Consider the following 55,650-nt stretch of genomic DNA (forward strand, 5'->3'; position numbering starts at 1 on the left):
CCCCGCGCCGACCCGCGCCCCCCGCTCGATCCCCGCGCCGTTCACCCGCAACGCTCCGGTCCTGGCCCCGCTGGTCCGCAACGAACTGCTGTCGCGGCCCGGATCCGGCAAGGAGGTGCGGCAGTTCGGTTTCGACCTGAGCGGTCTGGACGCCGGCTACGAGGTCGGCGACAGCCTCGGCATATGGCCCTCGAACGGGGTTGCTGCCGTGCGGAATTGGCTGGCGGCGACCGGGCTCGACGGCGCCCGGCCGGTGGAGATCGACGGCCGCGACGTGCCGCTGGAATCGGCACTGCGCACGCATTTCGACATCACCAAGATCAGTGGCGATCTGCTGTCCTTCATCGCCGCCCGCAATCCCGGTCAGCAGTTGGCGAAACTGCTGCGCCGCGACAACCGCAACGAACTGGACCGCTATCTGTGGGATCGCCATGCCGTCGACGTCCTGCGCGACTTTCCCGTGCGGGCCGATCTGGTGGAGTGGCTCTCGGTGCTGAAAAAGCTGCAACCGCGGCAATATTCGATTTCGTCGAGCCCGCTGGTGAGTCCGCGCGAGGTACAGCTCACCGTCGGCGTGGTGCGCTACGGCGCGGCCGAGGACCCGCGCGGCGGAGTCTGCTCCACCTTCCTCGCCGACCGGGACGAAACCGGTGGCGTACCCGTATTCCTGCAGCGCGCACCGCATTTCCGGCCGCCGTTGGATCCGAACGCGCCGATGATCATGGTGGGCCCGGGCACCGGCATCGCGCCGTTCCGCGGCTTCCTGCACGAACGCCGCGCGCTGGGATGCCGCGGGCGCAACTGGTTGTTCTTCGGCGATCAGCACGCCCAGGACCACTTCTACTACCGCACCGAACTCGAGGACATGTTCCGCTCGGGCTTCCTCACCCGGCTCGACCTCGCCTTCTCGCGGGACCAGCGCGAACGGATCTACGTGCAGCACCGCATGATCGAGCACGGCGCGGAGCTGTGGGCGTGGTTGCGCGACGGCGCCCACCTGTACGTCTGCGGCGACGCCGCGCGCATGGCCCGCGACGTCGACGACGCCCTCCTGAAGATCGCCCGCATCCACGGCAACCTCGACGAGGATGCGGCGCTGGCCTTCAAGAAGCAGCTGACCGCGGAGAAGCGGTACGTGCGCGACGTGTACTGAGTGCGCTACGCGGCGACGATCGGCGGGTTGAGGCGCGCGAAATCCGGCAAGCGGTAGTAGGGGTAGTACGGATACGGCGGCGTCACGGCGCTGATCTTGTCCAGACGGGCCAGTTGCTCGGGGGCGAGCTGCCAGCCGACCGCGCCGAGGTTCTGACGCAGCTGTTCCTCGTTGCGGGCGCCGACGATGACCGTCGCGACGGTCGGGCGGGAGAGCAGCCAGTTCAGGGCGATCTGCGGGACGGATTTCCCGGTTTCGGCGGCGAGTTCGTCGAGGACGTCCACGACGTCGTAGAGCAGTTCGTCGTTCACCGGCGGTCCGGCCTCGGCGGTGCGGTGCAGCCGGCTGCCCGCCGGAAGTGGTTGTCCGCGCCGGATTTTGCCGGTCAGCCGGCCCCAGCCCAGCGGGCTCCACACCATCGCGCCGACGCCTTGATCACGGCCGAGCGGCATCAGCTCCCACTCGTAGTCGCGGCCGACGAGCGAGTAGTAGACCTGATGGGCGACGTATCGCGGATGACCGCCCCGGTCGGCCGCCGCCAGCGATTTCATGAGCTGCCAGCCCGCGAAATTCGAGGCGCCCAGGTAACGGATCTTCCCGGCGCGCACCAGATCAGCGAGGGTGTCGTGCACCTCCTCGACCGGCGTCGCGGCGTCGAAGGCGTGCAGCTGGAACAGATCGAGGTAGTCGGTGCCGAGCCGGCGCAGCGCGGTATCGACGGCCGTGATGAGCCGGGAACGTCCCGATCCCGCCTCGGCGGCTCCGGGCCCGGTGGGCAGGCCCGCCTTGGTGGACAGCAGAACTCGATCCCGGCGGCCGCGAATCGCCTGGCCCAGAATCTCTTCCGAGGCGCCGTCGGAGTACACGTCCGCGGTGTCGAACATCATGACGCCGGCCTCCAGCGCCACATCGACCATCCGGCGCGCCTGCTGGGCGTCGGTATCGCCCCACGCGCCGAACAGTTCACCGCGGCCACCGAAGGTGCCCGCCCCGAAGCTGAGAGCCGGAACGAGCAGACCCGAGGCACCCAGTCGACGATAGTCCATGATCAACCCCTAACGGAACTGAAGTTTCATTAATAGCGGGGACTATACACTCGATCGGACGCTAATGAAACTGGAGGACCGTTATGAGCTCGGACACCGCCGCACCCGGCTCGGTGCGCCCGGGGGGTCGCACGGCCCGCGTCCGTGAGTCCGTCCTGCGCGCGGCCGGGGATCTGCTGGCCGAACGCGGCTTCGCCGAACTCGACCTCGCCGAGGTGGCGGCCCGCGCGGAGGTCGGCAAGACCACCGTCTACCGCCGCTGGCGCACCCCGGCCGGGCTGGTGGCAGACCTGCTCACCGACATGGCGGAAACCTCACTGCCGCATGCCGACACCGGATCGCTGCGCGGCGACCTCACCGCCAATGCGCGCCTCGTCGCGCGCACCCTGACCGATCCACGTCAGGGGCCACTGTTCAAAGCACTTGTGGCCGCGGCCATCTGCGACCCCGAAACCACCGCGGCCCTGCACCGGTTCTACGACGTGCGGATCACCGAATGGGAGCCGTGCGTCGCGGCCGCGATGGAACGGGGCGAACTCGCCCCCGGAACCGATACGCGCGCAGTGGTTTCCGCGGTCTCCGCCCCGCTGTACTACCGCTTCCTGATCTCCGGCGACCCGATCGACGATGCGGTGGCGGTGACCGCCGCCGACGCCGCGGCGGCAGCGGCCACCGCAGGCCTGTTTCACCCGAAGTAGGTGTCCACACGCAGCTCATCAGTCGGCTCAGCATTCGTCGGGAGCAGGGTTCCCATCGCCGGGAATATGGAACCGGCATCGACCGCGGTAGTTGCCACACTTGGTGTGTTCGGACGGGTTCGGAATGTGTGTGCGGTGGCGTTCTGCGGGGGCAAGCGAGGATTGATGAGAGAGATACATCCCGATGTGCAGATCGCGCTCGACATGACGCGTGAACTGCGGAACCGAGTCGCCGATATGCGGGAACGAGCCGACGCGATCGTTGCGCGGCGACCTTCGCCCAGCGGCCTCGTCATCCCCGAGGTCGACGCACAGGGCCGGTTGACGGACCTGTACCTCGCTCCCGGCACCTGCGATCGCTTCGGTAACCAGGAGTTGGCCCACGAGATCATTGCGGCGATCAAGGAGAGTACCGAAGACGCTCGGCGGCAATATCACATCGCGATGAACGGTCCCGACCATGTCCCACGGCCGCTGCGGGAGGTCGTCGCCGAGTGGCGACGGTCCGACACCACTTCCCGCTGACGGTCCCCATTTCTGGGAAGGCGGAACAATAGGACTGGAAATACTGGCGGGAGGATCGGCCGAGTATGCCGAATTACATGGACCAGGACCCGGATGACCTGCGAAGGCGGGCCGAGGACCATGGTCGGCGTGCGAAGAAGCTCCGTGAATGGGGACAGATTCCACACGACTGGCTATCGGAATTCCCGTCCGGTTACGGCACGATTGCCGAGCCGGTGCGCGCCGCGCTACAGGACTATTACCAACGCCGCCACGACAACGCGGAACGCCTCGCGGACAACCACGACCGAGCCCGGGACAGGCTGATCGAAGCCGCGAATGCCTTGGAGCACACGGAGAATACCAGCGGTCACCGCATCAGAAATGCCGGAGCTCCGAGTTCGCCGCCGGGCGACGGGCCCAACTCCCACGGGCTCATCGGTTCGCCACCACCACCGCGGCCTGGAGTCCCCCCGAGTTCGCCCCAGCCGTCACCGCTGGACCGGACGCCGACCGGGATGCATTCCGGTCCGGCCGAATCGACCACCGATTCGGACGGCCACGCTTTCATCTCTTCGGCACACGATCCCGCGCCTACCGGACCGAGTTTTCGATCGGCGAACACGACAATCGAGGACGCGGCGCCGGAAGGGGTGCCCGTTTCCGCGTTGCCCGGCGCGTCCGAGTCGGGGCCGAGCCAGGTTGCGGAGTTCCGCGATACCGCTGCGCCGGCCGAAGGTTATTCCTACGCTCCGGTGCCGCCGGCCGGTCCGCAAGGATTCGGATGGGCTCCCGGCGCGCCCCCTGGGCCGGCAGGCTCGGGTCCAGGGGTAGGCCCGCTCGGATCGGGCGCGACGCCATCCCTTCCACGCCCGCTCGCACCGGGCACCTTCGCTTCGGTAGCGCATGCGCCGGAGCGACGGCGCGCACTCCCACCCCTCGTGGTGGGCGACCCCGAGGACGATCTCGGCCTGGCCCGTACCCTCCTGTCCGCGATCCTGGCGGCCGTAGGGACCTCGACTCCCGACGTGAACTGGGCAGTCGCTGTCCTGCGTACACCGAACGGCGCTGTGGTCATGCTGACATCCAGCGAGGGGCGCGGGTGGCTGCCCGCCGGACTGCACCTTCCATCGGAAGTCGTTTCACCCTGGCAGTTGGCCGAGGTGTTCGGCGTATCCGGGCAGATCCAGATCGCACTCCTCGAAGACGTTCCCGATTCCGCCACAAGGCTGGTGAACTTCGCTCGATTAGCCGCTTCCCGGACCGGAGTGCGGCTCAGCGCGCTGGCGTCATCGGCGATGATCTCGAGCGAGATCATCGCCGATCTCGATGCCCACGTCGCCACGGAGGGCTTCATCGCCCCCGCTGAGGCCTGTGTCGATCTGTCGGTGCCCGGCCCGGGCTTGGTCGATCGGCTGGCGCTGACCGGGGCGGATTGGCTGAAGGCGCAAGCGGAAACGATCAGCGACCGGGATATCAGGGCGAGGTGTATCGAATTGGCCCGCATTGCGGACGAACGCCTGCGGTCCGTCTCCCCCGCCACCGATTCACAGGTCGCGACACGTCGCACTCGTCGAGCGCGGTTGCTGACCATCCTGGGGTCGGGGCCGCTGATCGAGCCCTATCCGGGGCGCCCGATCGGCGTATCCGCTGCCACGCCGAGCGGAGACCGGATGCGTGCGAAGGGTGCTGCAAGCGTCCTCGCCGGTGACACCGCTTCGGGCACCTCATCTGTCGCGGTATTGGAGCGACGTGCGGACGAATTGCTGGCACTGGCCGGCAGCCCGGCACCAGATCGTCAGACGCTGCGCGATGCGCTGTACGTGTATGGGGAAGTCGAAGCGAGTCCCCTGGTAGCCACCTTGCGGTTCGGCGCCGGCCCTTCCGCCGCAGTGGTGACGGCGGATTCGGCGGCTCCGGTTCCAGCGGTGGTGAACGGTTCGGCGGCGCCGGATAGTGCCGGCAGCCTGAGGAGGGCCTGATGGGCGACAAAGACGCAGATAAAGTCATCAGCGACATCGAGGATCGGGACAATTTCGGCGGCTGGGGTCCCTGGCAGGACGACCATCACTTCCAGGGTGACGAAGTGAAGAACACCCTGGAAGAAATCAATGGGCTGAGCGATGCCGACCTGAAGAAAGTCTTCGACAAACTGAGCATGGCTATGTCGAACGGCTATGTGGAATCACCGCTGACGCGACTGGCGAAAGATGCGAAAGATCAGGGATTCGATCCCAAGTATGCCACTCTGGTGGCCTCCCTGAGTAAACCGGACCCGCAGGCTGTACTGGATGCGCGGAAAACCGAGAACGAGGCGAAGGAAAAGGTCACCTTCCGGGACGGATGGGGCTGGGAGACGAGGGATGAGAAAAATCATCTCGAGTGGGTGGACCTCTACGTCCCGAAGGGCGCCAGCGACTCGTTGACGGCATTGATCGGGGATACGCAGTTCACAATGCAGTGGGGATTCGACACCCTCGGCGCGCATGAGGCGAAGGACGCACCTCCGTTCAGCAAGATCCTCGATTCGGATCCGAATGTGAAAGAAGTCGACGGCTGGTCCCAGATCAAGGACGATCATGAGAAGATCGTGAAGCAGCTGACCGATCGACAGCATGACCAAGAGGCAAAGCTCAACGGTGTCAACCTCGATACCCTCGATACCAAGATTTTGGGGAAAAAAGTCTTCACCGACTTGAAGACGGTGAAAGACAATCTCAACGACCAACTGAAAATCGATTACCTCCCGGCGGACAACAAAGCGCCCGGCCCGTACTCCACCCGGGATGGTGACGACATAAACTACTATTCCGGTGATCCGCAGCATCCCATCAAGACCACTGTCTACCAGAAGTCCAGTGATGGCAATTTCTATCTGACCGCTCAGGCTGAGCAGATGTTCTACGTCTCCGCGATTCACGCGGCAGTCGACGATTGGCACGAAAAATACAAGGCCGCCATCAAGGATTACAGCGACAAGGCTGCGAAGGTCGACGGTGGCGACGACAACGGCGGCAACAACAACGGAGGCAAGAAAGACGGGGGTAACGACAACGGAGGTAACAACAACGGGGGCAACAACAACGGCGGTAACAACAATGGAGGCAACAACAACGGCGGTACTACGACCACCGGGCAGGATGCTCTGAACGGTCAGGGGAACGATCAACCCCAGAACTTCTCGGATCTGTTTCCCGCCGGTCTCACCGATGGAACCGCGACCGATCCGTCGGCGACCGGCGACGGCACGACAACCGACGCGACCGGCACCGACACAACCGGCACCGATGCAACCGGCACCGACGGCACACAGACCTCGACAACCGAGCCCGCATCATGGCTCAACCAAGCCATTGACGACATCAAGAACAGCGCCACCGCTGCGCCGGCGGCTGCCACATCGGCACAAAACTCCGCCCAACCGGTCAATCCCCTGTTGAACATGATGCCCGGACTGGGTTCAGCACTCGGGGGAATGGGCCAGGGCAACGGGCCGTTCGGGAGCGGTGTCGGAAACTCGGGAGGCGTCGGAAACCCGGACGGCACTTCTGGTTCACGTTTCGGCAGGCAAGGACAGCAGCCTCCGAGTGCACCGTTCGTGCAGCCTGCGGCGGCCACGAGTAGCCAACCCCTGACCGGGTTCCAACCCGGCGTGGTGTCCGCGTCGGCTACTTCGCCCGGACCCGTTCCCGCGAACAGCCATTCGATGGTCGACATGAAGCTGCCGGATGGCAGCGCGCAGAAGGTCTCCGCTGTCGTGGCCGACGTCGTGAACAAGGAAATGAACAATCCGAACGGCTGTAACGCCGACGGCGCCTACGGCAACGCACTCGGCCAGTTGACACAGATCGACCCCTCAGCGGCGCACACGGGCGACATCGTGCGGTGGGGCAACCACAGTGCGGTCATCGTGCGGGAAGGCCCGGACAACGCGTATATGGTCGTCGACGGTCAGATGAAACCGCTCAACTTGATGACGCAAGGGTCACTGACGGACTACACGTTCTTCCATCCCTCCGGCGCAGACCCGAGTGATGCCGGGCAGAGTCAACGGAATACCGCGCAATCCGTCGCGGCGACGACAGCGACGGGCCCAGGCGTCAGCGCCGAGCAGAGCCGGCAAATATGACCGATGCCCTGGTCCGAAGTGCCGGAGATTTTCTCGTCGACGTCGCACAGCGCATGGCGCCGGATTGCGCGGCAGACGTCCTGCGCACTGCCCTGCGAAGTGCGTGTGCGGGACGCCTGAACGCGCGCGGACCCGACGGCAGACGTGCCAGTCAACTGACCAGCACCGGAATGCCCTTCGAAATCAGCCTTACCGGAGGACGAGGGGCACGAACTCCCGCCGTTCGTTACGGCACCGAGATCATTCCGCCGGGCCGAGGCAACTCGGCCAGGTTCATCGCGCTGTCGGCCGCAATCAGAGAGCTGGCCGCGCTGCTGCCCGTCGCCGACAGGTCGGTTGTCGAAACGATCGAAACCTTTCTCGAGGCGATCTATCCCCTCAGCCTGCGGCAGTCGGCGCGCAAACCGCTGTGGACATGGCTGGGGGTGGTCCATCACGCTGCATTGCCACATCGGCTGGCGGGTTTGAAGGTTTACGGCACCCCCAACGCCTCACCGGGAGCCTTCGAGCGACTTTGTCGGGCCTGGCCCGGTTTCGAGGAAGTGCTCACTCTGCCCGACGACGAAAAGTACTTCGCTCCCATCTTCGTTGCGATCGAAATCGACGCACTCGGCGAGGTCACTGAGAAGGCCTACCTGCGCCCTCGCTGTCGCGATGTCGTCCTGCCCATGAAGCTCGTGCGAAGTTTCGGCGATCCGGCCTGGGAGGTGCTGAGAGAGTTGGTCGAGTGCGGTGTGGACGCCGCCGGACTTTACAAGAACGACTTCATCGCATGTCGTGCCCGGCGCGGCGACAGAACTACCTTCACGCTGTCGTTCTGTCCGCGACGAGGTGAGAACATCGACGAACTCGCGTCCGAGCTCGCAGCACGGCACCACGGCACCCTGGACGCGATAGATGCGATGACCCACGCCGCGAAAACCACCCACGCCACCGTGACGTTCTCCGTTCTCGGCCTGGGGTTTTCGCCCGAATCCGGGATCGACAAGTTCACCGTGTACGGCACGCCGACCTGGGATCTGCCAGAACGCGGAATGCGCCTGCCGGTCTGATGCGCCGATCGGCGCTCAGGCCGGCCGGTACGGGTCGCGGCCGGTCAGGCCGAGCAGGCGCTCCCAGTCCGACGCATCGGCCGGGACCTCGATCACCGGGCCGAACAGACCCGGAACGCCTTCGCGCGGCGTATCGCGAAACTGCTCGAGCAGCACCGCCACATCCTTGTCGGCGGGCTCGAAGCGGCGGCCGGTGGCGCGGGCCAGATCCCAGCTGTGCATCACGACCTCGTTCAGGGCGAATCCGGCCATCGCGGGCGCGGGGGCGGTGACGCCGCCGACCTCGGTATCGCCCTCCCAGGCGGCCGGGTCGCGCCACGCCTCGGCGAGGGCTTTCAACTGCGTGGTGATCAACTCGCCCCAACCGCCGGGCAGGTCGGCGTCCGGCGCCTGCTCCGGCGGTGCGGAACGGCCGATGCCCTCCTTGGTGGCGCCCTGCCGGAACGCCTCGCTGAAGCCGATGGTGTGGAACAGCAGATCTCGCACGGTGACGCCCGGGCTCGGGGTCGCCGCGGGCAGATCCTCCGCGCCGATGCCGCTGACGATCTCGACCATCGCATCGGTGGCGCTCTCCAGATCGAAGTGGGGTGTCGCCATGTGATCCTCCTCCGAATACGGCCTGTACCGGCACAGGCACCCACAGAAGGGACGGGGCGAGCCGCCGGAATTCATCGGTGACAGCACGCGAGCGGGTTGCCAGCCGGAGCGGGTGAGGGCATCCTCGACAGTGCCGGATCGCCGTATCCGACATGTCGGACCCCCAGCGGAAGGGAGCAACCGATGACCGATCCCACCATCGACACCACCTCCGTGGACATGGTTCCGGAGGCCGATCAGCTGGAGCAGAGCCTCGAGGTCGCTCCGGAGGAATCCGAAGTCGATCTGCCCGTGGCCACGGCCGAACGCGAAGCCGCCGAGGCCGACCTCATCGAGCAGTCGATTCCCGTGCCGCTCGACGACGAATACGACGAGCCCGAGGCCGAATACTGACCTATTCGATGCCGGCGCGCACCGCGGCATGCAACTCGCGCAGGCTGGATCGCTCGGTCGCGACCTCCAGCACGCGAATGCCGTGGGCGTGCCCGGTCAGTTCCACCGCCAGCTCGGCCGGATCGACCTGCCGATGCGGAATCCGGTAGGCGGCGCACAGCGCTGCCAGATCCATCCCGTGCGGAGTGCCGAAAATGCGCTCGAAGACGCCGGCGTACTGCGGATCACCCTGTTCGAGCAGTTCGAAGATGCCGCCGCCGTCGTCGTTGGCGACCACGATAGTGAGATCCGCCGGACGCGGCTCCCCCGGGCCGATCAGCAGGCCGGAGGCATCGTGCAGGAAGGTCAGGTCGCCGATCAGCGCGAAGGTCCGGCCGGGATGACTCAACGCCGCGCCGACCGCGCTCGACACCGTGCCGTCGATACCGGCCACACCGCGGTTGGACAGCACCTTCACCCCGGGATGGGGATGCGACACCAGCGCCGCGTCCCGCACCGGATTCGAGGCGCCGAGCAGTAGCTGGTCTCCCTCGCGCAGGGCGTCCATCACCACGGAGGCCACATGCAGGCCGGTCGGCTTGGGATGGCGGGCCAGTTCGGTCCGGATCGCGCGGCAGGCCATCGCGTCGAGTTCGCGGCACTGCTCGAGCCATTCCGGACGCGGCGCCCCGGAGGTGACCGCGCGGGTGCCGGTGCCGACGACATTGCCGGAGACATCGGGCCAGCGCGGGCCGGTGGTCAGGGCGAAGACGGTGACATCCGGATCGGCCAGCACCTTCGACACCTGCCGATGCAGCGTGGGACGGCCGGTGATGATCGCCTGCCGCGGCTTCAGCAACGGCAGCGCCAGCGGATGCAGGGCCGGGCCGGGCATCGCGGCGGTGGGCTCGGCGACCGTGGGCAGCTGCGCCAGCTCGGCGCGATAGCCCGCGCCGTGACCGGAGATGACGACGGTATCGGGCGTCAGATCGATCTCCAGCGGGACGTCCAGGGTCGCGTACTGGGTCTCGGTCCACGGCGCGTCACCGATGCGTCCGGCCGGAATCGGCTCGCCCGCAACGGCATCGGGGACCAGCGGTTCCCGCAGCGGGATGTCGAAGTGCACGGGCCCGGCGTTGCCGGACCGGGTGCCGCGCGCGGCGGCCAGGACGCGGCAGACCGCGGCCCGCCACACGCTGTTCTGGCTGCGGTAATCCGGTTCCTCCTCGGCCAGGCCCAGGCTGATCGCGGCACGCACCTGACTACCGAACAGGCCGAACTGCTCGACGGTCTGATTGGCGCCGCTGCCCAGCATCTCGTAGGGACGGTTGGCGCTGAGCACGATCAGCGGCTGCCGGGCGTAGTTCGCCTCCAGCACCGCGGGCCCGAGGTTGGCCACCGCGGTTCCCGAGGTCATCACCACCGGCACGGGGGCCCCGGTGGACACCGCCATGCCGACCGCGAGGAATCCGGCGGTCCGCTCGTCGATGCGCATATGCAGTCGCAGCCGCCCCGCCGCATCGGCCGCCTGCAGCGCGAAGGCCAGCGGCGCGTTGCGCGAGCCCGGGCACAGTACGACATCGCGCACACCCCCGCGCACCAGCTCGTCCACCACGACCTGGGCCTGTGCTGTCGATGGATTCACACTCTCAGACTGTCAGACCTTCCGGCCGGAGGGGACGTCGACCCGCTCACACCCCGTTCATCGAGTTAGGTTTTGCTAACCCAATCTCCAGGCCGAGCGGTTCGGGAAGTCGACGCCGGGCTGATCGAGCCGGCCGCGGGCCCCCGCCGTTCGGCATCCGGGGATCACACTCCATCCGGATGCCCAACGACGGGGTCGCAGAACCGCAACTCAGCCGGCGTGCCGCTGGACCAGGTCGCCGACGCGCGGGAGCGCCTCGACCACATGCTTTTTCGCCGACGAACGCAGCGACGAGTACGCCTTCTTCAGCGCCGGACGCGACGAGGCCTCGGCACGAGCGTCGGTCACCGCGAGCAGCGACTCGGCAACCTCGTCGGAGTTGGCGACCAGCAGATCGGCAAACGAGCCGCTACCCGCCGCCTGGTACTGAGCCCAGTACGGTTCCAGTCGCTCGACGAACTTGGGTGCGAACGACTCCAGCGCGTCCGAGACGATGGTCGGGCTGACCTTCTTCACCGCGGCGTAGCCGCCCTTCACGGCCAGGCCCGATGCACCCCCCTTATCCGACACCTCCGCATCCAGAACCTCCTGGGCGTCGGCCAGGAAGGCCGGGCGTTTGGCGTCATCGAGCAGGGATTCAGACAGTGCTGCAACCACTTTCAGGTTCCTCCGGATAGTTTTTCGATGAGCGAGCGCGGGTAACTATACGCATCGGACGCACCGGACACACCGTCCTCTCGCCGACTACGGCTGCCAGGGCAGCAACTGCACCATGAGCCCTTCACAATCGGCGAGCAACGTTTCGGATTCGTCGCGCAGTCGCGCGGAGACGAAAGTCTTGCGCCCCTCCACCCGATCGACGGTCCCCTCGACCGTCAGGGGCGTCTCCAACGGGGTCACCTTGCGGTAGTTGACGTGCAGAAATGCGGTGCGGCTGATCGGCCGGCCCGCATAGTGCACGAGCGAGCCGAACAGATCGTCGAACAGCAGCGGCAGCACGCCGCCGTGCACGGCGTTGTTGCCGCCGAGGTGATATCGGCGGAATTCGCCGCGCATCCGGACACCGGTGGGACCGGCCTCGGTCATCACCCACGGCGGCAGCAGGAGGCTGCCGCGCCCCGGCAGCGCCGGCACGCGTCCCGACGGGCCCTGCAATTCCGGTGCGCGATAGGGCTCGAGCAGTTCGGCCAGCGCGTTGGCCTGGACGAGGGCCTGCCCGAATACCTCGTCGGGACAATCGACCGAGACGGTGAGGTCCTGGAGGGTGCGCATCGCCTCCAGGAACGGCGCGTAGTTCGCGCCGAGTTCGGCCTCCTCCACCTTGGGAAATCCGCCGTGCTTCTCGTACCGATCGGCATCGACCGCACTGGTGTCGATCGCCGGTTCCGCGCGCTCACTCATACCTGCACGGTAACGCCAGTTCTTACACCGTCCAACCCAACCCGTCGGTAGCTCTCCGGTTACAGGACGAATCAGACGAACATCACATTGCCGACGGCCCGCCCCGGCGGGGGCGAACAGCCGGTGACGGGTGGGGTGCATGATGGCTCGGGTGACGTTCAATCCGAAACTCTGGGAGCCCGTCGCGGGTTTCGAGGACCTGACCGACATCACCTACCACCGGCACATCGAACAGGGCACCGTGCGCGTGGCCTTCGATCGTCCGGAGGTGCGCAATGCCTTCCGGCCGCACACCGTCGACGAGCTGTACCGCGCGCTCGACCACGCGCGGACGACGCCGGATGTCGGTGCGGTCCTGCTCACCGGGAACGGGCCCAGTCCCAAGGACGGCGGATGGGCGTTCTGCTCGGGCGGCGATCAGCGCATCCGCGGGCGCAGCGGATACCAGTACGCCGAGGGTGAGACCGCCGACACCGTCGACAAGGCCCGCGCCGGACGCCTGCACATCCTCGAGGTGCAGCGGCTGATCCGGTTCATGCCGAAGGTGGTCATCGCGCTGGTCAACGGCTGGGCGGCCGGTGGCGGGCACAGCCTGCACGTGGTCTGCGACCTGACCCTGGCCAGCCGGGAGCACGCCCGGTTCAAGCAGACCGACGCCGATGTGGGCAGCTTCGACGGCGGCTACGGCAGTGCCTACCTGGCGAAGATGGTCGGGCAGAAATTCGCCCGGGAGATCTTCTTCCTGGGCCGCCCCTACACCGCCGAGCAGATGCATCACATGGGTGCGGTGAACGCGGTCGTCGACCACGACCGGCTCGAGGACGAGGCGCTGGAGTGGACCGCCGACATCCTCGCGAAATCCCCGCAGGCGCAGCGCATGCTCAAATACGCGTTCAACCTGACCGACGACGGCCTGGTGGGCCAGCAGCTGTTCGCCGGTGAGGCGACGCGCCTGGCCTACATGACCGACGAGGCGATCGAGGGCCGCGACGCGTTCCTGGAAAAGCGCGAGCCGGACTGGAGTCCCTACCCGTACTACTTCTGAGCGGCCTCCCGGCGACTCCGTGGCCGTCATTCGGTCACGGAGTCCGGACGGATCGCGGCGGACCTCGCGAAGCCGCCTCTCGGCCCGAGGCGGTCCCTCTAGGCTCGATTCGTGGACATCCTCAGCAGTCGAATCATCCTGCGGCCGAGCGATTACGAACGCACGCTGGCGTTCTACCGAGACGGGCTGGAATTGGCGATCGCGCGGGAGTATCCGGGCGGCACGGTGTTCTTCGCCGGGCAGTCGCTGATCGAGGTGGCCGCGCACGGACGCGACGAGACGGCCCCCGCCGGCTTCGCGGGCGCGGTGTGGTTGCAGGTGCGCGACGCGAGCATCGCGGCCACGGAACTGGCGACCCGCGGCATCCCCATCGACCGGCCGCCGGTGCGCGAACCCTGGGGCCTGATCGAGATGTGGCTGCGCGACCCGGACGGTGTTCCGATCGTTCTGGTCGAGGTGCCCGCCGACCATCCGATGCGCCGCGACACCCGCAGGCCACCGGAATGACCCCGCCTTACCATCCCGGCCGGTCGGACATGTCGGGAACCTGGCCATCGCGTTAACGGATCGATAACGCACACTGGAGGCGTGACCGCCGAACTGTTCGTTCTGCTCATCGTCGTCGTCACGGCTCTCGTTTTCGACTTCACCAACGGCTTCCACGACACCGCCAACGCCATGGCGACCTCGATCGCCACCGGCGCCCTGCGCCCGCGCGCCGCGGTGCTGCTGTCCGGCGGGCTGAATCTGATCGGCGCCTTCCTCAGTGTCGAGGTGGCCGCCACCGTCGCCGAGGGCATCGTGCGACTGGACGAGGTGGGCGGCGCGGACCTGCTCGCCATCGTCTTCGCCGGGCTCGTCGGCGGAATCCTGTGGAATCTGCTCACCTGGCTCTTCGGCCTGCCCTCCAGCTCCTCACACGCCCTGTTCGGCGGCTTGATCGGCGCCACCATCGCCGCGCTCGGCTGGAGCGGGGTGATCTGGTCGGCCGGGCAGAAGGGCGTGCTCACCAAGATCATCGTGCCCGCGGTGCTGGCGCCCGTGGTCGCGGCACTGGTCGCCTCGATCGGCACCTGGCTGGTGTACCGGATCACCCGCAGCAGTGATCAGCGGATCGTGAACCGCAGTTTCCGATGGGGCCAGATCGGCTCGGCCTCGTTGGTGTCTCTGGCTCACGGCACCAACGACGCGCAGAAGACCATGGGCATCATCTTCCTGGCGCTGATCGCCTACGGGTCGGCGCAACCCAGCGACCCGCTGCCGCTGTGGGTGATCGTGGCCTGTGCGGTGGCCATCGCCGCCGGCACCTCGCTGGGCGGCTGGCGCATCATCCGAACCCTCGGCAAGGGTCTGGTCGACATCACCCCGCCGCAGGGCCTGGCGGCCGAATCCACCAGTGCCGCGATCATTCTCACCTCGGCGCATTTCGGGTTGCCGCTGTCGACCACGCAGACGGTGACGGGCGCCATCCTGGGTACCGGCATGGGCCGCCCGGGCGCCGAGGTGCGCTGGTCGGTGCTCGGGCGCATGGTGGTGGCCTGGGTGTTCACCCTGCCGCTGGCCGGGCTGGCGGGTGCGATCTGCTGGGCGCTGGCGCATCTGATCGGCGGACTGCCCGGCGTGCTGGTCGTCTTCGCTCTCCTGATCGCGACGGCCGGCCTGATCTATCTGCGCTCGCGCCGGACCCCGGTGCACGCCGCGAACGTGAACGAGCAGTGGACGAGCCTGCCGGGGGCCGACGGCACCGGACCGGCCGTCGAATCCCGGTCCGCCGCCCCCGAGCAGACCGTGGGTACCCCCGATTCGGGGCCCGCCGATTCGGGGCCCACCGGTTCGGGCGCCGCGGACTCCGGTGACACGACCTCCCCCTCCGGCGACTCACGCGCCGCCCATCGCGCCGCAAGGAACTTCTGATGCAGACCTTGATCGACGATCTGACCGAGCTGTGGCGAGTGACCGCCGCCGCCTTGATCTTCGGGGCCGGATTGCCGGCGATCTTCGCGCTCGGGGTGCGGCTGCATTCGATCGCGGGAGATGCGCCACAACCGGATTCCACCCGCCGGCGCGCGGCTGCGGCCTGCGCGGGGTTGTGTTATTCGGTGGTATTGCTGACCGTCATCGCCGGAGTGTTGTTCGTTGCCAGAGGTTTTCTGGCCGCCCGACTCGGCATCCATCTGTTCGGTCAGGGCTGAGCTGCCGCGAGGCGCCGCCCCGATCGTCGAAAGGACATACGTGACCACCGAATCCGCATCGCCACAGCAACCCGAATCGAACGAGGCCGCGCCGTCGGTTCTGCAGAAGGTGCTGGGCTGGCTGCGCGCCGGATATCCGCAGGGTGTGCCCCAATCGGACTATGTCGCGCTGCTGGCCGTCCTGCATCGCCGGCTCACCGACTACGAGGTGCATCTGGTGGTCGAGGAGCTGGTGCGCGAACGCGCCGGCGACGACGAGATCGCCCAGGAGGAGATCGAGGCGGCGATCGCCCGAGTTGCCAAGGAGCTGCCGGGCGAGGACGATATCGCTCGAGTGGCATCGCACCTGGCAGCGGGTGGTTGGCCGCTGGCGACACCGACGTCGGACTGACCTTCTCCCCTTATTCAGCGAAGGAAGTGCGGACCCGTTCACGGGTCATCGACCTCGACATGACACGATCGCGAACGTGAGCACCACCCTGCGGACCCTCCCCATGCCGACCGGAGCCGCGGTGGGTGACATCTTGCCGCATCTGCGGGAAGCCTTGGAGGGCAACGGTCCGGCGTGGCTGCCGATCCCCACCGGCGATCGCCGGGAATCCCATCGACTCTCCAGCGCACTGCGCCCGGGTGAGGAGATCGACGACGACGTCGCCCTCGTGGTCACCACCTCCGGCACCACCGGCGTCCCCAAGGGCGCGATGCTCACCTCGGCCGCCCTGCGCGCCAGCGGCGATGCCACCCACGAGCGGCTCGGCGGTCCGGGCCAGTGGCTGCTGGCGCTGCCCACCCATCACATCGCCGGAGTGCAGGTGCTGTTGCGCAGCATCCAGGCGGGCACCGAACCGGTGGTGCTGGACGTCTCGGGTGGTTTCCTGCCCGGCGGGCTGGCGACGGCGGTGTCCGGTATGACCGCGCCCCGGCGCTACACCTCACTGGTGCCGACGCAGCTCATCAAGGCACTCGACGATCCGGTCGGCGCACAGGCGCTCGCGGCGCTGGACGCGGTACTGGTCGGCGGCGCGGCGACACCGCAGCCGGTACTCGACCGGGCCCGCGCGGCCGGCATCAACGTGGTCCGCACCTACGGCATGAGCGAGACCTGCGGTGGCTGCGTCTACGAGGGCGTGCCGCTGGCGGGTGCGAAGGTGCGCATCGAGGACGGACGGGTACTGCTCGGCGGGACCATGCTGGCCAAGGGCTATCGCGGCATCCCCGACCACCCGGCGTTCGCCGAACCCGGTTGGTTCCGCACCGAGGACGCCGGCACCTTCGACAACGGCGTGCTGACCATCACCGGGCGCCTGGACGAGGCCATCATGACCGGTGGCCTGCTGGTGATCCCGCAGGTCGTCGAGGCCGTGCTCGCCACCCACCCGGCGATCAACGAGGCCGTGGTGCTGGGTCTGCCCGATCCGCGGCTGGGTCAGCGGGTGGCGGTGGCGGTGGTGCCCAATCCGGGCACGACCCCCACGCTGGACGAATTGCGCGCACATGTGGTTGCTGAGCTCGACCCGATCGCCGCCCCGCGGGAGCTGGCGATCCTCGACGAGATCCCGATGCGCGGCCCCGGCAAGCCGAATCGCGTGAAGCTGCGCGAGCACCTGCTGGAGCAGGCGACCCACTGACCGTGCCGCGGTGACACCGATCACCGCGTCGCAGCTCTGATCAACGCTTCCACCTGCGATGATGCCGCCACTTGCGTGGGCGGTGCGATATGCAAGCGGCCCGCGATCGCCCTTGCGCGACCGTGCAACAGCGGTGCAAGACGGGTGCAAGTCGGCCCCCGCACAGTTGTGGCATGACTTCTTACGCACCTGCTGATGCACTCGCCATCGAGGCGGACGGGCTGGTCAAGGTCTTCGGGGAGCAGCGGGCCGTCGACGGCGTGAGCCTGGCGGTGCCGCAGGGCGCCGTCTACGGCGTGCTCGGCCCGAACGGGGCCGGCAAGACCACCACCATCCGCATGCTCGCCACCCTGCTGCGCCCCGACGGCGGCCGGGCCCGGATCTTCGGCCACGACGTCGTGGCCGAACCCACCGCGGTCCGTTCGCTGATCGGTGTCACCGGCCAGTACGCCTCGGTCGACGAAAAGCTCAGCGCCACCGAGAACCTGATCATCTTCTCCCGGCTGCTCGGGCTGAGCCGGTCGCAGGCCAAGCGCCGCGCGGCCGAACTGCTCGAGGAATTCGGGCTCACCGAGGCGGCGACCAAGGCACTCGAGAACTTCTCCGGCGGTATGCGCCGGCGCCTGGACCTGGCGGCCAGCCTGATCGCGACGCCGCCGCTGCTGTTCCTCGACGAGCCGACCACCGGCCTGGATCCGCGCACTCGCGCGCAGATGTGGGAGACCATCCGCCGGCTCGTGCGCGAGGGCGCCACGGTGCTGCTCACCACGCAGTATCTGGACGAGGCCGACCAGCTCGCCGACCGCATCGCGGTGATCGACCACGGCAGGGTGATCGCCGACGGCACCTCCGACGAACTCAAGGGTTCGGTCGGGCAGTCCGCGCTGCAGATCACCGTCGCCGACCGCGACGCCATCGAACGCGCCCGCACCCTGATCGGCGAATTCCTCTCCCGCGCCGACGGCAAGCTGGTCGAGGCGAGCATCTCGCCCGAGGCCGGTCGCGTCACCGCCCCGCTCAGCGATCCGAGCGTGACCGCGGATCTGTTGATCCGGTTGCGCGACAACGATATCCGCGTCGACGAGATCACCGTCAGCAAGCCCAGCCTGGACGAGGTGTTCTTCGCCCTCACCGGCCACGCCGCCGAATCCGACGACGCCGATACCGATTCCGAGGGCACCGCGGCATGAGACCAGCCCCCGCCACGTTCCCCACTCCCCCGAAGGACATATCGTGACCACCACACTTCCCGCCCCCGCAACCGGCCGGCACGCCGCGCGCGCCGCGATTCCCGTTGCCAGCAACCGCATCTCACTGCGCCAGACCGTCGAGAACTCGCTCACCATGGCGTATCGCGGCATCCTCAAGATCAAGCACAATCCGGAACAGCTGTTCGACGTCACCGTGCAGCCGATCCTGTTCACCGCCCTGTTCGCCTACATCTTCGGCGGCGCCATCGGCGGCAGCGTGCAGGCCTACCTACCGGTGCTGATTCCGGGCATCCTGGTCCAGACGGTCGTACTCACCTCGGTCGTCACCGGCACCCAGCTGCGCGAGGATATGGACAAGGGCGTCTTCGACCGCTTCAAATCCCTTCCCATCGCCCGCGTTTCGGCACTGGCGGGCGCGCTGATCGCCGATATGGTGCGCTACGGCATCGCCACCGTCCTCACCATCGTGGTCGGCCTGATCCTGGGCTACCGGCCCGAGGGTGGCGTCGTCGGCGTGGTCGTCGCCGGTCTGGTCGTGGTGTTCTGCTCGTTCGCGGTCAGCTGGATCTGGGCGCTGGTCGGTGTCACCGGTAAGAGCGCCGCCTCGGTCCAGGGCATCTCGATGATGATCATGTTCCCGCTGACCTTCATGTCCGGAGCGTTCGCGCTGGTCAGCACCATGCCCGGCTGGATGCAGGGCATCAACAAGGCCAATCCCGTGTACTACATGGTGAATTCGTGCCGCGAGCTGATGAACGGCAACGTCTACAGCAGCAACCTGGCGTGGTGCCTGATCGGCTCGGCGGTCGTGATCGCGATCTTCGCCCCGCTGGCCATCCGGGCCTACATGCGCCGGGCGTGATCGAATCCACCGCCACACTGTCCGCCGGTCGCGAAGGTGACCGGCGGACAGTGCTGTGGGCAGCCGTCGCCACCTCCCGCGGAGATCGCGCGACCGCCGCCTCAGGCGCCGAGCAGAGTTTCCAGTTCCGGCAGCATCGCGAGGATGCGCTGTGCGGCCGAACGGCGGTTGAGACTCGAGACCGCATCCTGTCCGGCATCGATCATCTCCGTACCGACGGTGGCCCGCGCCAGATCCAGATGCCGATTCCAGCGCATCGACGAATAGTCCTGGCGGCCGACAACTTTCATCGCCAGCGCCAACAGCGTCGCACCGGTTTCCGGATCGGTTCCGGTCCGGACCAGATAGGAACCGAGCGCACCGGCGGCGCCGCCGATCTGCGGAAGGTCGATGAACTGGGTGAGCCGCTCCCGCGCCACCCTGGCCACCTGACCGGGCAACTCCGGCACCTCGTGCACGGCGTCGTGGAGAATGTGGGCGTCGAGCACGGCGCTGGCGACGATGATGTCCCCCGGCCCCGGACCGGCCCCGGCATACGGCCAGTTGAACAGTTGCAGGCTGCGCCGGAACGTGCGCAGACCGCGCTCGATATCACCTTCCGCCAGTTCGAGTTCCGCCATCCCGGCTACGACGGCACCCTTGCGGTGGTTCGGCTGCGTCACCGGTTCGTCCAATCCGACGCCGTCGTCGATGACGCCCAGCGCGTGTTCGAGTTCCCGCCGCGCATCGGCCAGCTGTCCGGCGCCGACCATGGAGACCGCGAGGAAGCTGCGCAGTTCCACACTCTCCTCGAAGCAGCGCAACTCCTGCATCAGCTCCACCGCGCGCCGGTAGTAGGCCACGGCCTCCTCGTACCGCGCCGCCTGCGAGGCCATCTGCCCGAGATGCTGGGAGCACATCGCGGTGCCCCAGACATCGCGTCCCTCGAGCAATGCGAGAGCCTGGCGCGCATCGCGGATCGACCCGGCGGTATAGCTGGCGTTCTCGCGCATATTGGCGCGCAGCAGGAAGGCGAGCGCACGGACGAGGTCGTCGCCGGAGCGGGTGCCCGCCGCCATCAAACGCACGCCGTAGGCGACATCGATTCGCGCGCAGAGCATGTCGCCGAGATACCGGACGCCGGGCGTGAGATCGGCGGTGGCGAGCACGCGGCGGGCCCGGGAGCGGATCACCGCGAGGGGCCGCACTCCGGGCTCGCCGAAGGCCAGATGCATCGCCAGGAATACGTAGCTCTGCAATTCCAGATCGGCCTCGATCCGAGTGCGCGGCCCCTCGGGCGGCGGCACCGGCACGACGCGGGGCGCCCAGCTCATCAGCTCCATATGCGCGCCACGCATCACCCAGAGCATGGCGACGGGCGCGAAAACCGAGAACACCGTACGGGAATCGGCATTTTCCACGGCGTGGCGCAGCACCGCCAGCAGGTTGTCGAGTTCGGCGGCCAGCGACAGCACCGTGCGGACCTGATCCGGCCCGTCGTAGTTGAGTGCCGTGTGGTGTGCGAATTGCCGTGCCCAGCAGCACATCCGATTCATCACCAGATCGGCCTCACCGGTCGCGAGCAGCTGCTCCTCACCGAATTCCCGCACCGTCTCGAGCATGCGGTAGCGAGTGGCTACCATCTCGTCGTCGGCCAGCACGGTGAGTAGCGACTGGCTCACCAGCCCGTCCACAGCGGCCACCGCGTCGATCGAATCCGGGCCCGAGACCACGGATTCGGCTGCCTCCAAGGAGAATCCGGCGGGAAAGCGGCACAGCCGCCGCAGTGCCAGCCGCTGTTCGGGCTCGAGCAGATTCCAGCTCCACTCGATCACCGCGTGCAGGGTGCGGTGGCGTTCGGGTGAGCTGCGGTCACCGGAACGCAGCAGGGCGAAGCGGTGTTCGAGCCGGCTCTCGATCTCCTCCACGCTCATGGTCCGCACCCGGGCCGCGGCCAGTTCGATGGCCAGCGGCAGCCCGTCCAGGGTGCGGCACAAGCGCGCGACGACCGCCGGATCCAGCCTCGCCGAGGGTCGCACCGCCCGCGCCCGGCTGACGAACAGCTCGGTGGCCGGCGAGCCCTGCGCGTCGATCGCCAACGGCGGCAACGGATATACCGTCTCGGCGGTGATCGCCAGCGGCGCCCGGCTGGTGGTCACCACCGTCAGATGTTCACAACTGCCGACCAGGTCGGCGACCACCTCGGCGGCCGCGTCGATGAGATGTTCACAGTTGTCCAGGATCAACAGGACGGGACGCAGCGACAGCGCCTCCCGCAACCGGCGCCGGCCGTCGATGGTCTGGTTGCGGCGCAACACATTCGCTTCGCGGGAGTATTCGTTGACACCGAGGACCGCACCGATGGCCGCCTCGATCTCCGCGCACGTCGCGGCGTGGCGCTCACCGGGGTCGCCGTCGGAAGCGGCACGCAGCGAGGCCAATTCGACCAGCGCCACCGCCTGCTTGCCCGCGATACGCGCGCCCAGCTCGTTGGCGACGCGAGTCTTGCCGGTGCCGCCCGGACCGAGCACGGTGGTCACCCGGAACTCCTGGACGAGCTTCTCCAGTGCCACCAGATCGCCGTCGCGGCCGAGCAGCGGATTGGGGGCCGCGCGCAGGCCGAGCGCCGTATTCGGCGGCGCGGCAGCGGTTTCCGGGTGCCCGTACGGTTCCGATGACAGCGCGTGCTGGGCGGTGGACACCCGCTGTGTCGCGGAGGTGGCCTGCCCCGATTGCGGCTGCACCGCCGGATGGTCGCCGCGCAGAATCGCGGTGTTCAACGCCACGAGCGCCGGACCGGGGTCCGCACCCAATTCCTCACCCAGTCGCGTCCGCAGCCCGGCGAAGACCTCCAGGGCCTCGTTCGCGCGTCCGTCGCCGGCCAGCAAGCGCATCAGGGTGGCATGCGCGGGCTCGTCGAGCGGTTCGGCCGCGGCCGCCCGCCGCGCCACCCGCAACGCACCGCCGAGATCGCCGGCGGCCTCCCGGGCCGCCAGTTCCACGGTGTCCAGCGCCGACCAGCGCGCGGCCGCGAATTCGTGCAGCTCGTCGGCGACGGGACCGGGCGGCAGATCCGCGCCGGGTTCGCCCCGCCACAGCGCGCGTGCCCGCTGCACCAGGCTGAGGCATCCGGCGGTATCGCCGCGCTCGAACCGCAGCTGCGCCTCCCGTTCCAGGCCGCGGGCCAGGCTCAGGTCGACCTGCTCCTCGGTCAGCAGCAGCCGATACCCCGCCGGGCCGATTTCCAGTGCCCCCTCGGGCAAGACGGATCGCAATCTCGATACCTGCGTATGCAGGGCGTTCATCGGTGCGCGCGGCGGCTGCTCGCCCCAGACGTCGTCGATCAGCGCCTGGGCGCTGCGGCTGCGGCCGGGATGCACCGCCAGTGCGGCGATCAGCAATCGCGCCCGGGCGCCGGGCACCGCGACGAGATCCGTGTCACGGCGCAGCGCGACCTCCCCCAGAAGCGCCACGCGAACGCCCGTCTCGGGCAGCCTTTCGTCCCGGCCGCTGCTGTCCGGTCGGGTGTGCGTCGTCCCGGCATCCGCACGGGCGGAGCGCGATGTCGACCCGGAGCCGCTGTGATCAGGAAACATGCCGTCGCAATCGTATGTGACCGGTCGAATGAATATCGGGCGCTGCGCCGGGGCCGACCGCTCCCCGGGCCGCGTCACGTCGTGCAGTTTACTCCGATATATCGCAATAATGTTATCGACAGGGTCCGGCAGTGGTGCTGCGCCGACACTGCGCCGATGCTGCGCTGCCGCCTCCGAGCTACCACCACTAGGCTGCCGGATATGGCTAGTGCAGCACAATGGCTCGAAGGCGCCCGCCCGCGGACGCTGCCCAATGCGATCGCCCCGGTCCTGGTCGGCACCGGCGCGGCCGCGTCGCTGGACGCCGCGGTGTGGTGGAAGGCCCTGTTGAGCCTGCTGGTTTCGCTGGCTCTGATCATCGGCGTCAACTACGCCAACGACTATTCCGACGGCATTCGCGGCACCGACGACGAGCGCGTGGGCCCGCTGCGACTGGTCGGTTCGGGCCTGGCGAGTCCGGCCGCGGTGCGCGGCGCGGCGATCGCCTGCCTGAGCGTGGCCGCGATCTTCGGGTTGATCCTGGTGATCACCACCGCGTGGTGGCTGCTGCTGATCGGCGCGGCCTGCCTGGCCGGCGCCTGGTTCTACACCGGCGGTAGTAAACCCTACGGCTACAGCGGTTTCGGTGAGATCGCCGTCTTCGTCTTCTTCGGCCTGGTCGCGGTGCTGGGCACCGAATTCGTCCAGGCCGAACGGCTCGACTGGGCCGGACTGGTCGGCGCGATCGCGGTCGGCGCGTTCTCCAGCGCGGTGCTGGTCACCAACAATCTGCGCGACATCCCCACCGATTCGGTGACCGGCAAGACCACCCTCGCCGTCAAACTGGGCGACACCCGCACCCGCACATTGCATCTGGTGCTGATGGTGGTGCCGTTCGTGGCCTCGCTGCTGCTGGTGCTGCGCACCCCGTGGGCCCTGGTGGGCCTGCTGGCGATACCGCTCGCCGTCCGATCCAACGCCCCGGTGCGCGGTGGGCAGCAGGGACCGGGATTGATCCCCTCACTGCGCGATACCGGTTTGGCGATGCTGGGCTGGTCCCTGCTCACCGCCCTGGCGCTCGGCCTCGGCTGACGAACGGCCGCACCGCAGCGTCAGTCCCGGCCGCCCTCGGGAACCAAGACGCCGAGCACCCAGTTGACGAGGGTCACGATGACAGCACCGAAGACCGCCGCCCAGAAGCCGTCGACCCTCAGCCCGTAATCGGTGGTTTCGGTGATCTTGGCGGTCAGCCACAGCATGAGGGCGTTGATCACCAGCAGGAACAGCCCCAGCGTGACGATCACCAGCGGTAGCGACAGCAATTTCACGATCGGCTTGATCAGCGCATTGACCAGTCCGAAGACGATCGCGACGCAGACCACGACGAGAATCTTGCCGCCGGTGCCCGCATCGGGCGGATCCTTCAATTCGATACCGCCGACCCAGGCCGCCGCGAGCCAGATCGCGAGGGCGTTGATCGCCAAACGGAGCAGAAGTGCCATGCCGCAATGCTAACGGCGGACGGGGCGGGTTACCGGTCACGCGCTGCGACCCCTCCCCGCCCCTGACGACGGGTGCGCTCGCCCCTCACGCCGCGCGGTCGAGCATCTCCTGGACCGCGCCGCGCACCCGTTCCATCCCTTCGTTCCCGCCCAGCAGTTCTCGCGTGGCCGGGTTGGGCGCGCGCAGGATGCCGAGCAGCACATGCCCCGCCTCGATGCGATCGTCACCGCGGGAGATCGCCTCGCGCAGTGACAATTCCAGCGTCTTCTTGGCCTCGCGGGTGAAAGGGATGTGACCGAAGCTCATTCCGCCGCCGAACCGGAAACGCCCGCGGCCCTTGTCCGGAACCGGCACGGCCTCGTCGAAGGCGCCCTCGCCGAAGGTGGCCTGCACACTGTCTCGCACCGCGTCCAGATCGATGCCGATCGACTTCAACGCGGCCGCGTCCTCCTCACCCAGCGGTTCCTCCGTCCGCACCCGGCTCGGCAGCGCGTGCCGAATCGCTTCGGCGGTTATGCCGTTGTCCTCCAGCACTTGTCGCAGCTGGTCGTCGGCGCAGGTCGCGAGCCCCAGCAGCAGATGTTCGACATCGATACTGGGCGAACGCAATTCACGCGCTTCCTCCTGCGCGTCCACGACGGCGGAGCGCGCCGCCTTGGCAAATCTCTCGAACATCAGCGGATTCCGCCTTTCCGGTTGTACTTCTGATGGACCGCCTGCCGACTGACCTCGAGCGCCTCGGCGATGGCTTGCCAGGACCAGCCCTGCTTACGGGCATTGGCCACCTGGATCGCCTCGAGCCGCTCAAGCAATCGCCGCAGCGCGAGCACCGCCCGCAGCCCGACCTGGGGGTCGGGACTGCCCGCGGCGGCCGCCAGCGTTGTCGCTTCACTCATGTACGTCAATTTACGTTGACATCGCGGGCGCGTCAATCAAAATTGACATCAGGTATGTTCACCCGCGGCGAACGGTGAGGAAGCGATTCCGCGGCTCAGGCGGTCCAGATACCCGTGGCCGTGAATTCGGCGAGAATCGCGTGCGAATCGGTGAGGTCCAGCCCCTGCTCCGCGACCCACTCGTCGTTGAAATACGTTCCGGCATAACGATCTCCGCCGTCGCACAGCAGCGTCACCACGCTGCCCTCGCGGCCGGCGGCGATCATCTCGGCGATGAGGGCGAACGCACCCCACAGATTGGTTCCGGTGGACCCGCCCACCCGCCTGCCGAGCACGTCACTGGCGTGGCGGCAGGCGGCGATCGAGGCGGCGTCGGGTACCTCGATCATCCGGTCGACCACATCGCCGATGAACGAAGGTTCCACCCGCGGGCGGCCGATTCCCTCGATCAGCGACGGCATACCGGTCTGATATCCCGAGTCGGCGACCTCGTATCCGCCGTAGAACGCCGAATTCTCCGGATCGACCACGGCCAGCCGGGTGGCGTGGCGCCGGTAGCGGATATACCGGCCGATGGTCGCACTGGTACCACCGGTGCCCGCACCGACCACCACCCAGTCCGGCACCGGGTGGGTCTCCAAAATCATCTGCTGATAGATGGATTCGGCGATGTTGTTGTTACCGCGCCAGTCGGTGGCCCGTTCGGCATAGGTGAACTGGTCCATGTAGTGGCCGTCGGACTCGGCGGCCAGGCGCACGGCCTCGGTGTAGATATCGGGCGCGCGGTCGACGAAATGGCATCGGCCGCCCTGCGCCTCGATCAGGGCAATCTTCTCCGGCGAGGTCTTCGTCGGCACCACCGACACGAAGTCCAGGCCGAGCAGTTTCGCGAAATAGGCCTCGCTGATCGCCGTCGATCCCGAGGACGCCTCGACGATGGTCGTCCCCTCGCGCACCCAGCCGTTGCAGATCGCGTAGAGAAACAGCGAACGCGCCAGCCGATGTTTCAAGCTGCCGGTCGGATGCGTGGACTCGTCCTTGAGATACAGCCGCACACCCCACTCGGGCGGCAGCGGATACCGCAGCAGATGGGTGTCGGCGCTGCGCTGCGCATCGGCCTCGATCAGCCGCACCGCATTGTCGACCCACTCCCGCGAAGTACTGCGATCGCAGTACTTCACCGCAGTACCCGCTCGCTCACTGCGCCTCCCGTGCCATGCGGGACACCCGCACCCGATCGGCGCAGCGAGCCGCTACGCGATTGTCGCTCACTGCGCCTCCCGTGCCATGCGGGACACCCGCACCCGATCGGGGCAGCGAGCCGCTACGCGATTGTCGCTCACTGCGCCTCCTCGCCGCGGAGGCGAGCTCGCAGGTTCGCTTTGTCGTTGCGGCGCTTCTCGTCGACCGCCGCGATGTCCTCGTTCACGCGCGCCCGCAGCCGCTTGAACAGCACCAGCGACAGCGGCATCGCCACGACCAACGCGAACAGCAGCGCGACGATCAGCGGGATGTCGACGTTCACCACGTGCGCCACCACCAGGATGATGGCGGCGATCACGGCGACCAGAGCCAGCCGGGCCAGGGTGTACAGCGCCAGATTGCGCGCGAGCCGCCGACCCGCCGAGGCCGGGGCCCGATCGCTCGCGGCGTCGTCGGATCGGGATGCTTCACTCACACGACCAGGGTAGGCGACGCCGCCACACCCGTTCCGACCTGCCCGGGTACCACCGAATTCGATCGCCGGATATTCGCCGAGGCAACGAACCCAGCCGTACGTATATCCGTTTTGTCTATTACTTCCCCTTTACCAACGTTAGATCGTTCGAACACCTGGGGGTCCGGGTGCAACGATGTCGCTATCTGATGAGGGATCTGTCGATTACGGAAAGGTTTGCGAATGACTGCGATCACCGCGGCGAGCCGCACGTTGGGTTCCGTCAACGGCCAGGAGGCCCTCCTGACCCCGGGCCAGGTGGCGGCGCTGTTCCACGTCGATCCGAAAACGGTCACTCGATGGGCACATGCCGGGCGGCTGGGTTCGCTGCGCACCCCGGGCGGACATCGCCGTTTCCGTGAGTCCGAAGTAATGCAGCTGTTGAAGTCGCTGACCACCGAGGCAACCCGCCCCTGAGCCGACAGGACCGCCCATTCCGGCGGTCACAGTGCGACAGGTACGCGCACGGGATTACCCTCGATGTCAGGAGGTGAGCGACGTGGCGTACCTGTTGGCACTCATCGCGGTCGTGGCTGTCGCGGTGCTGTGCTGGAAAGCGTTCGGACCGGAGCATGCGCCCCGGATCGGCATCGGACGAGGACCCGAGAAGAGACGTCGAGTCGTGGGTCCCGATGACGATCCCGAATTCCTGTGGCGGATCTCCCGCCAACGTCGCGACGGCGATTCCGGCTCGGATCACTGACGCGCATATCGTCACCTCGGGTGATGGGCCCTGAGGCGGGCTCAGCCGATGGGGCCGGCTGCGGCCAGCGCCGCCGAGACCGAATCGGCGCACGCGGGCAGTAGCGGCAGGCGCACGTGCGCGCTCGGTATCCGGCCCTGCGCCGCGAGCACCCCTTTCACCACGGTCGGATTGGCCTCGGCGAACAGTGCCCGCGCCAGCTCGACCAACCGGTTGCCGATTTTGCGCGCCGCCTCGATCCGTCCGTCCCGCCAGGCCGCGATCAACTCCGCATAGGCCGCGGGCGCCACATTCGAGCAGGTCAGAATGGCCCCCTGGGCGCCCATCGCCAGCAGCGGCGCCGCGTACAGATCGTCGCCGCACAACACCGTCGTCCGGTCGCCGACCGCAGCCAGCCACGCGACCGTGGTCTCGTCGACGACGCCGACGGCGTGTTTGAAGCCCGCGACATTCGGCAGTTCGGCCAGTTCCGTCAAGATTTCCGGATCGAGCGGCCGGCCCGTGCGATGCGGGACGTTGTAGATCAGCAGCGGCACCGGGCTTCGCTGCGCGAGCCGCCGGAAGTGTTCCACCACGCCGCGCTGCGAGGGTTTCGTGTAGTACGGCACCACCGTCAGCGCCGCCGAGACGCGCTCGTCCAGCGCGGCCAATGCGCGCTCGGAATCGGCGGTCGAATTCGAGCCGGTACCCACGATCAGCGGCACGTCACGCTCGGCGCAGACCTGGGCGCAGATGTCGACGACCCGGGCCTTCTCCTCCGCCGTCAGGGTGGCCGGCTCACCGGTGGTACCCAGGGCGACGAGGCCGGAGGCGCCCGCATCGAGGACCTCGTGCGCGAGCCGGGCCAGTGCGTCGCAGGCCAGCTCGCCGTCCGCCGTGAACGGCGTGACGAGTGGAACGAAGAGACCGCTGAACGTCATGCCACCTACCCTCGTCGAGGCGTTGATTCAGGTCCAGTTCACAAATCTTCTTTCGAGCTTAAGCTGAACTTATGCTCGATGTTCGCCGCCTACGGCTGCTGCGGGAGTTGGCCCATCGCCGGACGATTGCTGCGGTCGCCGAGGCCATGTCCTACACCCCGTCGGCGGTATCCCAGCAGCTCACCGCGCTGGAACGCGAGGCAGGAGTCACGCTACTGGAACGCAGCGGTCGCCGCGTCACCCTCACCGCGGCGGCGTGCCGCCTCGTGGAACACACCGAAGCGGTCCTCGCGATTCTCGAAGAGGCGGAGGCCGAACTGGCTACCGCCGAGCTCACCGGCGCTTTGCACATCGGCGCCTTCCCCACCGCCGTGCAGCGGATCCTGCCGCATGCGCTGGTCTCGCTCAGCCGGGCTCATCCGCGCTTGGAACTGCATGTGACGGAACTCGATCCGGCAGCCGTGCCCGCGGCACTGCGTGCCGGCACCCTGGATATCGCGCTCATCCAGGAATACGACTACGTGCCCGCCGAACCGGAGGCCGGCCTGGACACCGAACCGTTCCTGGAGGAACCGGTCTATCTGGCCGCCCGCACCACCCAGCCGCTGTCCGCCTACCGCGATGCGGCATGGATCTCCGGAACACCCGGCACCCTCTGCCACACCATGACCGTAAGAGCTTGCGAGGCAGCGGGTTTCGTTCCCCATATCCGCCATCGCTCCGACGATTTCGGCACCGTCCTCGCCCTGGTCGCCGCCGGGCAGGGCGTCGCGTTCATCCCCCAGCTCGCGATTCCCCTCCATCCCGAAACCGACACCACCCCGGTCGAATTGACCCCGCTCCCCATTCGCCGCCGCACCCGGATCGCCTACCGCGCCGGCACCCGTACCCATCCCACGATCTCCGCCGCCCGCACCGCGCTGCACGCCACCACCGGAACGATCCCCCCGGTGGAAGATCTCACCTGAAGCCGGCCGTCACGTCAGAGGCTCCGGCCGTCCACCACACCGCGGAGTTCTTCCGGCTCCCAGAAATCCCGCACGCCCGGAAGTTCGGACAGATAGCGCAGGATGCGGTCCGGCGGCCAGCCGTGGGATTCGCCGAGACCGCCGGCCAGCATGCCGAGGTAACGTGCGGACGGTTTGGTCAGGTCGCTGGTCAGCGGGCTGCCCGGGGAGGTGAAGGTCAGGACCGGAATGCCATCCACGTCGTCGACGTGCCACAGGGTTTCGTAGCGGCCGTCGCCGAGTTGGACGTAGCCCTGGCGAACCACCTCGGACGGATCGAAGTCGGGGCCGTCCCCGGGCTGGCGGTGCATCTCCTGGGCCATCAGATCGCTGAACTGCCCGACGGTCAACAGGTAACCACGCGCGGCCGCGCCGGCCGGCCAGTCCGAAGGTGGACGGTGGGCATAGAACGCGACGCCGCCGCTCCACACCGGGCTCTGCCCGGCGAAATAGACGCAGCCGGGCAGTGAGAGCGGCCGGTTCCGCGCGGGCGGCGTGGGATCCCGGAAACCCCCGTAGAGACGCGGGGTGCCCGGCGGGTTGCCGCCCGCCCGGTAGTAGGTGAACCGCTTCTCGAACAAATTGGATCCGTAAGCGGCGTACCAGACGAGTTCCGCGGTCATCGGAGCTCGTTTCCTTCCGGAGTGCGCACATGCCCGACCCTACGGGAGGACACCGCCCGGCCGTCGGCACTGCCTGTCGCCGAGCTCATTTCCCCAGGTCCTCGATGCGCCGGCGCAAGTGATCGAGCAATTTCTCCGGATCGTCGAATTCCGCGGGATCGATGGGCGTGCCGAAGTGGATACGCACCCGCTGGCGGCGGTCGAACGCGGGGCCGTCGCCGCGGGTGCGGCGCATCGGCAACACGCGGTCGGTCCCCGTGGTGCCCACCGGGACGATCGGAACTCCGGTCGCCAGCGCCAGTTTCGCCACTCCCGGTTTGTACGGTTCACTCTCGCCCGGTGCGACCAGTCGCCCTTCCGGATAGACGATCAGCACGCCGCCGTGCCGCAGAATCTGTTCCGCCTGCGCCATCGCCGACTGCCCGGACGCACTGTCGCGCCGCACCACCGGAATATGCCCCAGGCGCCGCACCAGCCACCCGACCACCGGCCACGACCACAGCTCGGCCATCGCGATGGCAATTGCCCTGCGCCGCAACGCTCCCCAGAGGAATACCGCGTCCAGCATCGAGATGTGATTGCTCGCCACGATCACCGGCCCCGACTTCGGCACCAGCTCTCGCCCCGTCACGGTGACGCGCACGACATTCGACCACGCCAGCGTGCGCAGAATTCGCCGCACGAACTGCGTGGTAAGCCATGCCCGCTTCCCCAGCCCCTTGGGCCGACGCCCGGATTGCTCGCGCCGACGCCCGGATTGCCCGTTCATCTCCACCCCCGATTCCAACGAACGGAGTCGATTCTCCCACGCGACACCGACATGTTCGGTCCCCGCTGTCGTGCGCCGGCGGGGACCGGCTGCCGATGGCGTGTGCGCGATCGATTCGGCCTCACGCCATCAGCACCGCGGCCGCCTCTCTATCGTGAACGGGTGAGTATCAGCGCGAACGATGATCCGCGCGGCACGAGTGCACGGGATCGGCGGCGGGCGGAGTTGCGCGACTATCTGCGCAGCCGCCGGGAACGGCTCACGCCCGCCGAGGTGGGCCTGCCGGAGGCCGGGCGGCGGCGCACTCCCGGGTTGCGGCGCGAAGAGGTCGCCGTGCTGGCCGGGGTCGGCGTGTCCTGGTACACGTGGCTCGAGCAGGGGCGCGATATCAAGGTCTCGGGAGAGGTGCTCGACGCGGTGGCCCGCGCGCTGCTGCTCGACGAGGCCGAGCGCGCACATCTGTATCGCCTCTCCGGTCTCAATCCGCCGCAGCGTGAGGCCGCGCCGTCGGTTCCGGCGTCTCCGCAGATGCAGGCCCTGCTCGACGCATGGGCTCCGCGCCCGGGATACATCAGGGACCGGCACTGGAATTTCACCGCCGTCAACGATGCCGCGCGCCGCGTATTCGGTTACGGCGACACCGATCACAACTGCCTGGTGTCCTACTTCACCAATGCCCGCTACCGCGTCCTGCATCAGCAGTGGTCGGAGAATGCGCCCGGCGTGGCGGCCGGCTTCCGGGCCGACTCCGCCCGCTATCCCGACGATCCCGAATTCGACCGTATCGCAACCGATCTCGCCCAGGTCAGCCCGGAGTTCGCCGAACTGTGGGCCCGCCACGACGCCGCCGAACACAGCGTCGCGGTGAAGGCCGTCGAACATCCCGACGTGGGCTTGCTGATCTTCGACGCCACGCTGTTCCCGGTACCCGACCACCCCGGCCACCACCTGATCCTGCACAACCCGCGCCCCGGCACCGCCGAACGCCTGGAACGGCTGTTGCAGCCTGGTGGTGCCACACCCAGGATGAGCTGACACTGCCTCCTCGACTTCCGCGCGCCGAGGATCGTTGTCATGAGCACTACACAGATGCAGGCGATCACCATCCCCGAATTCGGTCCCGCGGAGGTGCTGCGGCCGGCCACCGTCGACATCCCGGAACCCGGTCCGGGCCAGGTTTCCATCGACGTCGCCTACGCGGGAGCCAACTTCGCCGAGGTGCTGTATCGGCAGGGCGTCGTCGGTGTGCCGTTGCCGTTCGTGCCGGGTATCGAGGTTTCGGGCCGGATCCGCGCGGTGGGCCCGGATGTGACGGACCTGACGGTCGGCCGGCCGGTCGCGGCGCTGACCATCGTCGACAGTGGCGGTTACGCCGAGGTCGTCGTCACCTCCGCGGCCTTGGTCGCACCGCTGGACGGCCTCGACCTGAGCCTGGACCTCGCGGCGGCGCTGCCGTCCAACAGCACCACCGCCTTTCTCGTCCTCGACCGCGTGGCGCGCATCGAACCCGGCGAGAGTGTGCTGGTGCACGCGGCAGCGGGCGGCGTCGGCAGCCAACTCGGCCAGGCCGCGCGATTGCTCGGCGCGGGCCGGGTGGTCGGCACCGTCGGCAGCGCCGAGAAGATCGAGGTAGCCAGGTCTTTCGGCTATGACGAGGTGATCCTGCGCGAGGACATCTCCAGTGCAGGGGAATTCGACATCGTGGTCGATATGGTCGGCGGCCCGGCCCGCCGCGCGAGCCTGGACCGGCTTCGCCCGCTGGGCCGAATGATCGTGATGGGCAACGCGTCCGGCGCCGAGGACGTCGGAGTTTCGGCGAACGAGCTGTGGTTCACCAACAAGACGGTCTCCGGATTCAATCTCGCCGCTTTCGCGGCCGCCTACCCCGACGAAGCGGGAGCAGCCCTGCGGCGGGCAGTCGAAGCAGCCGCTCGTGGCGCACTTCGCGTCCAGGTCGAGTCCCTGCGGTTCGACCAGGTTGTCGAGGCCCACCGTCGCCTCGAATCAGGAACGAGCACAGGCAAGTTGGTGTTGGCGACGGCGAAGGGATGACGGCCGCGGCCGGGAGGAGCTCCCGTTTGCGGCCTCGGCGCCCGGGTACTGCTGAGAAGCCGCACACCGGAATCCATTCGGCCCGGACGCTCGCGGCACAGAAGGAGTGATCATGAACTTGTTGCTGGCTGCCGCCCACACCGATCCGGAAGCGGCCGGATTCATCCTGCGCGGTGTCAAAGGAATCTTCGTCGCCATCGGCAGCATCATTGCTGCGTTCATCTGCGCCGCCATCGCCGCAGCCAAGGGCCGCAACCCGTTCGGGTGGGGGCTACTGGGGCTGTTCTTCAGCATCCTGACCCTCATCGTGGTCGTCGTCATTCCCAGCAAGAAATCCTGACCGTTCGATTCGCATGACGTCGGAGGTAATGGACTCGCATCGCCCGCACGGGCAGAGTCGGACCGGTGAATGATGCCGCGCTCACCCGCACCGTCGTCGAAGATCTGCTGGCCCGCATGGCCGCCGGCGATCCGGAGAACATCGCCGCGTTGTACGCCCCGACGAGCGACTGGAAACTGAACTGGCCGGAAGACGAGCACGGCCGCGTCGCCACCCCGTGGATCACACACCGCTCCACCCGCGCCGACGCGGCCGCGCATTTCCGCGCGATCGCCGAGCACCATATTCCCGAAGAGGTCGATACGGTGGTCGAGCGAATTCTCGTCGACGGCCCGGATGCGGTGGTACTGGGCGAAATTCGCCAGACCGCGCGCGCGACCCGTCGCCCCTACCGCGCACGGTTCGCCCTTCACCTGACGGTCGAGAACGGCCTGATCACCCGTCACCACGTCTACGAGGACAGTCTTACCGTCGCCCGCGCGTTCGATCCGGAGTGACGAAACCCCTGAACTTCTCGTGCAAACCCCGCCGGTTTTTTGAGTTTTCCGTAAATCTCGCGGAGGTTTGCACGAAAAGTTCGGCCCCGGATTTTCTGCTAGAGACCAGCGCCGATCCACGCCGCGAATCCCAGCAATCCCTCGGACTGACGGCGCTGCGCGGCGGCGATGCCGTACACGGTTTCGCGCACCGAAGGATGCAGTCGCGTCTGCTGCGGCGCCGCGGCGCGGGCTTTGTTGAGCGCCGCCAGCGCTCGATCCGGCTTACCGGACATCAACCACGCCCGCGCATTGTCCTGCCAGTGATGGCCGAGGCGGGTAGGCGGCGCACCCGTCGGCGCGGCTAGTTGCGCGCCGTCGAGCGCCGCCCTGTTCGGGTCGCCCGCTTCGAGCTCTACTGCGTGAGCATGTATGTCTACGTTCAGCGGACCGAATGCGGTCATGTACAGGTCGGTCTCGCCGGTGTGAGCGGCCAGTTCTCGTGCGGCACCGATATGGTCCAGCGCCCGGGCGTAATTCAAGGAGCGCGCCTCGTTGATCGCGCCGGCGAGATGTGAGTAGCCGGCCAGCACCATCCCGGCATGTGAATCGTCAGCCGCGTCCAGCGCCGAATCGATCAGCCGCGCAGCGACTTCCGATTCGCCGTAGTGCGTGAGCGCGCGTGCGCGGGCCAGTACCGAGAACGCCGCGAAGTTCGAGTCGTCGGCCAGCGGAGCATAGGTATCCGCCAGATCCAATGCCGGAAGTGCGAGCATCATATGCCCGGTGCGGCGTACCGACCATTCCGCCAGGACGTAGGCCGCGGTCAGCAGCGTGTATGCCCGCGCTCGCTCATCGCCGTTCAGATCTCGCACCGAGCCGTGCAGACGGCGAATCAGGTCCGGCAGTACCTCGATCGTTTGACGGGTTCGATCGCTCCGGTAGAGCCGTTGCGCCGCAGCCAGTTCCGATTCCAGTTGGACCAGCGAGCCCGGCTCCGCCGCTCGAGCGTAGCGCCCCTCGGTGAGCAATACCGATAGCCCGTTCACCGCGTCCGACAACGGCTTTCCGTCGTCGTACGGTGCCCCGGTGAGGTGTTCGGGCGTAATGTGCAACGCCCGAGCGACGGCCGATATGAACCCGGGCGACGCGACCTCTCGGCCCTGCTCGACCGCCTTCACCATCGACAGCGAGTAGTTCGCGCGCGCCGCCAACTGACGCTGCCCCAAACCGGCAATCTTGCGTTCGGATGCGATCCGCCGCCCCACGTGTTCGCCCATGCTCCGAGAGTAGATCGATACCGCCGCCCTGTCCCCCTGTCCCTTCACTGGTCCTCGGGGCTCCTACCTGCGTCGAATCTGACATACACAGACAGGAGGGGTAGGGATGAGAACACGTCCGACGGCGCTGGCCTGGATCGATCCGGAGGTCAGCACCGCACCGAATTGGGATGCGGCACAGGTGAAACGGCTCGCCCGCCACCTCGGCTACGCGCTGGTCTGGCCGGTTCCGCATCGAACGATTCCGCTGATCGACCAGATCCGCACTGCCGATGTGGATGCCATCGTCATGCCCACACCCGCCCATCTCGACGCCCGCACCCTCGACCTGGTCATGCACCTCGCAGACATCGAAACCGCCTGTCCTCGATTGTCTTTCGCACGATGGAACGCCTCCGGAGCCCGGGCGTGACTCCGAGCGAGCGCGCCGTCCTGCGTACGCTCGCGCCGGGCGGCCTCCTCACTGCCGCCCAGTTGCAACGGGCCACAGCTCACACCACTCGAAGCATCCGCAACGCGCTGGCTCGCCTGCACGCGCGCGGCCTGATCGTCCCGAGCCGGGACCGCGCCCGATGGCAGCTGAGCCCGCGTGGTCGCGCCGTCGCCGCGACGATCCGGTGATCGGCCTGCTGATCGCCGCGGGAATTCCGACGACCGTATTTATCTGGGCCGCATACTGGCCGACCTGTACGGGCGAAATTTTGTTCCGGCCGAGGCGTTCGTACTCGGCGGACGATCTCCACCGCACCGCATCGCCGCCATCGACGGCGACGACGGCATCGAACGTCCCGCAGGCCGGCATGACCACCGGGCCACCCCGGACGTCCGCGGAGAGCCTGCGACGCCGTGACCGCCCGCGCCCACCGGCGAATGTCAACGGCGCGGCTCGAGAGGAGGCAGTGCCCCACCCGCTGGGCGGCTCAGACCCACAGAAGTGGGGCACCGGTTCATCCCCTAACAACGGAGGCCGACGTATCCGCTCCCCATGGAGGGCAACCTCCGCGCACACACGGTAACCGGTACAACCCCTCCGGTTAGGTCGCATTAATGCGATTGCAATGAATCGTTACCTACCCATCGCGGCCGCCCCATAACCGCGCAGGTACGGCAGATTTCGATGTCTACGCAGGTTGACAGGGTTTTGTCCGGGTCCGCTCCACGTTTTCGACGTCCAGCGCGAAGGTCGCAAGATTGCGCAACAGGACTGCCCGCGCCGGCGCCTCACCCTGCGGCGGCGAGTGCGGCCGCCATGCGGTCCAGCAGAAGTTGCCGCTCTTTCCTGGTGGGGGCGAGTTCGGCGGCTCGTTCCAACTCGGCGGCGGCGTCGTGATGCCGGCCGAGCCGGGTGAGGAAATCGCCGCGGACCGCGCCGAGCAGGTGGTATCGAGCCATCCGCCGGTCGGCGAGCAGCGGCTCGGTCGCGGCCAGTGCGGCTTCCGGGCCGTCGACGTGGAGAAGCGCGACGGCCCGGTTCATCTCGACCACGGGAGACGCGGTGAGCTGGGCGAGAGCGTCGTAGAGAGCGAGGATGGCGACCCAATCGGTATCACCGAAGGCGGCGGCGCGGGCATGACATGCGGAGATCGCCGCCTGCAGCGAATACGGCCCGAGCGGACGCCCCAGATCGAAGGCACGGTCGAGCATGCCGAGACCGTGTTCGATCAGCGTGCGGTCCCAGCGGCGGCGGTCTCGAGTTGGACCGGAATGCCGTTGTCGTCGACGCGGGTGCGGAATCTCGACGCCTGCAGTTCCATGAGCGCCGCGAGGCCGAACACCTCGGGCTCCGCCGGGAGCAGGCCGGCCAGGACCCGTCCCATCCGCATGGCCTCGGTCGCGAGGTCGGCACGGACGACGCTCTCTCCGGAGGAGGCCGAATATCCCTCGTTGAAGATCAGATACAGGACCTCGAGCACCGCGCGCAGGCGCTCGGGCAGTTCCCCTGCCGAGGGCGCCTCGATCGGCACCCGAGCCTCCGCCAGCGTGCGCTTGGCGCGCGAAATGCGCTGACCGATGGTCGCCGAGGGGCAGAGGAACGCGCGGGCGATCTCCTCGGTGGTCAGGCCGCCGAACAGCCGCAGGGTGAGCGCCACCCGCGACTCGGGCGAGAGCACCGGATGGCAGGTGGTGAAGACCATGGTGAGCAGATCGTCCGGAATGGGGGTGAGCGCCTCGGCGCTCACGTCCGGCAATTCGCCGTCCTGCCCGGCGAGCAGGAGCGGCGCCTTCTTACGCGCCGTCTCCTCCCGCCGGGCACGGTCGATCGCCTTGTGCCACGCGGTGCTCATCAACCATGCGCCCGCCCGGGCCGGCACGCCCTCGGCGGGCCACTGCTCCAAGGCGGCCACGAAGGCCTCGGAGGCCAGATCCTCGGCGATGTCGAGGTCCCCGATGCGGCGGGCGAGCGTGGCGATCAGCTGAGGAGCCTCGATCCGCCACAGCGCCTCGACCGATTCGCGCAGTTCCATCGGTCGGCCGGGTTCAGTCCGAGGGCCGGTGCTGCAACTGCTCGCTGCGGGCCAGGGTCTCGGCGTCGACGGTCTCGGCGAAGTCGTCCATGTCGAAGAGCGGGCGAATCTCCAGAACCTGGGAATCTCCGTAGGACGGATCGAACGGGCAGCGCTTGGCCCACTCGACGGCCTCCGCCAGCGAGCTGACCTCCCAAATCCAGTATCCCGCAATGACTTCCTTGGATTCGGTAAACGGGCCGTCCACCACCGAGGTCCCGGACGTCGAGAAGGCGACCTTCGCCCCGGTGCTGCTCGGTTGGAGGCCCTCGCCGCCGAGCATGATGCCGGCCTTCACCAACTTCTCGTTGAAGGCCTGCATCTTTTCGAACATCTCCTGGGTCGGCTGCCCCTTGCCCTCGTCGGCGGCATCGCCCTTGGTCATCACCATCACGCGCATGACGAAACCTCTTTCTCAGTTGGTGCCGGCCACGCGGCGCAGCAGGTCGGCGATGTATGCGGGATCGACAGCGTCGCCCGCGCGGAAGTCGACGGCCTTGCGGTCGCCGGAGCCCAGCGAACGAAGCACCCCCGGCACCGGCTCGATGTCCTGTGCGCCGAAAACCATGAACGAGACCTTAGCCGCGGCCACGTGCACCACCGCGACGTTCGTCCCGTCGACCGTGAAATGTGGCTTGCCGTACCGGAATACCTCCACCACACCCGGCAGGGTGTTGTGCACGGTCTCGCGCAGGCTCGTGCAGATTCCGGTCTGCCAGTTCTTCTTACCGTCGATGTAGGCGGTGACGTCGGTGTTCATCTCGTTCTTCCCTCCGTGGCTGGGCCGGCCGGTCCGGCTCTCGACAACTCCTTCGCGCGACACTCCGGGATTTCGACATGGAGGAGAAACTTTTTTTCCCGGGGAGCCCTTGGTCACGGCGGCACCGACGTTCGGCCCTATCGGCGCGACGGGTGAGGTGAATACGGTCGAGACACGAGCGGCGCCGGGAGTCGCATCCGCGGCGATCACGGCGGCTGTTCCTCAGCGAAGGCAAGCCGATGACGGACACGCGCGAATCTCATCTCAGCCAGTCCGACCTGTTCTCGTGGAGTATGGAGCGCGACGCGATCCTGCGCTCGACGATCGTCTCGGTCGTGATGCTCGACGCGGAGCCGGACTGGGAACGCCTCGTGCAGGCCATCGATCGCGGCACCCGGGTGGCCCCCCGCTTCCGGGATCGGCTGGTCGCCCTGCCTGCCGGTCTCGCGCCACCACGCTGGGAAGCCGACCCCGATTTCGACCTGTCCTGGCATATGCGGCGGGTCGCCCTGCCGGCCGCGGTCGACCGCACGGCGGTATTCGAATTCGCCCGCGTCGAGGCCATGACGGCCTTCGACCCGGTCCGCCCGCTGTGGCAGGTGACCGTGCTCGGCGATGTGACCGGTGGCGGCAGCGCGCTGGTGCTCAAGGTGCATCACTGCCTGACCGACGGATTGGGCGGCATCCAATTGGCCAACGAGATCGTCGATTTCACCCGGGCCGGCGGCGAACCGCGTCCGGATCCCGAGCCGGCCCCGGAGAGCCGCGGTGGACTGCTCGACATCGTCGGGTGGAACTGGGCGGTGGGATCGGAGTTGCTGCGCGGCGGACTCGCGCATGTCCTGCCGCTGGCCCGGCATGCCATCACCCACCCGCTGGGCACCGTCCGCGACGGCGTGGCTCTGGCCGTATCGATCGGCAAACTGGCCCGGCCGGTGGTCGACACCCTGTCACCCGTGATGACGAAACGCGGTCTGGCACGCCAGTTGTCGACCGTCGACGTGCCGATGGAGCCACTGCGCCGAGCCGCGCACTCGGTCGGCTGCACCGTCAACGACGCGTTCCTGGCAGGGGTGGTGCTCGGTCTGCACCGCTACCACGAACTGCACGACGGGCAGGTCGAGCGGTTGCGGGTCACGATGCCGGTCAGCGTGCGGAAATCCGACGACCCGATCGGCGGAAATCGCATCACTCTGGTCAGATTCGCACTCCCGGCCGACATCACCGATCCCGCGCTGCTCATGCCCGTGCTCGACGGAATCGTGGTCGGCTGGCGCCACGAGCCGGCGATCCCGTATTCGGCCGCCGTCGCCGCCACGCTCAACCGATTGCCGGTCGCCATGGTCACCGCCATGCTCAAGCACGTGGACTTCGTGGCATCGGACGTCCCGGGCTCACCGGTGCCCATCTTCATCGCCGGCGCCGCGGTGGAGCGGATGTACGCCTTCGGCCCCACCATCGGAACGGCCTTCAACGTCACCCTCATCTCGCATATCGACACCTGCTGCGTAGGCATCAACGCCGACAGCGCCGCGGTGCCCGACGTGGATGTCTTCACCGATTGCCTCGGCGAGGGCTTCCGCGCCGTGCTGGCGGTGGGCGAACAGGCCGGTTGAGATCCGCGCATCGGCCGCGGGTGGTGCTAGGTGTAGTAGTTGCCGACGCCGGTCTTCAGCCCGGCCAGCTGGCCGGGATCGTGGCCGAACACGACGGTGGCGCCGGTCCGGTCGGCGATGGCGCGGATCTTTTCGACGGACTGGAACCAGGCGACGGTGTCGTAGACGATGCCTGCGGCGATGGCGGGCGGCCCGTAGCTTTCGCTGCGGTACAGCGAGTCCGAGCTGAACAGCATGGCGCCGGTGTCGGCGAGGTCGACCAGCAATGACAGGGTCCCCGGAGTGTGGCCCGGGGTGCGCAGCAGCGTGACACCGGGCAGCAGCTCGGTGTCCTCGTCGATGGTGGTCAGCTCCAATCCGTCGTAGTCGGGCCGGAAGTAGGCGCCGTTGCTGTAACCGTCGAAGCCGAACGCTCCCTTCTTCTCCTCCGCGTCGACGACGATCGTGGTGCGAGTGCCGGCCCACAGCTGCGCGTTCCCGGCATGGTCGCCGTGCAGGTGGGACAGCACCAGATAGTCGATGTCCCCCGGCTCGAGGCCGAGCTGCCTCAGCCGCGAGTCCAGCCACATGTCCTCGGTGACGGAATCGACCGGAAAGAACTTGTCCATACCGGTTGGGCCCCAGCGCTTTTCCCAGTCCCGGGGAACCCCGGTGTCCCAGAGCAGCTTCGTGCCGTCGGGATGCTCGATATACACCACGTAAGTGGGGACCTCGACCCAGTCGCGGGGCGGATGCTTGTCGGCACTCGTGGCCATATGCCCCGGGTCGATCAACAGCCAGGTGAGGTCGCCGTGCATGGTCCCGGTCGGCAGGATCGTCAGCCTGATCTTGTCGATCCCGGCCGGACCTCGATCCGCTGTCCCCGTACTGCCAGATGTAGCACCCATCCGATCAGCCCCTTCGCCTCGGCGCTTCCCTGGCTGACAGATCGACCCTATGACTGCGGTCGGGTCCACGGCTAGAGGACCAAGGGCCCAGGTGAGGAATCGGGCGGATGCAGCGCCCGACGTCGGTGAGACACCGGCGTGGGCCCGCTGACGGAGCTAGTTGAGGCCCGCGTACGAGTGCAGCCCGCTCACCACGATGTTGATGATGAACAAGTTGAACAGCATCGCGACGAAGCCGGCGACGTTGATCCAGGCGGCCTTGGTTTCGCGCCAGCCGGAGGTCGCGCGGGCGTGCAGGTACGCCGCGTAGATGACCCAGGCGACGAAGGAGACGGTTTCCTTCGGGTCCCAGCCCCAGAAGCGGCCCCACGCGCTTTCGGCCCAGATGGCGCCGAGGATGATGCCGGTGCCGAAGAGGGGAAAGGCCACGACCGTCGTGCGGTAGGCGAGGCGGTCGAGGGTGCGGGCGTCGGGGAGGCGGCGGGCGAGGGCACCGAGCGGGTTGCTCGACTCCTGGCCTTCCGGCTGGTGCATGCGCAGCAGGAACAGCAGGCTCGCCACACCGGAGAGCATGAAGATGCCGCTGCCGATGCTGACGATGGTGACGTGGATCGGCAGCCAATACGACTTCAGCGCCGGAACCACGGGCGCGGCGTCGGCGTAGAGCACCTGGCCGGCCAAAAACATCAGGATCAGCACCGGAACCAGCAGGAACACCCACATCGCGCGGTACCGGCGGTCGTGGATGAACACCAGGCCGGTGACCATCGCGGCCGCGGTCGCCATGGTGATGAATTCGTACATGTTGCCGAGCGGGAAGCGGTGGGTCGCGAAGCCGCGCAACACGATCGAGGCCAGGTGCAGGCCGATCGCGACGAAGACGACCGCGAACGCCATATTGCCGAGCTGCTCGGCCAGCGAACGCTTCGGAGCCGGCTCCAGTTTGCCGGGCACGACCGGCCGGTCCGCGCTCACTCCGGAGGAGGCGCCGACGCCGACCAGTTCGCGTTCACGCTCCTGGGCGCTGGTCACCTTCTTCTTCGCCGAGGCGTACTGCACGATCAGCATCGCCAGCACCAGCAGGTAGACGACGAACGCCGTCTTGAAGGCGAGATTGCTGTAACCGGCGAGTGTCTCGTCGATCGGCATGTTCACTCTCCCGTGCTCTCGGTCCGGGCGACCGGGCGCTGATCCGTGGGGCTGCCGATGTCGGTGCGGTCGGAGCCCAGCAGCCGCGTCAGCAAGCGGTCGAACTCGCCGCCCCAACCCGCTTGGTCGGTGCGGGCCAGCCCACCCATTTCTACTACAGTACGTCGTTCACCGGAACCGCCGTCGTCCGGGCCTTCCGGATAGGCGCGCAACCAGATCCGCCGCCGCTTCACCAGCAGTGAGACGAGCAGCCCGGCCATCATCGTCAACGCGCACACCAGGACCCAGTTCTGCGCGGGGTCGTGGGAAACCTGCAGGTTCGCGTACTGCTGCGCCCCGTCGAAGGTGACCTTGGTGCCGTCGGCCAGTGTCGCCGATTCACCGGGCCGCAGATTGACGCGCTGCTGCTTCGTCAACCGGCCCTGTTTGATCATCTCCGGATCGAGCGAGAACAGCGACTGCGCGCGCCCGGTGTCGAGTCCGGTCTCGCCGCGATAGATGTCGATCGCCACCGCCGGATCGGTCAGTCCGGGATACGAGGAGGTCAGCAGGCTGCCGTGCATCAGTGCAGTGGGCGCGAACAGGCCCTCGATCGCGATCTGGTTCTTGCGCCGCTCGTCCTCGCTGCCGTACATGCCGCCCGGCGGGTCGAACCGCATCACACCGCTGGACAGGAAGGTGGCGCCGTCGTCGGGCCGCCACTGGATGGTCTCGGTGCGCTTCTGCCCGTTCGGATAGGTGACGGTGAACGTCGGCGCGTACCCGTGCCCCTGCAGGTAGACGCGGTCTCCGGCGACGCGCAGCGGATGGTTGACCTGGATGGTGGTGTCACGCCAGGTGTCGGTCGCCAGATCATCGCCGGTCTGATACGAGATGTCGGCGGTGAACATCTCGGCCTGGCCGTTGGGCAGATAGTCGGCCTTGAAGTCCTTGACCCGCACGCAGACCGGGGTCAGCCCGGTGCCGTCGTTGACCCGGCCGGCCTTGAAGGAGTCGAAGACCGCGGGTGAGGTGGTGCAGAATCCGGGACCGCCGTCCGCGACGACGATCACGTTGCCCTCGTAGCCGAACAACTTGCCCGCCGCCACCGCGACCAGCAGGCCGACCAGGGCCAGGTGGAAGACCAGATTGCCGAGCTCGCGCAGATAACCCTTCTCCGCCGAGAGGGTCACCTCACCGGGACGGCCGTTGCGCGCCTCGGATCCGTCCCGCACCACGGTGCGCCAGCCGCGCAGCCCGCGCCGCGCCTGCTCGATCGCCTCGGCAGGGGTGTCGCCGGTGGTGGTCGCGGCGTGGTGCGGCAGCCGGGACAGGTTGCGCGGCACCATGACCGGCGGTGTGCGCAGCGCCTTGTAGTGATCGAAGACGCGCGGCACGATGCAGCCGACCAGCGATACGAACAGCAGAGCGTAGATCGCGGTGAACCAGAAGCTGGAGAACACGTCGAACAGCTGCAGCCGGTCCATCCACGGGCCGAGGGTGCCGCGATCGGCGATGTACTTGTCGACCTTCTGCGGGTTCAGACTGCGCTGCGGCAGCAACGCCCCCGGAATCGCCGCCAGTGCCAGCAGGAACAGCAGCATGAGCGCGGTGCGCATACTGGTCAATCCGCGCCAGGCGTTGCGCAGCAGTGCGAACGCGCGGAGCGGCAGCGACTGACGCGGCGGCTTCGCGGCGGTGGACGGGGGCGTCATCGTGGCAGTCATGGGGCTCAGATCGGCAGGGTTACCTGGGAGACGAAAACATTGCGGATCCATCCGACGAACTGATCCCACATCCCGGTGACCAGTGCGATGCCGACCACGACGAGCAGGATGCCGCCGATGATCTGGATGGTGCGCGAATTGCGCCGGAGCCAGCCGACTCCGCGCAGCGCGGTGGCCGACCCGAACGCGAGAATCACGAACGGCAGCCCGAGTCCGAGGCAGTACGCCACGATCAGCGCGACACCGCGAGCGGCCGTCGCGCCCTCGGTTCCGGCGGATACCGCCATTACGCCGGAGAGCGTCGGGCCCAGGCACGGCGTCCAGCCGAGCGCGAAGACCGCACCCAGCAGCGGTGCGCCGACGATTCCGGTGAGCCGGCGCGGATGCATTCTGGTGTCGCGCTGCAACATCGGCACCAGGCCGAGGAATACCAGCCCCATCACGATCGTCACCACACCGCCGATGCGTTGCAGCAGTTCACGATTGACGTTCAGGGTCTGGATGACACCGAAGACCGTCGCCGAGGCCAGCACGAACACCACGGTGAAACCGGCGACGAAGAGCCCGGCCGCACCCGCGACCCGCATCCGGCCGGTGCGCAGCGCGACGGCCGCACTCTTGCCCTGGGCTTCGCCGACGGTGACCGGCGGCGCTTCGGCGCCCACGAGCCCGGCCAGATACGACAGATATCCCGGCACCAGCGGCACCACACACGGCGAGGCGAACGAGACCAATCCGGCGAGCAGGCAGGCACCCAGCGCCAGCAGCAGCGGCCCGGTCGCCGCGGTCTGCTGGAACGATTCGCCGACGGAAGCCAATGCCGGCGAGGCGACGGCTGTCACTGCCGGCCCTCCTGCGCGACCTGGTTCACCACCGGCAGCAGATCCTCGGCCAGCAGTGACCGCAGGAAGACCGCGGCGACGCGATGCTGCCGATCGAGCACCAGCGTGGTGGGGATGACGCTGGTCGGGAATTTGCCGCCGAGCGCCAGCAGGCTGCGCATCTCGGGGTCGTAGATGGACGGGTAGCCGACGTGATTGTCGGTCACGAAGTCGCGCGCCTTGTCCTGTTGTGGATCACGCACATTGATCCCCAGGAAGGCGACGCCCTTGTCCTTGGACTGTTCGTAGACCTGTTCCAGCGCGGGCGCTTCGGCGCGGCACGGCCCGCACCACTGTCCCCAGAGGTTCAGTACGACGACCTGATTCGGGAAGTCGTCGACCGAGACGGTCTTGCCGGTCATCAGATTCGGCCCCGAGAGGTGGCCGATCGTGCCGCGGGCGGCCGGTGGATCGTACCGGATATCGGTTTTGCCGCCGGGTGAGACGAAATCGAAGGTGCCGCCCTGGGCGACCGCGTCGTTACCCGACGAACAGCCGGCCAGCGCGGCGACGACCGCCACGCAGGCCAGCAGCATCGGCAGCAGACGCCGGACCGCCCCGCTCACGCCCCGGTCACCCTGGGATCCGAGCCGCCGGACGGCTCGGAGTAGACGATGTCGATCAACGTATCGCCTTGGTACACAAGCGAAGTCAGCGAGGCAAGCGAGCACTGCCGCTGCCGCGGATCGTGCCACAGCCGCTTCCCCTCCAGGAAGCGCCGCAACGTCCACACCGGCAGCTGATGCGACACCACCACGGCCTCGTGCCCGGTCGCCTCCACCCGCGCCTTGTTCACGGCGGCGAGCATGCGATGCGCGATCTGCAGATACGGCTCACCCCACGACGGGGTGAACGGATCGCGCAACTTCCACCAGTGCCGCGGCTTGCGCAGCGCGCCGTCCCCGACCGACACCCGCAGCCCCTCGAAGGTGTTGCCGGCCTCGATGAGGTTGTCGTCGGTGCGCACGATAAGCCCGTGCTGTCCGGCGATCGGCGCGGCGGTCTCCTGGGCGCGCTGCAGCGGCGAGGCGACGACCAGGGCGACGTCGTGATCGGCCAGGGTGCGCGCGACCGTCGCCGCCTGCGAACGACCCGTCACCGAGAGGCTGAAACCGGGCAGGCGGCCGTACAGGATGCCCTTGGGGTTGTGCACCTCGCCGTGGCGCATCACGTGCACGATGGTCTCGGTATCCGAGGCGACGTCGCCGGGTAGCGAGGGAATCTTGCCGGCATCGGCTCCCGAGTCCGCGCCGGGCCCCTGCGAGGGTTCGGCTTCCCCGCTCGCCGCGGCGTCCCCGGGCGACGCCGGTTCTTCGTGCGAGGGGGATTCTGTTGCGGCAGTGACGGATTCGAGCTGATCTGAGTCGCTCACGCGCGGGATCCTTCGGGTGTGGCGGCCGCGGCTGCCGCGGCGGCGGCGGGCAGTGCGGCAGCGATACGGTCGAATGCGTCCTCGTCGAGGGCAGCCGAGACGAACCAGGCCTCGAACGGGCTCGGCGGCGCGTAGACGCCACGTTCCAGCAGCGCGTGGAAGAAGGCCGGGAAGCGCCAGGTGGCGGTGGCCTTGGCGGTGGCGTAGTCGGTAACCGGACCCTCGGCGAAGAACACGCTCACCATATTGCCCGCGAATTGCACGGTGTGCGGGACCCCCGCGGTGGTCAGAGCCTCGGTGATCAGGGATCCGAGGCGTTCGGCGTTGCGGTCGAGGGCGGCGTAGACGTCCGCGTCGGCGGCACGCAGCGTGGCCAGCCCGGCGGCCACCGCCACCGGATTACCCGAGAGCGTGCCGGCCTGGTAGACCGGCCCGATCGGCGCGAGGTGGTCCATGACCTCGGCGCGGCCGCCGAAGGCCGCGGCGGGTAGTCCGCCGCTCATCACCTTGCCGAAGGTGTACAGGTCGCCCGCCACCGGATCGCGCCCGTACCAGCCCGCGGCGCTCACGCGGAAGCCCGTCATGACCTCGTCCATGATCAGCAGGGCGCCGTGTTCGCTGGTCAGCTCGCGCAAGCCGGCGTTGAATCCGGGCAGCGGCGGGACCGCGCCCATATTGCCGGCGGCGGCCTCGGTGATCACGGCGGCGATCTGGCCCGGATATTCGGCGAAGGCCGTGGCGACGGCTTCGAGGTCGTTGTAGGGCAGCACGAGGGTGTCGGAGGCCTGTGCTCCGGTCACGCCCGGCGAGGTCGGCAGACCCAGGGTCGCGACGCCCGAGCCGGCATCGGCCAGCAGCGCGTCGACATGGCCGTGATAGCAGCCGGCGAACTTGACGATCTTGCTGCGCCCGGTGAATCCGCGTGCCAGCCGCACCGCGCTCATGGTGGCCTCGGTACCGGAGTTCACCAGCCGCACCCGCTGCACCGGATCGACGCGAGCGGCGATCGCCTCGGCCAGTTCGATCTCGGCCTCGGTCGGCGCGCCGAAGGACAGCCCGCCGGTGGCGGCGCGCTGCACCGCGTCCACGACGGCCGGATGGGCGTGCCCGAGGATCATCGGCCCCCAGGAACACACGAGGTCCACATAGTCGTTGCCGTCGGCGTCGGTGAGCGTGTATCCGCGCGCCGAAGCGATGAATCGCGGGGTGCCACCCACCGAATTGAAGGCCCGCACAGGCGAGTTCACACCGCCGGGAATGATCGCGGCGGCGCGTTCGAAGAGTCGGGCGGAGACCGGCACGTTTACCTGGGTCGCGCGCGGAGAAGAACTCACGACCACCAGTGTCGCAGCCCCCGCCGAAGCGGTCGACGACAGGGTGTAGTGGGGTGAGCCACCCCACAAGCCGAGGCGCCACATTGTACTCCCACCGACCCGACCAGCAGTTTGCCGAGAGTTTCCTCACACGCGCCGGTCAGCGGCGTTACCGCAACACGCGGCGTAAATTTCCTGTCATAAGGGTTGTCGCTGAGTTGCCCATGCGTAACCTCGTACCCACCATCACGCTCACGGCCGGGAGGGTTCATGCGGAAAGCAGTATTCGGGGTAGCCCTGTTGACAACCCTCGCCGGCTCGGTCGCGGCGGCGACTCAGGCGGCCGCCGTGACGCCGGTGGTCCAGCCCGACCAGCAGCGCGCCGGAGTCATCCTCACCCACGACGAGACCGCCGCACTGGGCGACGGGCCGATTCCCGCACTGGTCACCATGGTCGTTCCGATGAACCGGATCGGGGCGGGCCTCAAACCGGACACCCAGCTCTATCACGACGAGAACGGCAATGTTCACGCCTCACTGCGGCAGGTGATCGAGGAGGCGGCGAGCCATCCGGACGGGAGCGTCGTGGTGATGGCGAACGTCCCCGGATCGCACGGCACGCGCCTGCTCGACGTTTTCCAGCAGTGGCGCTGACCGACGCGGTTCAGGGGACCGGAACGCCCAGGCACAGCAGGGCATAGCCGGTGGACAGCAGGCAATTCAGTGGCGTGGGAAGCAGATCCAGCAGCGAGACCTGATCGGCGCGCAGCGGAGAGACCGCGCCGATGGCCTGCGGATCGGCGGAACTCGCGCCGGTAACGCTCGGCCCGGACGTCTGCGAGGCGGTCGCCGAAGCGTCTGCGGCCGAGGGGCTTTCGGGGGCCGCGGTGGCCACGGCGACCGGCGCCATACCGATCGCCGCGGCCGCGAGAATCGTGAACGAGGTCTTCCGCACTGCTCGGGTGCGCGTGATGGTGCTCATTTTCCGGCAATACCCACAACACTCGATCCGCTATCGGGCGACGCGCCGCGAATTCGGGTGCGGCTGTGGCGAACAGGCGTGTCAGCGCGGGCGAACCGCGCACCGCACCACCAGATCGATGGCCGCGAGGCCCGCGGCCGTGACCAGTACGGTGGCCAGCGCGAGCCACGGACCGGCGTAGTGGGTGGATTCGAAGGCGGGCTGATCCCCCGCCGCCGCGAACCAGGTCCGATGGACACCGAGCCGCCAGCTGGGCACGGCGGCCACCGCGCAGACCACGACCAGCACCAGATCGAGCAGGATCCACAGCCGGCGCATCACGCCACGTCCTCCTTGCCCTCGACAACCTCGTCGTCCCCGGAACAGCTCACCGCGCCCGCCGGAGCTTCGGCGCCATCGGACTCGTTCGGGGCGGCGGTCTCGATCTTCGCCGACCGGGGCGCCGCCGGTTCCTCGGTCACGGGCGCCGAACCCTCGGCGAGCCGGTCGAGCGCGGCGCTCAACTGCGCGCGCAACTGCCGATGATCGCGCGCCCAGGCCTGCACCATGGCGCCGTCGCGCAATTTCAGGCCGATGCCGCGGCGGCGGCGCGGCACTCCGGTCAGCTCACCCAGTGCGCGGGCCGACTCCCAGGGCTCGTCATCCCACGATTCCTCGTCGAGTTCGGGAAAGACTCGCGCGATCGAACTCAGCGGCAGCGTTTCGGTGCCCGCGCGCAGCACGGAGTCGGTGAGTTCGACGCTGACGTGACGTTTTCCGGCCACGACCTGCAGAGTCACGAATCCGGCGAGCAGAATCGCGCAGAAGGCGAGGCCGAACCAGTGCACCGGGCCGCGCCGCAGCGCGAGTTCCAGGATCAGCACGAACAGACAGAGCAGCGGGCCGTAGGCGACCGTTCGCCAGCGGGCACCGGGCTCACTGAACAGCACGGAATCCGGCCGCACCGCGGCGGTGGGTTGGGCGTCGCTCACGCAGGACCTCCGAATACGACGCGCGTGCCGGCGCGAGCGGGTGGCGGCGAAGTCAGCCGACCTTCCCCGGGAGCAGCAGGCCGGCGAGGGTGAGCAGTGCCAAGAGCAGCAGCAAACCCATCACCAGAACATCGCGTCGAATGCTTTGTCGCTGCTGAATCACCACGCGCATCGATGTCTCCGATCCACCGAAGCCATCCGTGCTGCGCTCTCATCGCGGTAGCCGATCGATGCGACCACCGACCGAAAAACCACATCCGAAGAACAACGCACAATCAACGACTTTCAGTTCCCGAGCTCTCTGTGACAACCCTCACCATACATCCCGGTCGGCACGCGACAAATTCGGCCTCGCGTCTCAGTGGCCGTTCGCTCGGAAAAACGCCTCGGATTCCTTTCTGCGGCAGAGGAATACGGCTCCGCAGGCCAGAACCGCCTGTAATATCGCCGCGGCCCCGATCAGCACCGCCGGGCCGCCGGCGACCGCGCCGAGGCCGAACATCGACCCGATGGCGCCGAGCACCAGCACCACGGTCGCCACATCGGCAACCGTGCGCGCCCACAGGCGGCCGCGACCGAGTTGGTACACCACGGCCACCGCGCCGATCCCGACGGCGAGGCCGTAGGTGAGGACCAGTACCTCGAGAATCGAGACCACCAGCTCCATCTGCGCCACGCTGAAGTCGGGCCGCTCGCCGTGCAGCTGGTCGTAGAAGTCCTGGGCGACCTGGCGGCGATTGCCGAGGCGGTCGACCGCGCCGAGGATCAACCGCAACACCCCGAGCGCGACCACGGCCCACCACAGCTGGCAGGCGGTGCGCACATCCTCGGGTCTGGTTCGAATGCCGGGCTCGGCCGGGAGGGTCGCCGGATTCACGACAGCCAGTGCGCGGCCTCGGTGGCCCAGTAGGTGAGCACGATGTCCGCGCCCGCCCGGCGGATGCCGAGAAGCGATTCGAGGATGGCGCCGCGGCGGTCGATCCAGCCGCGTTCGGCGGCGGCGGTGATCATCGCGTACTCGCCCGAGATCTGATAGGCGGCGACCGGAACCGGCGAATGATCGGCGACATCGCGCAGGATGTCGAGATACGACATGGCCGGCTTGACCATCACGATGTCGGCGCCCTCGGCCAGGTCCAGTTCCAGCTCACGCAGCGATTCCCGCCGATTCGCCGAATCCTGCTGATATGTCCGGCGATCGCCCTGCAGCGACGAGCCGACGGCCTCCCGGAACGGGCCGTAGAACGCCGAGGCGTATTTGGCCGCGTAGGCGAGGATCCCGGTATCGATATGACCGGCCGCATCCAGTCCGGCGCGGATCGCACCGACCTGGCCGTCCATCATGCCGCTGGTGCCCAGCAGTTCGGCGCCGGCCTCGGCCTGGGCCAGCGCCATCTCCACGTAGCGCTCCAGGGTCTCGTCGTTGTCGACGGAGCCGTCGCCGGCCAGGACACCGCAGTGCCCGTGATCGGTGAATTCGTCCAGACAGGTATCGGCCATCACGACGGTGTCACCGCCGACCTCCTCGGCCAGCGCGCGCAAGCCGCGATTGAGGATGCCGTCCGGGGCACTGGCCTGGCTACCCACCGCATCCTTGTCCTCCGGACGCGGCACGCCGAACAGCATCAGCCCACCGACGCCCGCCCCGACCGCCTCGGCCGCGGCCTTGCGCAGCGAATCCATCGAATGCTGGTACACACCGGGCATCGAACTGATTTCGCGCGGTTCGGCCAGTCCGTCGGCGACGAACATCGGTAGTACCAATTGCCTTGCTTCCAAGGTGGTTTCGGCGACGAGGCGACGCATCGCGGGGGTACGACGCAACCGCCGCGGGCGGTCCATTCCGGTCATAACCGCACGATACGCCGCGCGGGAGCCCGGCTCCCAGGCACCTCCCGGCCGGTTGGCGTGGGTCACACCCGGCAAATCACGGGCGACGCACCGGCGACGCGGGCGCGGTGCCGAAACCCGTTGCGGCGAGCGGTTTTTGTCGGTGCCCTCCGGTAGAATCGAAGATGTGTTCGAAGGGATTCGTCAACAGTCGAACCGGCCTCGGTAGCGCGCTACTGCCCACGGCGCGCAACCGATCGATCGGCGGTGGGATGGACTGCCCATATCTGTCCCGCCTTCGATTCGGCCCATCGACGACCCGATGAATCTCCATCCGAGGGGAGGATTCTCATGCCCACCGCACCAACGATCATCGATCCCTACGCGCCGCTGGTGAAACAGGCCCTACCGGCCGGCCGGCCGCGCTCCTGGTACGTCATGCACAACCGCAGGTTGAAGGCCATGCGGCTGGCCATCGCCCTGCTCGACTCCGGCGTCTACCGCGCCAACCTCGCCGACAACCAGACCATTCGGCACACCGCCGAGGTCGTCGGCATCCGGCCACCGTCGAACAAGACCTGCAGCCTCGTCCGCGACCTGATGCGCGTACGCCGGGTGTGAGTGCTCTTCCGCAGTACCGCTCAGCGGCCCCGGTTATCGAGCCGCTCAGCGGCTGCGGTCATCGAGCCGCTCAGCGGCTGCGGCGGCTCTTCTTGCGCGGCGGGGGCAGCAGGCCCTCGGCGCGCAGGTGGGCGGCGTGTTCGGCCAGGGCGTCGACCAGCGGGCCGACCTGGGCGATCTCGGGTTGCACATCCACGCGCAGGCCGAATTCGATTGCGGTCTCGGCGGTTTTGGGGCCGATGCAGGCAACGATGGTGCGCGCGTGCGGCTTTCCGGCGATACCGACCAGATTCCGGACCGTGGACGAGGAGGTGAACAGCACGGCGTCGAAACCGCCGGTCTTGATCATCTCCCGGGTTTCGGCCGGCGGCGGCGAGGCCCGCACGGTGCGGTACGCGGTGACATCGTCGATCTCCCAGCCGCGGTCGCGCAGGCCCTCGGCCAGAGTTTCGGTGGCGATATCGGCGCGCGGCAGCAGCACGCGGTTGACCGGGTCGAAAACATCGTCGTAGGGCGGGAAGTCGGCCAGCAGACCTTCCGAGGACTGCTCACCGCTGGGCACCAGTTCGGGATTGATACCGAACGAGCGCACCTTGTCGGCGGTCGCCTCACCGACGCAGGCGATCTTTACACCGGAGAAAGCCCGTGCGTCCAAACCGAATTCGCCGAACTTCTCCCACACCGCGCGCACGGCGTTGGTCGAGGTGAACACGACCCACTGGTAGCGCCCGTCGACCAGGCCCTTGACCGCGCGCTCCATCTGCGCGGGGCTGCGCGGCGGCTCGACGGCGATGGTCGGCACCTCCATCGGGATGGCGCCGTGCATGACGAGCTTCTCGCTCATCTCGCCGGCCTGCTCCTTGGTGCGCGGCACCAGCACGGTCCAGCCGTACAGCGCCCGCGACTCCCACCAGGACATCTTGGCGCGCTTCTCGACCTCCTTGCCGACCGTGACCACCAGCGGTCCGACCAGTTCGGAAGCGGCGGAGTTCAGGGTGGCCAGCGTCGCCTCGATGGTGCGCTGCTGCCGGGTGGTGCCGCGCACGGTCACGGCCACCGGGGTCTGCGGGGCGAGACCGTGCTCGACCAGCGCGCTCGCGGTTTCGGCCAGGTGGCCGGAGGTGGCATGCAGCACCAGCGGGCCGGGAGCGGCCGCGACCGAGGCCCAATCGACCTCACCGCGCACGTCGACCTCGGTGTGCGAGGAGCCCAGGGCGATACCGGCGTAGGCCGGAACCGTGGTCGCCGAGGGCAGCCCGGGCAGCACCTCGAAGTTCATATGCGATCGGGTGACGGCGTTGACCTCGGAGATCACCGAATCGGTGGTCATCGGATCGCCGGAGACCAGCCGCACCACATCGTGTCCGGCGCGGGCCTCGTGGACCAGCGTCTTCGCGACCTCGGCCGGCTCGCCCAGCGCGGGGCGCACGTCGACGGCGGATTCCCCGTCGGGACCCGGCTCGACGGCGGTGCCGATCATGGCCAGCACGCCCTTGTCGACATCGGGGTCGGTGAACGCCAGCCGGGCTCGTCCCAGCACCTCGCGGGCGCGGACCGTGAGCAGTGCCGGGTCACCAGGACCCGACCCGACGAACAAAATCCGACCGGGATGTTTCTTGGTGGCTCGGCTCATGGCTTGTTCTCCATCGGGCTGGGATTGGTGAAGTCGGACGCGCCGGCGGATACCTCGCCGGCCAGCAGGTCGCGCGCCCCCAGCTCCAGGAGCTCACGCGCCAGATCGCGGCCCAGCTGCTCTGCGTTCGCGAGCGAGCCGACCGCCGAGGCCCGGATGACATCCGAACCGTCGATCGCCGCCGCGCCGCCGCGCAGCGACAGTTCCTCCACCACGCGGCCCTCGTCGTCGAGCGATTCGACGACTTCGGCGAGCGCACCGACCGGCGCCGTGCAACCGGCTTCCAGTTCGGCGAGCAGCGCGCGTTCGGCGACGACCGTGGCGCGACTGCCCGGATCGTCGAGGGTGGACAGGATGCTGACGAGATCGCTTTCCTCGCTGCGGCATTCAACCGCGAGCGCGCCCTGGGCCGGTGCCGGGAGCATCTGCACGGGCTCCAGGGCCTCGGCGACCGAACCGAGCCGGTCCACGCGGGACAGCCCGGCCCGCGCGACGACCACGGCGTCGAGTTCACCCTCGGCGACCTTGCGAAGTCTGGTGTCGATATTGCCGCGCAGCGGCACGATCTCGAGGCCGAGGCCGAGGGCGCGCAACTGGGCGGCACGCCGCGGCGCGGAGGTGCCGACCCGGGATCCGGCGGGCAGTTCGCCCAGTACCAGACCGTCGCGGGCCACCAGGGCGTCACGCGGATCCTCGCGCGGCGGTATCGCGGCGATGGTGAAGCGCGGGTCGGGCGCGGTGGGCAGATCCTTGTAGGAGTGCACCGCGATATCGACGGTCCCGGCGGCCAGTTCCTCGCGCAGCGCGGCGGTGAACACCCCGACACCGATCTTCTCGACCGGATCGGAGGATTTGTCGCCGGCCGTCTTCACGATCACCAATTCGGCGTGCTGCCCGGCGGCGATCAGCGCGTCGCGCACGGTGCCTGCCTGGGTCAGTGCCAGCACGCTGCCGCGGGTGCCGATCCGCCACGGGGTATCCGTGGTGCCACGTCGCGTCATGTTGTGCTCCTGCGTGTCGACCCCGGTGGCCGCGCCCCCGAATGCGGTGGCCGTATCAGCGCTCACTGCGGATGCCCCTGTTCGTCTCCGAGATGGCTCGTGGTGAAGTCGTCGGCCAGTTCGCCGCCGAGAGTGGCGATTTCCATCGGCGCCGCAACCGCTTGTGCCGCACCGGGTTTCAATTCGAACAGCTCACGCAGCGCCTCGGCGTAGCTGCCGCCGCCGGGCGCCGAGGCCAGCTGCTTGACCCGGACCGTGGGCGCGTGCAGCAGTTTGTCGACCACCCGGCGCACCGTGCGGGCCACCTCTTCGCGCTGCGGATCGCCGAGATCGGGCAGTTTGGATTCCAGCCGCATCAGCTCCGCCTCGACCACCTCGGCCGCGCGCTGGCGCAGGGCCGCGACGGTCGGGGTCACCTCGGCCATCCGCTGGCCGGACAGATATTTGGCGAGTTCCTCGGCGACCAGGGCGCGCGCGGCGCTGGTGTCGTCGGCCGCCGCGCCTGCTGCGGGATCACGCTGCAGCGTCTCCATGTCGATGACGGTGATATCCGGCAGTCCGGCCACCGCGGGATCCACATCGCGGGGCAGGCCCAGATCGCAGATCACCATCTGATGTCCGGCGCGGGAGACGTTGAGCGCCCGGTGGGCGTCGGCCAGGCTCACCACCGAACCGACCGCGCCCGTGCTGGTGATCACGATGTCGGCATCGGCCATGGCGTTCACCAGATTCGACAGCTCCATCGCGGTCGCCGGTGCGCCGTGCATGGTGGTCGCGGTGTGGGCCAGCCGCTGAGCCCGCTCGAGAGTGCGGTTGACCACGACGATTCGGCCGATTCCGGCCCGTGCCAGATGGGCCACCGACAGCCCGCCCATCGCGCCCGCGCCGACCACGACCGCGGTGCGGCCGGCCAGGTCGCCGAGCACGTTCGCGGCGCGCTCCAGGGCGACCGACACCACCGAGGCGCCCGCGCGGTCGATCCCGGTCTCCGAATGCACCCGCTTGCCGACGCGCAGGGCGTGCTGGGCCAATTCGTGCAGGGTGCGCCC

61 protein-coding genes and 2 pseudogenes (1 of these 63 only partly in view) are annotated in these 55,650 nt (G+C 68.1%); 30 read left to right on the forward strand and 33 right to left on the reverse strand.

The genetic code is table 11. From position 1 onward, the window contains the following. The coding region (locus A5789_RS07420; protein ID WP_369828760.1) for a sulfite reductase flavoprotein subunit alpha at positions 1–1,153 on the forward strand (1,153 nt) is incomplete at its 5' end. A gap of 5 nt (positions 1,154–1,158) precedes the next feature. Here A5789_RS07420 and A5789_RS07425 read toward each other — a convergent pair. Further along, positions 1,159–2,199 carry an aldo/keto reductase gene (locus A5789_RS07425; protein WP_064907261.1) on the reverse strand — a complete coding sequence of 347 codons (1,041 nt, stop codon included), beginning with the start codon at positions 2,197–2,199 and terminating at the stop codon, positions 1,159–1,161. Between the two features lie 83 nt (positions 2,200–2,282). On the opposite strand from A5789_RS07425, the gene A5789_RS07430 reads away from it, so the two are divergent. The 6 genes and pseudogenes from A5789_RS07430 to A5789_RS07455 all read left to right on the forward strand — a co-directional run bounded on the left by A5789_RS07430 (position 2,283) and on the right by A5789_RS07455 (position 8,582). Beyond that, positions 2,283–2,897 carry a TetR/AcrR family transcriptional regulator gene (locus A5789_RS07430; protein WP_063015389.1) on the forward strand — a complete coding sequence of 205 codons (615 nt, stop codon included), beginning with the start codon at positions 2,283–2,285 and terminating at the stop codon, positions 2,895–2,897. 165 nt (positions 2,898–3,062) lie between these two features. Beyond that, positions 3,063–3,422, forward strand: a complete 360-nt coding sequence (locus A5789_RS07435) for a hypothetical protein (protein ID WP_174554991.1) — start codon at positions 3,063–3,065, stop codon at positions 3,420–3,422. A gap of 77 nt (positions 3,423–3,499) precedes the next feature. Next, positions 3,500–3,772 (forward strand): annotated as a pseudogene (locus A5789_RS38485) (type VII secretion target); the annotation flags it as partial. A gap of 573 nt (positions 3,773–4,345) precedes the next feature. Continuing rightward, a complete protein-coding gene (locus A5789_RS37690) occupies positions 4,346–5,383 on the forward strand; it encodes a hypothetical protein (protein WP_228794482.1) in 1,038 nt (345 codons plus the stop codon). Next, positions 5,383–7,530, forward strand: coding sequence for a hypothetical protein (locus A5789_RS07450; RefSeq protein WP_064907259.1), 2,148 nt, complete (start codon positions 5,383–5,385; stop codon positions 7,528–7,530). Before A5789_RS37690 ends, A5789_RS07450 begins: the two co-directional genes overlap by 1 nt. Further along, entirely contained in the window at positions 7,527–8,582 is a 1,056-nt protein-coding gene (locus A5789_RS07455) for a hypothetical protein (protein ID WP_064907258.1), read from the forward strand. The genes A5789_RS07450 and A5789_RS07455 overlap by 4 nt, the downstream gene beginning before the upstream one ends. A 15-nt stretch (positions 8,583–8,597) precedes the next feature. On the opposite strand, the gene A5789_RS07460 is transcribed toward A5789_RS07455, so the two are convergent. Beyond that, entirely contained in the window at positions 8,598–9,179 is a 582-nt protein-coding gene (locus A5789_RS07460) for a TIGR03086 family metal-binding protein (protein WP_064907257.1), read from the reverse strand. A gap of 183 nt (positions 9,180–9,362) precedes the next feature. On the opposite strand from A5789_RS07460, the gene A5789_RS07465 reads away from it, so the two are divergent. Further along, positions 9,363–9,572: a hypothetical protein gene (locus tag A5789_RS07465; RefSeq protein ID WP_064907256.1), complete on the forward strand. Its 210-nt coding sequence runs from the start codon at positions 9,363–9,365 to the stop codon at positions 9,570–9,572. A gap of 1 nt (position 9,573) precedes the next feature. Here A5789_RS07465 and menD read toward each other — a convergent pair whose 3' ends face one another. The 3 genes from menD to A5789_RS07480 all read right to left on the reverse strand — a co-directional run bounded on the left by menD (position 9,574) and on the right by A5789_RS07480 (position 12,597). Beyond that, positions 9,574–11,196 (reverse strand): 2-succinyl-5-enolpyruvyl-6-hydroxy-3-cyclohexene-1-carboxylic-acid synthase, encoded by a 1,623-nt coding sequence (gene menD / locus A5789_RS07470; protein ID WP_064907255.1) that lies wholly within the window; start codon positions 11,194–11,196, stop codon positions 9,574–9,576. Positions 11,197–11,406: 210 nt separating this feature from the next. Continuing rightward, positions 11,407–11,853 carry a hypothetical protein gene (locus A5789_RS07475; protein WP_030516248.1) on the reverse strand — a complete coding sequence of 149 codons (447 nt, stop codon included), beginning with the start codon at positions 11,851–11,853 and terminating at the stop codon, positions 11,407–11,409. An 87-nt stretch (positions 11,854–11,940) separates the two neighbouring features. Further along, positions 11,941–12,597, reverse strand: a complete 657-nt coding sequence (locus A5789_RS07480; RefSeq protein WP_063015397.1) for a PaaI family thioesterase — start codon at positions 12,595–12,597, stop codon at positions 11,941–11,943. A 142-nt stretch (positions 12,598–12,739) separates the two neighbouring features. On the opposite strand from A5789_RS07480, the gene A5789_RS07485 reads away from it, so the two are divergent. From A5789_RS07485 to A5789_RS07520, 8 genes are all read left to right on the forward strand, one after another. Further along, a complete protein-coding gene (locus A5789_RS07485) occupies positions 12,740–13,642 on the forward strand; it encodes a 1,4-dihydroxy-2-naphthoyl-CoA synthase (RefSeq protein WP_174553946.1) in 903 nt (300 codons plus the stop codon). Positions 13,643–13,753: 111 nt separating this feature from the next. After that, entirely contained in the window at positions 13,754–14,149 is a 396-nt protein-coding gene (locus A5789_RS07490) for a VOC family protein (RefSeq protein WP_063015398.1), read from the forward strand. Between the two features lie 81 nt (positions 14,150–14,230). Then, positions 14,231–15,556 carry an inorganic phosphate transporter gene (locus tag A5789_RS07495; RefSeq protein WP_082940526.1) on the forward strand — a complete coding sequence of 442 codons (1,326 nt, stop codon included), beginning with the start codon at positions 14,231–14,233 and terminating at the stop codon, positions 15,554–15,556. Next, entirely contained in the window at positions 15,556–15,834 is a 279-nt protein-coding gene (locus A5789_RS07500; protein ID WP_063015400.1) for a hypothetical protein, read from the forward strand. Before A5789_RS07495 ends, A5789_RS07500 begins: the two co-directional genes overlap by 1 nt. A gap of 40 nt (positions 15,835–15,874) precedes the next feature. After that, positions 15,875–16,225 carry a DUF3349 domain-containing protein gene (locus tag A5789_RS07505; RefSeq protein ID WP_082857116.1) on the forward strand — a complete coding sequence of 117 codons (351 nt, stop codon included), beginning with the start codon at positions 15,875–15,877 and terminating at the stop codon, positions 16,223–16,225. 103 nt (positions 16,226–16,328) lie between these two features. Then, a complete protein-coding gene (gene menE, locus A5789_RS07510) occupies positions 16,329–17,462 on the forward strand; it encodes an o-succinylbenzoate--CoA ligase (protein ID WP_064907273.1) in 1,134 nt (377 codons plus the stop codon). Between the two features lie 173 nt (positions 17,463–17,635). Then, a complete protein-coding gene (locus A5789_RS07515) occupies positions 17,636–18,652 on the forward strand; it encodes a daunorubicin resistance protein DrrA family ABC transporter ATP-binding protein (RefSeq protein WP_030516240.1) in 1,017 nt (338 codons plus the stop codon). Positions 18,653–18,695: 43 nt separating this feature from the next. After that, positions 18,696–19,535 (forward strand): ABC transporter permease, encoded by an 840-nt coding sequence (locus tag A5789_RS07520; protein WP_063015402.1) that lies wholly within the window; start codon positions 18,696–18,698, stop codon positions 19,533–19,535. 101 nt (positions 19,536–19,636) lie between these two features. On the opposite strand, the gene A5789_RS07525 is transcribed toward A5789_RS07520, so the two are convergent. Next, the gene (locus A5789_RS07525; RefSeq protein ID WP_227463162.1) at positions 19,637–22,987 is read right to left on the reverse strand and encodes a BTAD domain-containing putative transcriptional regulator; all 3,351 of its coding nucleotides are present in this window, start codon (positions 22,985–22,987) and stop codon (positions 19,637–19,639) included. A gap of 324 nt (positions 22,988–23,311) precedes the next feature. On the opposite strand from A5789_RS07525, the gene A5789_RS07530 reads away from it, so the two are divergent. After that, the gene (locus A5789_RS07530; protein ID WP_064907254.1) at positions 23,312–24,181 is read left to right on the forward strand and encodes a 1,4-dihydroxy-2-naphthoate polyprenyltransferase; all 870 of its coding nucleotides are present in this window, start codon (positions 23,312–23,314) and stop codon (positions 24,179–24,181) included. 20 nt (positions 24,182–24,201) lie between these two features. Here the strand turns inward: A5789_RS07530 and A5789_RS07535 are convergent, their stop codons facing one another. The 5 genes from A5789_RS07535 to A5789_RS07555 form a co-directional block, all read right to left on the reverse strand. Further along, positions 24,202–24,591, reverse strand: coding sequence for a phage holin family protein (locus tag A5789_RS07535; protein ID WP_030516236.1), 390 nt, complete (start codon positions 24,589–24,591; stop codon positions 24,202–24,204). Between the two features lie 85 nt (positions 24,592–24,676). Further along, positions 24,677–25,267, reverse strand: coding sequence for a Clp protease N-terminal domain-containing protein (locus A5789_RS07540; protein WP_064907253.1), 591 nt, complete (start codon positions 25,265–25,267; stop codon positions 24,677–24,679). Then, complete coding sequence (locus tag A5789_RS07545; RefSeq protein ID WP_030516234.1) at positions 25,267–25,488, reverse strand: helix-turn-helix domain-containing protein; 222 nt, start codon at positions 25,486–25,488, stop codon at positions 25,267–25,269. The genes A5789_RS07540 and A5789_RS07545 overlap by 1 nt, the downstream gene beginning before the upstream one ends. A 95-nt stretch (positions 25,489–25,583) precedes the next feature. Beyond that, the gene (locus A5789_RS07550; RefSeq protein ID WP_064907252.1) at positions 25,584–26,669 is read right to left on the reverse strand and encodes a PLP-dependent cysteine synthase family protein; all 1,086 of its coding nucleotides are present in this window, start codon (positions 26,667–26,669) and stop codon (positions 25,584–25,586) included. Between the two features lie 158 nt (positions 26,670–26,827). Then, complete coding sequence (locus tag A5789_RS07555; protein WP_030516232.1) at positions 26,828–27,166, reverse strand: DUF4229 domain-containing protein; 339 nt, start codon at positions 27,164–27,166, stop codon at positions 26,828–26,830. A 222-nt stretch (positions 27,167–27,388) separates the two neighbouring features. Here A5789_RS07555 and A5789_RS07560 point away from each other — a divergent pair, with 222 nt between their 5' ends. Both A5789_RS07560 and A5789_RS07565 read left to right on the forward strand, forming a co-directional pair. Next, complete coding sequence (locus A5789_RS07560) at positions 27,389–27,622, forward strand: BldC family transcriptional regulator (protein ID WP_051025198.1); 234 nt, start codon at positions 27,389–27,391, stop codon at positions 27,620–27,622. A gap of 82 nt (positions 27,623–27,704) precedes the next feature. Then, positions 27,705–27,908 carry a hypothetical protein gene (locus A5789_RS07565; RefSeq protein ID WP_030516230.1) on the forward strand — a complete coding sequence of 68 codons (204 nt, stop codon included), beginning with the start codon at positions 27,705–27,707 and terminating at the stop codon, positions 27,906–27,908. 41 nt (positions 27,909–27,949) lie between these two features. On the opposite strand, the gene dapA is transcribed toward A5789_RS07565, so the two are convergent. Then, on the reverse strand, positions 27,950–28,828 hold the full coding sequence (dapA, locus tag A5789_RS07570) for a 4-hydroxy-tetrahydrodipicolinate synthase (protein ID WP_064907251.1): 879 nt from the start codon (positions 28,826–28,828) through the stop codon (positions 27,950–27,952). A gap of 71 nt (positions 28,829–28,899) precedes the next feature. On the opposite strand from dapA, the gene A5789_RS07575 reads away from it, so the two are divergent. Further along, positions 28,900–29,796: a LysR family transcriptional regulator gene (locus A5789_RS07575; protein WP_064907250.1), complete on the forward strand. Its 897-nt coding sequence runs from the start codon at positions 28,900–28,902 to the stop codon at positions 29,794–29,796. 14 nt (positions 29,797–29,810) lie between these two features. Here the strand turns inward: A5789_RS07575 and A5789_RS07580 are convergent, their stop codons facing one another. Continuing rightward, complete coding sequence (locus A5789_RS07580) at positions 29,811–30,458, reverse strand: hypothetical protein (RefSeq protein WP_063015407.1); 648 nt, start codon at positions 30,456–30,458, stop codon at positions 29,811–29,813. An 85-nt stretch (positions 30,459–30,543) separates the two neighbouring features. Then, positions 30,544–31,227 (reverse strand): 1-acyl-sn-glycerol-3-phosphate acyltransferase, encoded by a 684-nt coding sequence (locus tag A5789_RS07585; RefSeq protein WP_064907271.1) that lies wholly within the window; start codon positions 31,225–31,227, stop codon positions 30,544–30,546. Positions 31,228–31,389: 162 nt separating this feature from the next. On the opposite strand from A5789_RS07585, the gene A5789_RS07590 reads away from it, so the two are divergent. The 4 genes from A5789_RS07590 (at position 31,390) to A5789_RS07605 (ending at position 34,116) form a co-directional block, all read left to right on the forward strand. Further along, a complete protein-coding gene (locus A5789_RS07590; RefSeq protein WP_227463164.1) occupies positions 31,390–32,262 on the forward strand; it encodes a helix-turn-helix transcriptional regulator in 873 nt (290 codons plus the stop codon). A gap of 39 nt (positions 32,263–32,301) precedes the next feature. Further along, entirely contained in the window at positions 32,302–33,279 is a 978-nt protein-coding gene (locus A5789_RS07595; RefSeq protein ID WP_064907249.1) for a zinc-binding dehydrogenase, read from the forward strand. Positions 33,280–33,391: 112 nt separating this feature from the next. Beyond that, positions 33,392–33,619, forward strand: coding sequence for a deoxyribodipyrimidine photolyase (locus A5789_RS07600; RefSeq protein WP_227463165.1), 228 nt, complete (start codon positions 33,392–33,394; stop codon positions 33,617–33,619). A gap of 65 nt (positions 33,620–33,684) precedes the next feature. Beyond that, the gene (locus A5789_RS07605; protein ID WP_082940530.1) at positions 33,685–34,116 is read left to right on the forward strand and encodes a nuclear transport factor 2 family protein; all 432 of its coding nucleotides are present in this window, start codon (positions 33,685–33,687) and stop codon (positions 34,114–34,116) included. 98 nt (positions 34,117–34,214) lie between these two features. Here A5789_RS07605 and A5789_RS07610 read toward each other — a convergent pair whose 3' ends face one another. Further along, positions 34,215–35,375, reverse strand: a complete 1,161-nt coding sequence (locus A5789_RS07610) for a helix-turn-helix domain-containing protein (RefSeq protein WP_064907248.1) — start codon at positions 35,373–35,375, stop codon at positions 34,215–34,217. A 106-nt stretch (positions 35,376–35,481) separates the two neighbouring features. On the opposite strand from A5789_RS07610, the gene A5789_RS07615 reads away from it, so the two are divergent. Genes A5789_RS07615 through A5789_RS07625 form a run of 3 tightly spaced genes read left to right on the forward strand, consistent with a single transcriptional unit; the run spans position 35,482 to position 36,225 of the window. Next, on the forward strand, positions 35,482–35,787 hold the full coding sequence (locus A5789_RS07615; protein WP_063015411.1) for a hypothetical protein: 306 nt from the start codon (positions 35,482–35,484) through the stop codon (positions 35,785–35,787). After that, on the forward strand, positions 35,784–35,996 hold the full coding sequence (locus tag A5789_RS07620) for a helix-turn-helix domain-containing protein (protein WP_146098770.1): 213 nt from the start codon (positions 35,784–35,786) through the stop codon (positions 35,994–35,996). The genes A5789_RS07615 and A5789_RS07620 overlap by 4 nt, the downstream gene beginning before the upstream one ends. Next, positions 35,965–36,225: a hypothetical protein gene (locus A5789_RS07625; RefSeq protein WP_063015413.1), complete on the forward strand. Its 261-nt coding sequence runs from the start codon at positions 35,965–35,967 to the stop codon at positions 36,223–36,225. Before A5789_RS07620 ends, A5789_RS07625 begins: the two co-directional genes overlap by 32 nt. A gap of 371 nt (positions 36,226–36,596) precedes the next feature. On the opposite strand, the pseudogene A5789_RS07630 reads toward A5789_RS07625, so the two are convergent. The 3 genes and pseudogenes from A5789_RS07630 to A5789_RS07640 form a co-directional block, all read right to left on the reverse strand. Further along, positions 36,597–37,840: pseudogene (locus A5789_RS07630) on the reverse strand (RNA polymerase sigma factor). A gap of 13 nt (positions 37,841–37,853) precedes the next feature. Continuing rightward, positions 37,854–38,279: a YciI family protein gene (locus tag A5789_RS07635; protein WP_030516215.1), complete on the reverse strand. Its 426-nt coding sequence runs from the start codon at positions 38,277–38,279 to the stop codon at positions 37,854–37,856. A gap of 15 nt (positions 38,280–38,294) precedes the next feature. Further along, positions 38,295–38,639 (reverse strand): DUF1801 domain-containing protein, encoded by a 345-nt coding sequence (locus A5789_RS07640; RefSeq protein WP_064907247.1) that lies wholly within the window; start codon positions 38,637–38,639, stop codon positions 38,295–38,297. A gap of 239 nt (positions 38,640–38,878) precedes the next feature. Here A5789_RS07640 and A5789_RS07645 point away from each other — a divergent pair, with 239 nt between their 5' ends. Beyond that, the gene (locus A5789_RS07645; RefSeq protein ID WP_064907246.1) at positions 38,879–40,255 is read left to right on the forward strand and encodes a wax ester/triacylglycerol synthase domain-containing protein; all 1,377 of its coding nucleotides are present in this window, start codon (positions 38,879–38,881) and stop codon (positions 40,253–40,255) included. Positions 40,256–40,281: 26 nt separating this feature from the next. Here A5789_RS07645 and A5789_RS07650 read toward each other — a convergent pair whose 3' ends face one another. The 7 genes from A5789_RS07650 to hemL form a co-directional block, all read right to left on the reverse strand. Further along, positions 40,282–41,142, reverse strand: a complete 861-nt coding sequence (locus A5789_RS07650) for an N-acyl homoserine lactonase family protein (protein ID WP_064907245.1) — start codon at positions 41,140–41,142, stop codon at positions 40,282–40,284. Between the two features lie 156 nt (positions 41,143–41,298). Beyond that, complete coding sequence (gene ccsB, locus A5789_RS07655) at positions 41,299–42,291, reverse strand: c-type cytochrome biogenesis protein CcsB (RefSeq protein WP_064907244.1); 993 nt, start codon at positions 42,289–42,291, stop codon at positions 41,299–41,301. 2 nt (positions 42,292–42,293) lie between these two features. Beyond that, positions 42,294–43,997 (reverse strand): cytochrome c biogenesis protein ResB, encoded by a 1,704-nt coding sequence (locus A5789_RS07660; RefSeq protein WP_064907243.1) that lies wholly within the window; start codon positions 43,995–43,997, stop codon positions 42,294–42,296. Between the two features lie 5 nt (positions 43,998–44,002). Then, positions 44,003–44,839: a cytochrome c biogenesis CcdA family protein gene (locus A5789_RS07665; RefSeq protein WP_064907242.1), complete on the reverse strand. Its 837-nt coding sequence runs from the start codon at positions 44,837–44,839 to the stop codon at positions 44,003–44,005. Further along, positions 44,836–45,414 (reverse strand): TlpA disulfide reductase family protein, encoded by a 579-nt coding sequence (locus A5789_RS07670; protein WP_030516208.1) that lies wholly within the window; start codon positions 45,412–45,414, stop codon positions 44,836–44,838. Before A5789_RS07670 ends, A5789_RS07665 begins: the two co-directional genes overlap by 4 nt. Positions 45,415–45,440: 26 nt before the next feature. After that, positions 45,441–46,046, reverse strand: a complete 606-nt coding sequence (locus A5789_RS07675) for a histidine phosphatase family protein (protein WP_063018597.1) — start codon at positions 46,044–46,046, stop codon at positions 45,441–45,443. Between the two features lie 200 nt (positions 46,047–46,246). Then, the gene (hemL, locus tag A5789_RS07680; protein WP_039781253.1) at positions 46,247–47,584 is read right to left on the reverse strand and encodes a glutamate-1-semialdehyde 2,1-aminomutase; all 1,338 of its coding nucleotides are present in this window, start codon (positions 47,582–47,584) and stop codon (positions 46,247–46,249) included. Positions 47,585–47,833: 249 nt separating this feature from the next. Here hemL and A5789_RS07685 point away from each other — a divergent pair, with 249 nt between their 5' ends. Further along, entirely contained in the window at positions 47,834–48,217 is a 384-nt protein-coding gene (locus A5789_RS07685; protein ID WP_064907241.1) for a hypothetical protein, read from the forward strand. Positions 48,218–48,227: 10 nt separating this feature from the next. Here A5789_RS07685 and A5789_RS07690 read toward each other — a convergent pair whose 3' ends face one another. The 5 genes from A5789_RS07690 to hemB form a co-directional block, all read right to left on the reverse strand. Continuing rightward, on the reverse strand, positions 48,228–48,545 hold the full coding sequence (locus tag A5789_RS07690) for a hypothetical protein (protein ID WP_064907240.1): 318 nt from the start codon (positions 48,543–48,545) through the stop codon (positions 48,228–48,230). Positions 48,546–48,626: 81 nt separating this feature from the next. Further along, positions 48,627–48,866 (reverse strand): hypothetical protein, encoded by a 240-nt coding sequence (locus A5789_RS07695; protein ID WP_146098768.1) that lies wholly within the window; start codon positions 48,864–48,866, stop codon positions 48,627–48,629. After that, entirely contained in the window at positions 48,863–49,489 is a 627-nt protein-coding gene (locus A5789_RS07700) for a hypothetical protein (protein WP_227463167.1), read from the reverse strand. The genes A5789_RS07695 and A5789_RS07700 overlap by 4 nt, the downstream gene beginning before the upstream one ends. A gap of 385 nt (positions 49,490–49,874) precedes the next feature. Further along, entirely contained in the window at positions 49,875–50,393 is a 519-nt protein-coding gene (locus A5789_RS07705; protein WP_064907239.1) for a hypothetical protein, read from the reverse strand. After that, positions 50,390–51,367, reverse strand: coding sequence for a porphobilinogen synthase (gene hemB, locus A5789_RS07710; RefSeq protein WP_063018577.1), 978 nt, complete (start codon positions 51,365–51,367; stop codon positions 50,390–50,392). The genes A5789_RS07705 and hemB overlap by 4 nt, the downstream gene beginning before the upstream one ends. Before the next feature lie 330 nt (positions 51,368–51,697). On the opposite strand from hemB, the gene A5789_RS07715 reads away from it, so the two are divergent. Continuing rightward, complete coding sequence (locus A5789_RS07715; protein WP_063018575.1) at positions 51,698–51,967, forward strand: hypothetical protein; 270 nt, start codon at positions 51,698–51,700, stop codon at positions 51,965–51,967. Between the two features lie 70 nt (positions 51,968–52,037). On the opposite strand, the gene A5789_RS07720 is transcribed toward A5789_RS07715, so the two are convergent. From A5789_RS07720 to A5789_RS07730, 3 genes are all read right to left on the reverse strand, one after another. Next, positions 52,038–53,600 (reverse strand): bifunctional uroporphyrinogen-III C-methyltransferase/uroporphyrinogen-III synthase, encoded by a 1,563-nt coding sequence (locus A5789_RS07720; protein ID WP_030516198.1) that lies wholly within the window; start codon positions 53,598–53,600, stop codon positions 52,038–52,040. Further along, positions 53,597–54,601, reverse strand: a complete 1,005-nt coding sequence (gene hemC / locus A5789_RS07725; RefSeq protein WP_064907268.1) for a hydroxymethylbilane synthase — start codon at positions 54,599–54,601, stop codon at positions 53,597–53,599. The genes A5789_RS07720 and hemC overlap by 4 nt, the downstream gene beginning before the upstream one ends. Before the next feature lie 62 nt (positions 54,602–54,663). Beyond that, a protein-coding gene (locus tag A5789_RS07730; RefSeq protein ID WP_030516196.1) for a glutamyl-tRNA reductase crosses the window boundary here: on the reverse strand, positions 54,664–55,650 show its 3' portion. Its footprint extends 402 nt past the window's final position; only the last 987 of its 1,389 coding nucleotides appear in the window; the start codon falls outside the window, past its right edge — the gene reads right to left on this strand; it ends in the stop codon at positions 54,664–54,666.

The sequence above is a fragment of the Nocardia sp. 852002-51101_SCH5132738 genome, assembly GCF_001665695.1.
GTDB classification, from domain to species: domain Bacteria; phylum Actinomycetota; class Actinomycetes; order Mycobacteriales; family Mycobacteriaceae; genus Nocardia; species Nocardia nova.

Coding starts and splice junctions, on each gene's coding strand:
- A5789_RS07600 (WP_227463165.1), top strand. CDS start 33,392: ATGAACTTGTTGCTGGCTGCCGCCCACACCGATCCGGAAGCGGCCGGA.
- A5789_RS07585 (WP_064907271.1), bottom strand. CDS start 31,227: ATGAACGGGCAATCCGGGCGTCGGCGCGAGCAATCCGGGCGTCGGCCC.
- A5789_RS07425 (WP_064907261.1), bottom strand. CDS start 2,199: ATGGACTATCGTCGACTGGGTGCCTCGGGTCTGCTCGTTCCGGCTCTC.
- A5789_RS07715 (WP_063018575.1), top strand. CDS start 51,698: ATGCCCACCGCACCAACGATCATCGATCCCTACGCGCCGCTGGTGAAA.
- menE (WP_064907273.1), top strand. CDS start 16,329: ATGCCGACCGGAGCCGCGGTGGGTGACATCTTGCCGCATCTGCGGGAA.
- A5789_RS07545 (WP_030516234.1), bottom strand. CDS start 25,488: ATGAGTGAAGCGACAACGCTGGCGGCCGCCGCGGGCAGTCCCGACCCC.
- A5789_RS07530 (WP_064907254.1), top strand. CDS start 23,312: ATGGCTAGTGCAGCACAATGGCTCGAAGGCGCCCGCCCGCGGACGCTG.
- A5789_RS07650 (WP_064907245.1), bottom strand. CDS start 41,142: ATGGGTGCTACATCTGGCAGTACGGGGACAGCGGATCGAGGTCCGGCC.
- A5789_RS07595 (WP_064907249.1), top strand. CDS start 32,302: ATGAGCACTACACAGATGCAGGCGATCACCATCCCCGAATTCGGTCCC.
- A5789_RS07500 (WP_063015400.1), top strand. CDS start 15,556: ATGCAGACCTTGATCGACGATCTGACCGAGCTGTGGCGAGTGACCGCC.
- hemC (WP_064907268.1), bottom strand. CDS start 54,601: ATGACGCGACGTGGCACCACGGATACCCCGTGGCGGATCGGCACCCGC.
- A5789_RS07515 (WP_030516240.1), top strand. CDS start 17,636: ATGACTTCTTACGCACCTGCTGATGCACTCGCCATCGAGGCGGACGGG.
- A5789_RS07560 (WP_051025198.1), top strand. CDS start 27,389: ATGACTGCGATCACCGCGGCGAGCCGCACGTTGGGTTCCGTCAACGGC.
- A5789_RS07540 (WP_064907253.1), bottom strand. CDS start 25,267: ATGTTCGAGAGATTTGCCAAGGCGGCGCGCTCCGCCGTCGTGGACGCG.
- A5789_RS07465 (WP_064907256.1), top strand. CDS start 9,363: ATGACCGATCCCACCATCGACACCACCTCCGTGGACATGGTTCCGGAG.
- A5789_RS07640 (WP_064907247.1), bottom strand. CDS start 38,639: ATGAACACCGACGTCACCGCCTACATCGACGGTAAGAAGAACTGGCAG.
- A5789_RS07575 (WP_064907250.1), top strand. CDS start 28,900: ATGCTCGATGTTCGCCGCCTACGGCTGCTGCGGGAGTTGGCCCATCGC.
- A5789_RS07535 (WP_030516236.1), bottom strand. CDS start 24,591: ATGGCACTTCTGCTCCGTTTGGCGATCAACGCCCTCGCGATCTGGCTC.
- A5789_RS07610 (WP_064907248.1), bottom strand. CDS start 35,375: ATGGGCGAACACGTGGGGCGGCGGATCGCATCCGAACGCAAGATTGCC.
- A5789_RS07435 (WP_174554991.1), top strand. CDS start 3,063: ATGAGAGAGATACATCCCGATGTGCAGATCGCGCTCGACATGACGCGT.
- A5789_RS07580 (WP_063015407.1), bottom strand. CDS start 30,458: ATGACCGCGGAACTCGTCTGGTACGCCGCTTACGGATCCAATTTGTTC.
- A5789_RS07685 (WP_064907241.1), top strand. CDS start 47,834: ATGCGGAAAGCAGTATTCGGGGTAGCCCTGTTGACAACCCTCGCCGGC.
- hemB (WP_063018577.1), bottom strand. CDS start 51,367: ATGACCGGAATGGACCGCCCGCGGCGGTTGCGTCGTACCCCCGCGATG.
- A5789_RS07635 (WP_030516215.1), bottom strand. CDS start 38,279: ATGCGCGTGATGGTGATGACCAAGGGCGATGCCGCCGACGAGGGCAAG.
- A5789_RS07720 (WP_030516198.1), bottom strand. CDS start 53,600: ATGAGCCGAGCCACCAAGAAACATCCCGGTCGGATTTTGTTCGTCGGG.
- A5789_RS07430 (WP_063015389.1), top strand. CDS start 2,283: ATGAGCTCGGACACCGCCGCACCCGGCTCGGTGCGCCCGGGGGGTCGC.
- A5789_RS07690 (WP_064907240.1), bottom strand. CDS start 48,545: ATGAGCACCATCACGCGCACCCGAGCAGTGCGGAAGACCTCGTTCACG.
- A5789_RS07460 (WP_064907257.1), bottom strand. CDS start 9,179: ATGGCGACACCCCACTTCGATCTGGAGAGCGCCACCGATGCGATGGTC.
- A5789_RS07480 (WP_063015397.1), bottom strand. CDS start 12,597: ATGAGTGAGCGCGCGGAACCGGCGATCGACACCAGTGCGGTCGATGCC.
- ccsB (WP_064907244.1), bottom strand. CDS start 42,291: ATGCCGATCGACGAGACACTCGCCGGTTACAGCAATCTCGCCTTCAAG.
- dapA (WP_064907251.1), bottom strand. CDS start 28,828: ATGACGTTCAGCGGTCTCTTCGTTCCACTCGTCACGCCGTTCACGGCG.
- A5789_RS07645 (WP_064907246.1), top strand. CDS start 38,879: ATGACGGACACGCGCGAATCTCATCTCAGCCAGTCCGACCTGTTCTCG.
- A5789_RS07450 (WP_064907259.1), top strand. CDS start 5,383: ATGGGCGACAAAGACGCAGATAAAGTCATCAGCGACATCGAGGATCGG.
- A5789_RS07485 (WP_174553946.1), top strand. CDS start 12,740: ATGGCTCGGGTGACGTTCAATCCGAAACTCTGGGAGCCCGTCGCGGGT.
- A5789_RS07675 (WP_063018597.1), bottom strand. CDS start 46,046: ATGCGCCACGGCGAGGTGCACAACCCCAAGGGCATCCTGTACGGCCGC.
- A5789_RS07455 (WP_064907258.1), top strand. CDS start 7,527: ATGACCGATGCCCTGGTCCGAAGTGCCGGAGATTTTCTCGTCGACGTC.
- A5789_RS07615 (WP_063015411.1), top strand. CDS start 35,482: ATGAGAACACGTCCGACGGCGCTGGCCTGGATCGATCCGGAGGTCAGC.
- A5789_RS07670 (WP_030516208.1), bottom strand. CDS start 45,414: ATGCTGCTGGCCTGCGTGGCGGTCGTCGCCGCGCTGGCCGGCTGTTCG.
- A5789_RS07660 (WP_064907243.1), bottom strand. CDS start 43,997: ATGACTGCCACGATGACGCCCCCGTCCACCGCCGCGAAGCCGCCGCGT.